56 protein-coding genes and 1 tRNA gene (2 of these 57 only partly in view) are annotated in these 54036 nt (G+C 72.3%); 21 read left to right on the forward strand and 36 right to left on the reverse strand.

The genetic code is table 11. From position 1 onward, the window contains the following. Window positions 1-604, forward strand: the 3' portion of a protein-coding gene (locus tag HBH26_RS08305; protein ID WP_168134122.1) for a sensor histidine kinase. 515 nt of this gene lie to the left of the window's left edge; 604 of the gene's 1119 nt are visible here — the last part of the coding sequence; its start codon lies beyond the left edge, outside the window; it ends in the stop codon at window positions 602-604. Window positions 605-665: 61 nt separating this feature from the next. After that, window positions 666-2657 (forward strand): alkyl/aryl-sulfatase, encoded by a 1992-nt coding sequence (locus HBH26_RS08310; protein ID WP_239024651.1) that lies wholly within the window; start codon window positions 666-668, stop codon window positions 2655-2657. On the opposite strand, the gene HBH26_RS08315 is transcribed toward HBH26_RS08310, so the two are convergent. The 15 genes from HBH26_RS08315 to HBH26_RS08385 all read right to left on the reverse strand — a co-directional run bounded on the left by HBH26_RS08315 (window position 2598) and on the right by HBH26_RS08385 (window position 16986). Next, the gene (locus HBH26_RS08315) at window positions 2598-3692 is read right to left on the reverse strand and encodes a PepSY-associated TM helix domain-containing protein (RefSeq protein ID WP_168134124.1); all 1095 of its coding nucleotides are present in this window, start codon (window positions 3690-3692) and stop codon (window positions 2598-2600) included. The two genes, HBH26_RS08310 and HBH26_RS08315, sit on opposite strands and share 60 nt — an antisense overlap. A gap of 11 nt (window positions 3693-3703) precedes the next feature. Then, on the reverse strand, window positions 3704-5899 hold the full coding sequence (locus tag HBH26_RS08320) for a TonB-dependent receptor (protein ID WP_168134125.1): 2196 nt from the start codon (window positions 5897-5899) through the stop codon (window positions 3704-3706). 83 nt (window positions 5900-5982) lie between these two features. Further along, the gene (locus tag HBH26_RS08325; RefSeq protein WP_168134126.1) at window positions 5983-6411 is read right to left on the reverse strand and encodes a hypothetical protein; all 429 of its coding nucleotides are present in this window, start codon (window positions 6409-6411) and stop codon (window positions 5983-5985) included. A 45-nt stretch (window positions 6412-6456) separates the two neighbouring features. Next, the gene (locus HBH26_RS08330; protein WP_168134265.1) at window positions 6457-7728 is read right to left on the reverse strand and encodes an MFS transporter; all 1272 of its coding nucleotides are present in this window, start codon (window positions 7726-7728) and stop codon (window positions 6457-6459) included. Window positions 7729-7890: 162 nt separating this feature from the next. After that, window positions 7891-9288 carry a chromate efflux transporter gene (gene chrA / locus HBH26_RS08335; RefSeq protein ID WP_168134127.1) on the reverse strand — a complete coding sequence of 466 codons (1398 nt, stop codon included), beginning with the start codon at window positions 9286-9288 and terminating at the stop codon, window positions 7891-7893. Then, window positions 9285-10103, reverse strand: a complete 819-nt coding sequence (locus HBH26_RS08340; RefSeq protein ID WP_168134128.1) for a chromate resistance protein ChrB domain-containing protein — start codon at window positions 10101-10103, stop codon at window positions 9285-9287. The genes chrA and HBH26_RS08340 overlap by 4 nt, the downstream gene beginning before the upstream one ends. Before the next feature lie 234 nt (window positions 10104-10337). Beyond that, window positions 10338-10940, reverse strand: coding sequence for an opacity protein (locus HBH26_RS08345; protein WP_168134129.1), 603 nt, complete (start codon window positions 10938-10940; stop codon window positions 10338-10340). An 8-nt stretch (window positions 10941-10948) separates the two neighbouring features. Continuing rightward, window positions 10949-11092, reverse strand: a complete 144-nt coding sequence (locus HBH26_RS08350; protein WP_168134130.1) for an entericidin A/B family lipoprotein — start codon at window positions 11090-11092, stop codon at window positions 10949-10951. Window positions 11093-11118: 26 nt separating this feature from the next. Further along, window positions 11119-12015, reverse strand: a complete 897-nt coding sequence (locus tag HBH26_RS08355; RefSeq protein WP_168134131.1) for a hypothetical protein — start codon at window positions 12013-12015, stop codon at window positions 11119-11121. 2 nt (window positions 12016-12017) lie between these two features. Next, complete coding sequence (locus HBH26_RS08360) at window positions 12018-12188, reverse strand: hypothetical protein (protein WP_168134132.1); 171 nt, start codon at window positions 12186-12188, stop codon at window positions 12018-12020. Beyond that, a complete protein-coding gene (locus tag HBH26_RS08365) occupies window positions 12185-13702 on the reverse strand; it encodes a PAS domain S-box protein (protein ID WP_168134266.1) in 1518 nt (505 codons plus the stop codon). Before HBH26_RS08365 ends, HBH26_RS08360 begins: the two co-directional genes overlap by 4 nt. A 7-nt stretch (window positions 13703-13709) precedes the next feature. Continuing rightward, window positions 13710-14081, reverse strand: coding sequence for a CsbD family protein (locus HBH26_RS08370; RefSeq protein WP_168134133.1), 372 nt, complete (start codon window positions 14079-14081; stop codon window positions 13710-13712). Between the two features lie 26 nt (window positions 14082-14107). Further along, window positions 14108-14419, reverse strand: coding sequence for a hypothetical protein (locus tag HBH26_RS08375; RefSeq protein WP_338057306.1), 312 nt, complete (start codon window positions 14417-14419; stop codon window positions 14108-14110). Between the two features lie 106 nt (window positions 14420-14525). Continuing rightward, a complete protein-coding gene (locus HBH26_RS08380; protein WP_168134135.1) occupies window positions 14526-14690 on the reverse strand; it encodes a hypothetical protein in 165 nt (54 codons plus the stop codon). A gap of 127 nt (window positions 14691-14817) precedes the next feature. Then, window positions 14818-16986, reverse strand: coding sequence for a primosomal protein N' (locus tag HBH26_RS08385; protein WP_168134136.1), 2169 nt, complete (start codon window positions 16984-16986; stop codon window positions 14818-14820). A gap of 210 nt (window positions 16987-17196) precedes the next feature. Here HBH26_RS08385 and HBH26_RS08390 point away from each other — a divergent pair, with 210 nt between their 5' ends. Continuing rightward, window positions 17197-17862, forward strand: coding sequence for a DUF4197 family protein (locus tag HBH26_RS08390; protein WP_168134137.1), 666 nt, complete (start codon window positions 17197-17199; stop codon window positions 17860-17862). 85 nt (window positions 17863-17947) lie between these two features. Beyond that, window positions 17948-18826, forward strand: coding sequence for a tyrosine-type recombinase/integrase (locus HBH26_RS08395; RefSeq protein WP_168134138.1), 879 nt, complete (start codon window positions 17948-17950; stop codon window positions 18824-18826). 61 nt (window positions 18827-18887) lie between these two features. On the opposite strand, the gene HBH26_RS08400 is transcribed toward HBH26_RS08395, so the two are convergent. The 3 genes from HBH26_RS08400 to HBH26_RS08410 all read right to left on the reverse strand — a co-directional run bounded on the left by HBH26_RS08400 (window position 18888) and on the right by HBH26_RS08410 (window position 20983). Next, on the reverse strand, window positions 18888-19490 hold the full coding sequence (locus tag HBH26_RS08400) for a DedA family protein (RefSeq protein WP_168134139.1): 603 nt from the start codon (window positions 19488-19490) through the stop codon (window positions 18888-18890). Window positions 19491-19509: 19 nt separating this feature from the next. Further along, window positions 19510-20469, reverse strand: coding sequence for a glutathione synthase (gshB, locus tag HBH26_RS08405; protein WP_168134140.1), 960 nt, complete (start codon window positions 20467-20469; stop codon window positions 19510-19512). Window positions 20470-20617: 148 nt separating this feature from the next. Next, window positions 20618-20983, reverse strand: a complete 366-nt coding sequence (locus tag HBH26_RS08410; protein ID WP_168134141.1) for a YraN family protein — start codon at window positions 20981-20983, stop codon at window positions 20618-20620. A 9-nt stretch (window positions 20984-20992) separates the two neighbouring features. Here HBH26_RS08410 and HBH26_RS08415 point away from each other — a divergent pair, with 9 nt between their 5' ends. Continuing rightward, window positions 20993-21799 carry a hypothetical protein gene (locus HBH26_RS08415; protein ID WP_168134142.1) on the forward strand — a complete coding sequence of 269 codons (807 nt, stop codon included), beginning with the start codon at window positions 20993-20995 and terminating at the stop codon, window positions 21797-21799. 25 nt (window positions 21800-21824) lie between these two features. Here HBH26_RS08415 and rsmI read toward each other — a convergent pair whose 3' ends face one another. After that, window positions 21825-22682, reverse strand: a complete 858-nt coding sequence (gene rsmI, locus HBH26_RS08420) for a 16S rRNA (cytidine(1402)-2'-O)-methyltransferase (protein ID WP_168134143.1) — start codon at window positions 22680-22682, stop codon at window positions 21825-21827. Here rsmI and HBH26_RS08425 point away from each other — a divergent pair. Continuing rightward, entirely contained in the window at window positions 22681-23889 is a 1209-nt protein-coding gene (locus HBH26_RS08425) for a penicillin-binding protein activator (RefSeq protein ID WP_168134144.1), read from the forward strand. The two genes, rsmI and HBH26_RS08425, sit on opposite strands and share 2 nt — an antisense overlap. 53 nt (window positions 23890-23942) lie before the next feature. Here the strand turns inward: HBH26_RS08425 and hemW are convergent, their stop codons facing one another. Then, on the reverse strand, window positions 23943-25091 hold the full coding sequence (gene hemW / locus HBH26_RS08430) for a radical SAM family heme chaperone HemW (protein ID WP_168134145.1): 1149 nt from the start codon (window positions 25089-25091) through the stop codon (window positions 23943-23945). Between the two features lie 22 nt (window positions 25092-25113). Here hemW and HBH26_RS08435 point away from each other — a divergent pair, with 22 nt between their 5' ends. After that, window positions 25114-25671 (forward strand): CAP domain-containing protein, encoded by a 558-nt coding sequence (locus tag HBH26_RS08435; RefSeq protein ID WP_239024652.1) that lies wholly within the window; start codon window positions 25114-25116, stop codon window positions 25669-25671. A gap of 77 nt (window positions 25672-25748) precedes the next feature. On the opposite strand, the gene rdgB is transcribed toward HBH26_RS08435, so the two are convergent. Both rdgB and rph read right to left on the reverse strand, forming a co-directional pair. Beyond that, window positions 25749-26375, reverse strand: coding sequence for an RdgB/HAM1 family non-canonical purine NTP pyrophosphatase (gene rdgB, locus HBH26_RS08440; protein WP_168134147.1), 627 nt, complete (start codon window positions 26373-26375; stop codon window positions 25749-25751). Beyond that, window positions 26372-27085 carry a ribonuclease PH gene (gene rph / locus HBH26_RS08445; RefSeq protein WP_168134148.1) on the reverse strand — a complete coding sequence of 238 codons (714 nt, stop codon included), beginning with the start codon at window positions 27083-27085 and terminating at the stop codon, window positions 26372-26374. Before rph ends, rdgB begins: the two co-directional genes overlap by 4 nt. 76 nt (window positions 27086-27161) lie before the next feature. On the opposite strand from rph, the gene HBH26_RS08450 reads away from it, so the two are divergent. From HBH26_RS08450 to grpE, 3 genes are read left to right on the forward strand one after another with little or no spacing between them, the layout of a single operon-like run. Next, window positions 27162-27671 (forward strand): DUF6438 domain-containing protein, encoded by a 510-nt coding sequence (locus HBH26_RS08450; RefSeq protein WP_168134149.1) that lies wholly within the window; start codon window positions 27162-27164, stop codon window positions 27669-27671. A gap of 32 nt (window positions 27672-27703) precedes the next feature. Further along, window positions 27704-28747 carry a heat-inducible transcriptional repressor HrcA gene (gene hrcA, locus HBH26_RS08455; RefSeq protein ID WP_168134150.1) on the forward strand — a complete coding sequence of 348 codons (1044 nt, stop codon included), beginning with the start codon at window positions 27704-27706 and terminating at the stop codon, window positions 28745-28747. Between the two features lie 25 nt (window positions 28748-28772). Beyond that, window positions 28773-29318, forward strand: coding sequence for a nucleotide exchange factor GrpE (grpE, locus tag HBH26_RS08460; RefSeq protein WP_168134151.1), 546 nt, complete (start codon window positions 28773-28775; stop codon window positions 29316-29318). Between the two features lie 100 nt (window positions 29319-29418). On the opposite strand, the gene ypfJ is transcribed toward grpE, so the two are convergent. Then, window positions 29419-30312 carry a KPN_02809 family neutral zinc metallopeptidase gene (ypfJ, locus tag HBH26_RS08465; protein ID WP_168134267.1) on the reverse strand — a complete coding sequence of 298 codons (894 nt, stop codon included), beginning with the start codon at window positions 30310-30312 and terminating at the stop codon, window positions 29419-29421. A gap of 134 nt (window positions 30313-30446) precedes the next feature. Here ypfJ and HBH26_RS08470 point away from each other — a divergent pair, with 134 nt between their 5' ends. Together HBH26_RS08470 and HBH26_RS08475 are read left to right on the forward strand one after the other, a co-directional pair. Beyond that, a complete protein-coding gene (locus HBH26_RS08470; RefSeq protein WP_168134152.1) occupies window positions 30447-31232 on the forward strand; it encodes a 3-hydroxybutyrate dehydrogenase in 786 nt (261 codons plus the stop codon). Window positions 31233-31237: 5 nt separating this feature from the next. After that, complete coding sequence (locus tag HBH26_RS08475; protein WP_239024680.1) at window positions 31238-31819, forward strand: DUF4893 domain-containing protein; 582 nt, start codon at window positions 31238-31240, stop codon at window positions 31817-31819. Window positions 31820-31824: 5 nt separating this feature from the next. Here HBH26_RS08475 and HBH26_RS08480 read toward each other — a convergent pair whose 3' ends face one another. Together HBH26_RS08480 and HBH26_RS08485 are read right to left on the reverse strand one after the other, a co-directional pair. Continuing rightward, window positions 31825-32478, reverse strand: a complete 654-nt coding sequence (locus HBH26_RS08480; protein WP_209308431.1) for a hypothetical protein — start codon at window positions 32476-32478, stop codon at window positions 31825-31827. A gap of 49 nt (window positions 32479-32527) precedes the next feature. Next, window positions 32528-32977 carry a DUF4126 domain-containing protein gene (locus tag HBH26_RS08485; protein WP_209308432.1) on the reverse strand — a complete coding sequence of 150 codons (450 nt, stop codon included), beginning with the start codon at window positions 32975-32977 and terminating at the stop codon, window positions 32528-32530. A gap of 116 nt (window positions 32978-33093) precedes the next feature. On the opposite strand from HBH26_RS08485, the gene HBH26_RS08490 reads away from it, so the two are divergent. Beyond that, window positions 33094-34371: a serine hydrolase domain-containing protein gene (locus HBH26_RS08490; protein WP_168134153.1), complete on the forward strand. Its 1278-nt coding sequence runs from the start codon at window positions 33094-33096 to the stop codon at window positions 34369-34371. Window positions 34372-34383: 12 nt separating this feature from the next. Here HBH26_RS08490 and HBH26_RS08495 read toward each other — a convergent pair whose 3' ends face one another. The 3 genes from HBH26_RS08495 to HBH26_RS08505 form a co-directional block, all read right to left on the reverse strand. Beyond that, the gene (locus HBH26_RS08495) at window positions 34384-36174 is read right to left on the reverse strand and encodes a thiamine pyrophosphate-requiring protein (protein WP_168134154.1); all 1791 of its coding nucleotides are present in this window, start codon (window positions 36172-36174) and stop codon (window positions 34384-34386) included. Between the two features lie 70 nt (window positions 36175-36244). Beyond that, entirely contained in the window at window positions 36245-37297 is a 1053-nt protein-coding gene (locus HBH26_RS08500) for a ferritin-like domain-containing protein (protein ID WP_168134155.1), read from the reverse strand. Window positions 37298-37308: 11 nt separating this feature from the next. After that, window positions 37309-38301 carry a ferritin-like domain-containing protein gene (locus HBH26_RS08505; RefSeq protein WP_168134156.1) on the reverse strand — a complete coding sequence of 331 codons (993 nt, stop codon included), beginning with the start codon at window positions 38299-38301 and terminating at the stop codon, window positions 37309-37311. Between the two features lie 175 nt (window positions 38302-38476). On the opposite strand from HBH26_RS08505, the gene HBH26_RS08510 reads away from it, so the two are divergent. From HBH26_RS08510 to HBH26_RS08520, 3 genes are read left to right on the forward strand one after another with little or no spacing between them, the layout of a single operon-like run. Continuing rightward, entirely contained in the window at window positions 38477-39385 is a 909-nt protein-coding gene (locus HBH26_RS08510) for an ATP-grasp domain-containing protein (RefSeq protein ID WP_168134157.1), read from the forward strand. Beyond that, a complete protein-coding gene (locus HBH26_RS08515; RefSeq protein ID WP_168134158.1) occupies window positions 39386-40411 on the forward strand; it encodes an LLM class flavin-dependent oxidoreductase in 1026 nt (341 codons plus the stop codon). Then, a complete protein-coding gene (locus HBH26_RS08520) occupies window positions 40408-41640 on the forward strand; it encodes a cation:dicarboxylate symporter family transporter (protein WP_168134159.1) in 1233 nt (410 codons plus the stop codon). Before HBH26_RS08515 ends, HBH26_RS08520 begins: the two co-directional genes overlap by 4 nt. Before the next feature lie 8 nt (window positions 41641-41648). On the opposite strand, the gene HBH26_RS08525 is transcribed toward HBH26_RS08520, so the two are convergent. The 5 genes from HBH26_RS08525 to HBH26_RS08545 form a co-directional block, all read right to left on the reverse strand. Next, window positions 41649-41725 (reverse strand) — tRNA-Arg (locus tag HBH26_RS08525). A 47-nt stretch (window positions 41726-41772) separates the two neighbouring features. Beyond that, complete coding sequence (locus HBH26_RS08530; protein ID WP_168134160.1) at window positions 41773-42147, reverse strand: hypothetical protein; 375 nt, start codon at window positions 42145-42147, stop codon at window positions 41773-41775. Then, window positions 42144-42803: an endonuclease III gene (gene nth / locus HBH26_RS08535; RefSeq protein ID WP_168134161.1), complete on the reverse strand. Its 660-nt coding sequence runs from the start codon at window positions 42801-42803 to the stop codon at window positions 42144-42146. The genes HBH26_RS08530 and nth overlap by 4 nt, the downstream gene beginning before the upstream one ends. 10 nt (window positions 42804-42813) lie before the next feature. Continuing rightward, window positions 42814-43542 carry a 4-hydroxy-tetrahydrodipicolinate reductase gene (dapB, locus tag HBH26_RS08540; RefSeq protein ID WP_168134162.1) on the reverse strand — a complete coding sequence of 243 codons (729 nt, stop codon included), beginning with the start codon at window positions 43540-43542 and terminating at the stop codon, window positions 42814-42816. A 338-nt stretch (window positions 43543-43880) separates the two neighbouring features. Next, window positions 43881-44837 (reverse strand): M48 family metallopeptidase, encoded by a 957-nt coding sequence (locus tag HBH26_RS08545; RefSeq protein ID WP_168134163.1) that lies wholly within the window; start codon window positions 44835-44837, stop codon window positions 43881-43883. Between the two features lie 182 nt (window positions 44838-45019). Here HBH26_RS08545 and HBH26_RS08550 point away from each other — a divergent pair, with 182 nt between their 5' ends. Beyond that, window positions 45020-46618: an MFS transporter gene (locus HBH26_RS08550; RefSeq protein ID WP_168134164.1), complete on the forward strand. Its 1599-nt coding sequence runs from the start codon at window positions 45020-45022 to the stop codon at window positions 46616-46618. Window positions 46619-46646: 28 nt separating this feature from the next. Further along, complete coding sequence (gene alr / locus HBH26_RS08555; RefSeq protein ID WP_168134165.1) at window positions 46647-47678, forward strand: alanine racemase; 1032 nt, start codon at window positions 46647-46649, stop codon at window positions 47676-47678. A 92-nt stretch (window positions 47679-47770) separates the two neighbouring features. Here alr and HBH26_RS08560 read toward each other — a convergent pair whose 3' ends face one another. From HBH26_RS08560 to HBH26_RS08570, 3 genes are read right to left on the reverse strand one after another with little or no spacing between them, the layout of a single operon-like run. Further along, window positions 47771-50014 carry a xanthine dehydrogenase family protein molybdopterin-binding subunit gene (locus HBH26_RS08560; RefSeq protein WP_168134166.1) on the reverse strand — a complete coding sequence of 748 codons (2244 nt, stop codon included), beginning with the start codon at window positions 50012-50014 and terminating at the stop codon, window positions 47771-47773. Next, window positions 50011-50991 carry an FAD binding domain-containing protein gene (locus HBH26_RS08565; protein WP_168134167.1) on the reverse strand — a complete coding sequence of 327 codons (981 nt, stop codon included), beginning with the start codon at window positions 50989-50991 and terminating at the stop codon, window positions 50011-50013. Before HBH26_RS08565 ends, HBH26_RS08560 begins: the two co-directional genes overlap by 4 nt. Next, window positions 50988-51494, reverse strand: coding sequence for a 2Fe-2S iron-sulfur cluster-binding protein (locus HBH26_RS08570; RefSeq protein ID WP_168134168.1), 507 nt, complete (start codon window positions 51492-51494; stop codon window positions 50988-50990). The genes HBH26_RS08565 and HBH26_RS08570 overlap by 4 nt, the downstream gene beginning before the upstream one ends. A gap of 112 nt (window positions 51495-51606) precedes the next feature. On the opposite strand from HBH26_RS08570, the gene HBH26_RS08575 reads away from it, so the two are divergent. The 3 genes in view from HBH26_RS08575 to HBH26_RS08585 are tightly spaced (at most 49 nt apart) and all read left to right on the forward strand, a layout consistent with a single transcriptional unit that may run on beyond the window. Beyond that, window positions 51607-52575, forward strand: coding sequence for a glycerophosphodiester phosphodiesterase (locus tag HBH26_RS08575; protein ID WP_168134271.1), 969 nt, complete (start codon window positions 51607-51609; stop codon window positions 52573-52575). Continuing rightward, the gene (locus HBH26_RS08580; protein ID WP_239024653.1) at window positions 52572-52862 is read left to right on the forward strand and encodes a hypothetical protein; all 291 of its coding nucleotides are present in this window, start codon (window positions 52572-52574) and stop codon (window positions 52860-52862) included. The genes HBH26_RS08575 and HBH26_RS08580 overlap by 4 nt, the downstream gene beginning before the upstream one ends. Window positions 52863-52911: 49 nt before the next feature. Beyond that, a protein-coding gene (locus HBH26_RS08585; protein WP_168134169.1) for a serine hydrolase domain-containing protein crosses the window boundary here: on the forward strand, window positions 52912-54036 show its 5' portion. Its footprint extends 96 nt past the window's final position; the window shows 1125 of its 1221 coding nt (coding positions 1-1125); it begins with the start codon at window positions 52912-52914; its stop codon lies beyond the right edge, outside the window.

A 54036-nucleotide genomic window follows, 5' to 3' on the forward strand; every position in this document is an offset into this window, starting at 1 on the left:
CCACGAACTGCTCAACGGCCTGTCCCCGATCGTCTCGCTGGCGGACAGCGCGATCACCGCCGCCGCGGCGGGGCACGAGGCGCTGCCCGACATCCTCGCCACCCTGTCGCGGCGGATCGAGGGGCTGGAGGGGTTCACCCGCGCCTATCGCACGCTGGCGCGGCTGCCCGATCCGGTGCGCGCGCCGGTCCGCGTGGCGGAACTGGCCGACGATTGGGCGCGGCTGTTCGCGGCGCGCTTCGGTCCGGCGACGCGGCTGACGGTGGAGGACGTTCCGCGCGGCGTGGTGACGGTCGATCGCGACCAGCTGACGCAGGCGGTGTGGGCGCTGCTGCAGAACGGGGCGGAGGCGACGGGGAAGGGCGGCGAGGTGACGCTGCGGATGACGGCACCGGCGGGCGCGCTCGTCATCCTGGTCGGCGACGGCGGGGCGGGCATCCCCGCCGCCGAGCGCGCGCGCATCTTCCGCCCGTTCCACACGACCAAGCCGGGCGGGTCGGGCATCGGGCTCAGCCTCGCGCGGCGCATCGCGCGTAGCCACGGCGGCGACGTGACGCTGGAGGACACGCGCGCGACATGGTTCCGGTTGAGCGTGGCCGCCTAGGCTGGCTACCGTAGCGGCCTGATCGCGCGCGCCCGATGCGCGACGAGGGGAGATGCCTGCCATGATCCGCGCCACCGCCGTTCTCTTCGCCGCCGCGCTCGCGCCGGTCGCGGCCCCCGCCCAATCCCCCGCCCAATCCCCCGCCCAAGCCGACGCCCGACCCGTTGAGATGGGCGGCGGCGACGCCGACGCGCGCTTCGCCGCGCGCGGCTTCGTCGCGACGCGCGCCGATCCGGTGATCCGCGATACCGACGGGAAGCCGGTGTGGAACCTGGCCGCCTACGACTTCATGAAGGATGACGCGGCGCCCGCCACCGTCCACCCCAGCCTGTGGCGCCACGCGCGGCTGCTGGCGCGGCACGGACTGTTCCGCGTCACCGACCGCATCTACCAGGTGCGCGGCTTCGATCTCGCCAATCTGACGGTCGTGCGCGGCGCGCGCGGCTGGATCGTCATCGACGTGCTGTCCACGGCGGAGACGGCACGCGCCGCGATGGCGCTGGTGCGCGAGCGTTTGGGCGACCGGCCGGTCAGCGCCGTCGTCATCACCCACTCGCACAGCGACCATTTCGGCGGCATCGACGGCGTCCTCTCCGCGGCGGAGCAGCGCGCAGGCACGGTGCCGGTGCTGGCGCCCGCAGGCTTCTTCGAGGAGGCGGTGAGCGAGAACCTGGTCGCCGGCCCGGCGATGCAGCGGCGCGCGAGCTATCAGTTCGGGACCGGGCTGGGCATCGGTTCGCGCGCGTCGATGGGATCGGGCATCGGCCCGGCGCTGCCCGGCGGCACCCGCGGCCTGCCGCGCCCGACACGCGAGATCGCGCGCGACGGCGAGGAGATGGCGATCGACGGCGTCCGCCTGCGCTTCCAGCTGACCCCCGGCACGGAAGCGCCGGCGGAGATGAACGTCGGTTTCCCGGACTGGAAGGTGATCGACATGGCGGAGAACGCCAATGTCACGCAGCACAACATCCTGACGCCGCGCGGCGCGCAGGTGCGCGACACGCGCGCCTGGGTGGCGGGGCTGACCGCCGCGATCGAGCGGAACGCGGACGCGGAGGTGATGATCGCCAGCCACGGCTGGCCGCGGTTCGGGCGGGCGGCGGTGCGCGACTATCTGATTAAACATCGCGACGCCTATGCGTTCCTGCACGACCAGACCGTGCGGTGGATGAACAAGGGGCTGACGGGCGACGAGATCGCCAGCCGGTTGACGCTGCCGCCCGCGCTGGCGCGGGAGTGGTACAACCGGCCGTACTACGGCTCGCTCCCCTTCAACGCGCGCGCGGTCTACCAATTCTACCTCGGCTGGTACGATGCGAACCCGGTCCACCTGGCCGCGATGGCGCCGGCGGACGCGGGGCGACGCTACGTCGCGGCATTGGGCGGCGCGGCGGCGGTGCTGCGGCTGGCGGAGGCGGCGGTGGCGCGCGGCGAGGACGCGTGGGCGGCGGAGCTGCTGAACCGCCTCGTCCTCTCCGATCCCTCGGCCGCCGCGGCGCGCGCGCTGCTGGCGCGATGCTACGAGCGGATGGCGTTCGCATCGGAGAATTCGCTGTGGCGCAACATGTATCTCAGCGCCGCGCGCGACCTGAGCGCGGGCGCGCCCGCGCCGATGCCTGCCGCGGGGGCGGGGCGGCTGGCCGCCAATCTGACGCTGGAGGACGCGCTGGGCCTCATCGCCATCCGGCTGGACCCGCAGAAGGCGGGCGACCAGCGGCTGCGGCTCGCGCTGGTGCCGAGCGACGCGGGCGAGCGCGCGGTCGTCTCCGTCGCGAATGCCGTCCTGACCCATGGGCGCGGCATCCCCGGCGAGCCGGTGGACGCCACGGTCGCCGGCGCGCGCGCCGATCTGGTCGCCGCGATGCTGGGCGGCGCGCCGCTGGCGGAGCTGCTGGCGAGCGGGCGGCTGACCGTCACCGGCGACCGCGCCGCGTTCCGGCGGCTGGCGGGGATGCTGGACACGGCCGCCGCGCCCTTCTCGCCGGTGCTGCCCTCAGCGCCGGATGGCGCGTCGGCGACGGCGGCGCCAGTGGAGCAGGCCCGTCGCGAGTAGCGCCGCGGGGACCAGCCCCGCCAGGACCGCCAGCACGCGCGTCGCCGGCCCGCCGAACGACCCGTCGTGCAGCGCGCGGACCCAGCTCGCCAGCGCGCTGCCCGTGCCGGCGTGGCGTACGTCGTGCACGGCGAGGACGCGGCCAGACCCGCCGTCGAGGAAGACGTAGCTGCCGGGGAAGCGGCGGTGCGGGTCGCCGGGCATCTGCAACCGCACGCGGATCGGCGTTCGCGCGTCGTTGGGCATGTCGACGAACACGGGACGACCGGCGGGCAGGGCGCGACGCGCCGCGGCGAGGGCGTGCGCGATCGTGACCCGGCCGGTGCCGGACGCGACGGGCGCGGGGATCGGCGCCGGCCGCAGCAGCGCCTGGGTGACGGCAGGCAGCGCCAGCAGCACGCCGGTCGCCACCAGCACCAGCAGCAGCGGTGCGCCGATCAGGCCGGTCAGCTTGTGCAGGTCGCGCCAACGCCGGACGGGCGCCGCCGCACGCTTGAAAGACAGCGCCTTGCGCCAGCGCCCGCGCGGCCACCACGCCGCCACGCCGCTGAGCAGCAGCAGGAGCATCGCGACGCCCGACCAGCCGACCACCTGCCCGCCGGCATTGCCCGCCAGCAACTGCATGTGCAGCCGGTAGAGCCAGCTCATCAGATACCCGCCCCACGGTTCCGCGCGGACGATCCGCGTGCCGTCGGCGGAGAACCACACCATCGTGCGATCGGCGTGGTGCCCCGGCGCCGGGTAATAGCGCGCGGGGATGGCGCCACCCTCGCCGGTCAGCTCGATCGTCCACTTGCCGTGCGCATCGTGCCGCCACGCGCGCCCCGTCGCCAGCGCGCGATCCAGCATCGGTGCCGGAGCGTCGACCGTCGCGCGGATCGACGGGTGGAGCGCCGCGTCGATCCCGGTGTAGAAGACGAGCGCCGACCCGGTCAGCCCGAGCGACGCGAACAGCAGCCCCACACCCAGCCCGAGCCACAGGTGGATGCGGCGGACCGCGATGCGCGCGCGCGAGGTGGCCGGGCGACGCTCCATGACGGACTCCGTCACCACCGCGCCGCCAGTGCCAGCTCCACCGATCGCGGCGCGCCGATGTAGACGTTCGTCGCCGGATAGCCGGAATATTCGCCGTAGAAGGCGTCGGTCAGGTTGCGCCCGCGCAGCGTCACCGTGGCCCCCCGGGCGACGGGCACGGAGACGCTGGCGTCCAGCAGCGTGTGGCCGGCGACGCGGATCGTGTTCGCCGTATCGGTGTAGAAGGCGCCGGCGTGGCGCAGGAACCCGCCCAGCGTCATCGCCCCGCCGACCGTCAGGAGCGCGGCGGCGTTGGCGGTGATGGCGGGCACGTTGATCGGCCGGTTGCCGCTGCGATCGACCCGCGCGCCGGCCACCAGCTCGGCCAGGTCGTCGTAGCGCGCGTCGGTGTAGGAGGCGCCGCCCGACAGGTGCAGCGCCTTCACCGGCGCGAACGCCGCAGACAGTTCGGCGCCTCGCGACGACTGGCGCCCGCCCTGCACCGCCAGCGCGGGACTGGCCGGGTCGCGCGTCAGGATGTCGCGTTGTGCGATGCGGTACACCGCTCCGGTCGCGCTCGCCCGCCCGCCCCATCCGCTCGCCTTGAACCCAGCCTCCTGCGCCTGACCGCTGGTCAGGCGGAAGCGGCTGTTCGCGATCGAGGCGAGCAGGATCGACGATACCGGCGACACCGCGGTGGTATATTGCGCGTAGAGCGTGACGCCGGGCGACGCTTCCCAGGTGGTGCCCGCCCGCCACGACACGGGGTCGAAGACGGGCCGGTTGCGATCCACCGCGCCGGTCGCGTTCTGCCGTGTCGCGCGGTCCAGCGACATGTGGTCCCACCGTACCCCGCCGACCAGCAGCCAGCGCGGCGTCAGGTTCAGCGCATCCTCGGCGAAGACGGACCATTGCTTCAGCTTCGACACGAAGGTGACGTCGCCGGCGGTGAAGATGCCGGCGGCACCGGGAACGGCGACGAGCGCGGGATCGCGCACGTCCACGGCGGGCAGCGCGCTGGCCGGGGCGGTCTGCCGCAGGCTGGTGAAGTCCGTGTCGTTATGCTCCACGCCCAGGCTGAAGCGGTTGCGCAGCCCGCCCACCCGACCGTCGTGGCCGATCGTCCCGCGCGCGTTCGCGAAGCGATGGTCGTGGCGGAAGTCCTGGTAGCTCTGCGTGAAGCTGCCATGCGGAAAGGCCGGGGTGGGTGCGACGAAGCTCTGCGAGTCGGCCAGCAGGAAGGCGCGGTCGGCGGTGTAGCCGGCGAGGTCGAGCGCCAGCGTCCACCCCCCGCCGACGATCCAGTCCAGCCGCGCGCGCAGCGTCGTCTCGTCCGCGCCGGAATAGGCGCCTCGCGGATTGTAGTTGCGCCGCCGCAGCGCGCGGTCGGCGACGAGGCCGGCGGGTCCGGTCACCGCCCGGGAGGGGCGCAGGGCGAAGCGCGCGGGGATCAGCGGCAGCCCCTGGTAGGTGGCGTCGTAGCGATCCTCGTAATGGTCGAGCGCGACCAGCAGCGACAGGCGGTCGTGCGGCCGCCAAAGCGCGCTGGCCGTGAGGCCGGCCGAGAAGGTGTCGTTGTTCTCGACGTCGTAGCGGCTGTCGGACCGCTGATAGCTGGCGTCCGCGCGCACGGCGAGCGTGGACGACACGGGCAGGTTGACCCCGCCGGCCGCGAAGGCGGAATCGAAGCTTCCGGATGAGAGCAGCAAGTCGGCGTGCCGCTCGCCGAGGACCGGCTTGCGCGTCACCTTGTTGATGACGCCGGCCAGCGCGCCCTCGCCGTAGAGGACGGAGGCGGGGCCTTTCAGCACCTCGATCCGGTCGTAGTGCCAGCTGTTCGTGTCGCGCTGGACGACGGTGGAGGCGGACACCCGCACGCCGTCCTGCAGGATCGACACCGTGTTCCCGGCGAAGCCGCGCAGCGTGACCACCGCGGGATTGCCCGGCACGTTGCCCGCGATCGCGCCCACCACCTGGTCGAATGCCTCGCGCGCGGTACGCAGGCCGCGCTGCTGGAGATCGTCCTGCGTCAGGATGTCCACGCTGGCGGGGGTCTCGCCGATCGACAGCGGCAGGCGGCTGCCCGCGGGCGCGGCGTCGTCGAGATGAAGCGGGTCGCGCTGCCCGGTGACGACGATCGCACCGGGGTCGCGCAGCTGCGCGCCGGCGGTGGCGGGCAGCGTCAGGCCGGGCGCGAGCGCGCACGGCAGGAGGAAATGTCGGATCATGGCCATACCTTCCACCGGCCCGCCGCGAGGCGGGCCGCAGGTCATCGATGCGCGGGGGAGGACCCTGCGCGGAGGACGAGAGGTCAGCGGACGGCTGGCGGCCCGCGCAGCGGGGGGCGCAAACGGGCGAAGGGAGCCGGAGCGGGCAGCGTGGCCGCAGCGAGGCCGAGCGCCAGCACGAAGGCGATCAGCGCCGCCAGCTGGATCGGATCGACCGGCCCGGTCGTCGCCGCGGAGAGGCCGGCGAAGGCGCAGGGCAGCTCCGGCTTGCCATGGTCCGATGGCTGCCCGTGACCCGACGGCGCCGCGTGGTGCGAGCGGTCGCCATGCCTGCCCGGCATGGCCATCGCCACCGGCCGCGGCGCTGCGCCGAGGCAGACGATCACGGAGAGGCGCCCGTTCGTGCTGTCGATCATGAAACCGGCGGGAATCAACAGCTTCAGCAGCAATGCCGCCGCGCAGATCAACGTGGCGAGGCGGCGTTGCGCGACGAGGTTCCGGACGAACCGCACCCCCGCCGCCTAGCCGCGGCCGATGCGCCTGTCACTGAAACAATGCTACCGGGGCAACGCGTCCTCGCGACCGCCGACGCGCATCGTCGCCGCGGCGCCGGCAATCATGAGACCGCCGGCGAGCAGCAGCACGTGGCGTGCATCCCCGCCCAGCAACGGGCCGTAGAACAGCGGGATCGTCAGGCTCTCGATCATCATCGGAATGACGATGAACATGTTGAAGATGCCCATGTAGACGCCGTTGCGCTCGGGCGGGATCATGTCGATCAGCATGACGTAGGGATTGCCCATCATGCTGGCCCAGCCGACGCCGATGCCCAGCATGGCGACGAACAGCCCCGCTTCGCTGCCGATCCCCGGGATCGCCAGCATCGCCGCGCCGGAGGCGAGCAGGCAGCCGGCGTGCGCGCGCCTGGCGCCGAAGCGACGCGCGACGGGCACCAGCGCGATGGCGGCGACGAAGGCGACGGCATTGTAGAAGGCGCCGAGCTGCCCGACCGTCAGCGCGGTGTCGCGGAACGCCTGGCTGCGCGCGTCCGTCGTTCCGGCAAGCGAGCGCGCCAGCGCGAAGGTGATGAACTGCCAATAGGCGAACATCGCGTACCATTGGCACAGCATCGCGAGCGCCAGCTGTCGCATCGGCCGCGGCATTTCCACCAGTGCCAGCCTGAGGTCGCCGAGCGCGCCCGCCAGCGTCAGCGGCGTCGCCGCGAGCCGCGCGCGCTCCTCGGCGGGCAGCGGCAGCTCGGGAACGCGGACGACCGACCACAGGATGGTGGTGAGCGACAGGACCGCGCCGATGGCGAAGGCGATGCGCGTGATGTCGGGAATGCCGTTGGCGTCCACCGCATCCTTGCTGAACCCCACCCACACCAGGATCGAGGGCGCGAGATAGGAAAGGGTCTGCGCCAGCCCCGTGAACGCCGATTGCGTCAGGAACCCGGTGGCGCGCTGCTCGGGTGCCAGGCGGTCGCCGACATAGGCGCGGTACGGCTCCATGGTGACGTTGTTGGCGGCATCGAGGATCCACAGCAGGCTGGCCGCGATCCAGAGCGTGGGGCTGTACGGCATGGCGAACAGGCACAGGCTGCACAGCACCGCGCCGACCAGGAAATAGGGCGTGCGCCGCCCCAGCCGGGAGGAGGTGCGGTCGCTCATCGCGCCGATCAGCGGCTGGATCAGCAGTCCGGTGACCGGGCCCGCCAGCCACAGCAGCGGCAGCGACGCCTCGTCCGCGCCGAGATAGCCGTAGATCGGCGCCATGTTGGCCTGTTGCAGCCCGAACGAGAATTGCAGGCCCAGGAATCCCAGGTTCATCTCGATCAACCGGCCCAGCGACAGGCGCGGCCGCGCGGTCGGTATGACGCTCACCCCTCATCCTCCCCACCGGCGGCGAGCAACGAGCCGCTCCTTGGTCAGTGCTGCATAACCCGTTTGCAATCGATTGCCATGAGAAACTGGTCCGCAGGTGACGAAGCGTCAGCCGACCAGGCCGAGGAGGTGGAGCGCCAGCCCCGCCGCCGCGCTGGCGAGCAGGGTGACGATGATGTTGGCGCCCAGCACGAACACCGCCGCCGCCGCGCCCGCCGCCAGCAGCGTGGCCCAGGGATCGATGCTGGCCGCTACCGGCGCGTCGAAGCGGATCGGGCCGAGCGCGACGGGGGCCGTGTCGCGAAACAGGGTGTGCAGCGCGAACCAGACGGCCAGGTTCAGCACCACGCCCACCACCGCGGCGGTGATCGCCGCCAGCGCGCCCGCGACCGCCGCGTTGCCGCGCAGCCGCTCGATGAACGGCGCGCCCAGGAAGATCCACAGGAAGCACGGCACGAACGTGACCCACGTCGCCAGCAGCCCGCCCAGCGTGCCGGCCAGCAGCGGCGACCACCCGCCGGGATCGCGATAGGCGGCGAGGAAGCCGACGAATTGCAGCACCATGATGAGCGGCCCGGGCGTCGTTTCCGCCATGCCGAGCCCGTCCAGCATCTCGCCCGGCGCCAGCCAGCCGTATCGCTCCACCGCCTGCTGCGCGACATAGGCGAGGACGGCATAGGCGCCGCCGAACGTGACCGTCGCCATGGCGGAGAAGAAGGTGGCGATGCGGCTGAACACGTCGTCGCTGCCGCGCGAGGCGAGCAGCGCGCCGACCGGGATCAGCCACAGCGCGAGCCACAGCGCGGCGGTTCGCGCCGTCTCGCGCACGGACGGCCGCGCGTGCGCGGGCAGCTCCTCGCCCAGCAGCGATTCCGCGTCCGCCACGCCCGGTCCCCCGGCACCGCGATGCCCGCCGCCGCGGAAGGCGAGATGGCCGCGCCGCGCCGACCACCAGCCGATCAGGCCCGCGCCCAGCACGACCAGCGGGAAGGGCGCTTGCAGGAAGAACAGCAGCAGGAACGCCGCCGCCCCCAGCAGCCGCGCCGGCGTGGTGGTCAGCGCGCGCCCGCCGATGCGCACCACCGCCTGGAGCACGACGGCCAGTACCGCCGCCTTCAAACCGAAGAACAGCGCCGCGACGATGCCGACGCGGCCATAGAGGACGTAGATCCAGCTGAGCGCCATGATCGCCACGGCACCGGGCACGACGAACAGCACGCCCGCGACGATCCCGCCGCGCGTGCGGTGCATCAGCCAGCCGATATAGGTCGCGAGCTGCTGCGCCTCCGGCCCCGGCAGCAGCATGCAATAGTTCAGCGCATGCAGGAACCGCTGCTCGCCGATCCAGCGCTTCTCGTCGACGAGGATGCGGTGCATGACGGCGATCTGCCCCGCCGGGCCGCCGAACGACAGCAGTGCGATGCGCCACCACACGGGAATGGCCTGGCGCAGCGTGATCGGCTGCGGGCGCGCGGGCTTGTCTGCCTCTGCCGCGACGCCGGTCATGCCGACACCCCGGCGGCGGGGGCGTGCGAGCGCGCGTCGTGCCGCTCGCCCTGCGCGTCGCGGCACCAGCGATAGAGTGCGTCGTACACCGCCATGCCGGCGTCGAGTTGCGCGTGATCGTCGCCGTGCATCCGCGACAGGCCCAGCGAGATCGCGAGCAGCCCCGCCGCCTCCGGCGCGTGATCGAGCCGGTCGGTATCCGCGCCGCGCACGATGTCCGCCAGCCGGGCGAGCGGGGTGTGACCGGCCAGGCCGAACGCCTCCACCATCGCGTCGAACGTGCAGCGCTCGCCACGGTGTCGCCACGGCACGCGGTCGTCGGCGACGTCGAACGGCTCCGCCCGCTCGCGCGCGGCGAGGTCCAGCACCTCGCCTGGCGCGACGAAGAGGAAGCGGGCGTCCGGATCGATGAAGCGCCGGATCAGCCAGGGGCAGGCGATTCGATCCACCTTCGGCCGCGCCCGCGTGACCCACCAGGTGCGTCCGTCTTCGCGACGCGGCGGCAGGGCCGCGAGCTTCAGGGTGGGGAAGCCCGCCGCGATCCACGCCGCGACGCCGCCGTCCAGCACCTCGGCCGCGATGCCCTCGCTGCGCAGGATCGCCGCGGCCGCCACCGATCCGCCAGCGTCGGCGTCGACCACCACCACGGCGCGCCCGTGCGACCGGCACCAGCGCGCGAGGTCGCCGGCCGCGGGAAAGCGCGAGCCGGGAATGGCGCTGGCCGGACGGTCGCGCAGGTCGACGAGGAGCGGCGAGGCAGGGAGGCCGACCAGCCTGGCGAGCTTGTCGATCGAGATGACGTTGGGAGCGGGCACGGTTGCGTCCTCTAGCGTGGTGATGCCGGACGCGACTCTTCGGCTGACGCCTCGTGGGGAGTTCGCGGTCCCCATGGCACGTATCAGCCACCTTCCGGCGACGCTGTCAATCGCCGGTCCCGGTGGTGCGGTGAACGCAAGCCGGGTGACGCCGCGCCCTTTCCCGCGGCGTCACCCGGTGGATCATGCCGCGGCCGGCAACGGCCGGCGCGCGGGGCATGACCCGTCTCGAGATCAGAAGTGGGCGACGATGCCCAACGTGGGACGGAAGCTGTTCACCCAGCCCAGGCTCTGGACCTCGCCGCGCAGGCGCAGACCCGAATTGCCGGTGATGCCGCCGAGACCGATGTCCCTGGGGCCGACTTCGAAACCCACGCCGTAGGTCATGTCGTGATAGTCGCGGCGCGTGTCGGCGCGCTTGGCGAAGTTGACCCACTGGTAGCCGACCTTGCCGTAGAACAGCCCGCTCTCGCCCGCGCGCAGGCCGAAGCGGCCGGCGGCGCCGTACTGCCAGTCGATGTCGCCCGACACGCCCTTCGCGACGTTGCCTTCCCCACCGACGAAGAAGGCGCCCAGCGGCACGTTCACGCCGACCAGACCCTCGACGATGGACCCGTTCAGCTTGTTCTGCCGCGTGCCGCCAGCGATGCCCGCATCGTTGGCCTCCGCGTCGAACTGCTCCCAGCCGCCGCGCACCGCGACATAGGGTTCGATGCCGAACGCGCGGGTGCCGTCCGGTGCGGTGGCACTGGCGTCGGTGGCGGCGGCGTCCTGGGCCGTCGCGGGAGAGGCGGCGGCAAAGGTGGCGGCGAGCGCCACGGTAGCGAGCGTCTTCATGCGATCCATCACTTCTGGCCGTCCTTGCCCGAGGCGTCGGAAACGGCGCCGCCGGCGGACTTCAGGTCCTTGCCCGCTCCGTTGACGGTGTTGCAGGCGGCAAGCGCCAGGGCGGCGGCGAGCGCGGCGGTGAGAGCGAAGGTCGTCTTCATCACAGGTCTCCTATCGATCGGTCGGGTCAGCGCAGGCGGCGGCGCGCGGCGGCGGTCGCGCCGAAGGCGGCCGCGCCCGCGCCGGCGAGCAGCGCCAAGACGAGGACGAACGAGGTGCTGGCGGCGGCACCGGCGGCGGCGTCGGTCGCCGACCTGGCGGTGTTCACCGCATCGTCCTTCGCCTTCACGACGTCGGCCTTGGCCCGGGCGACCTGCGCCTGCGCCTGGTCGCGCGGGATGCGGCGCTGCGCCGCGACGACATCGACGATGCGATTCTCCGCGCGGGCACCGCCTGCCCCGCCACCGGCCAGCGCGGGCAGCTGTCGCGCGATCTCCGCCTGCGCCTGCTCGGGCGTCATCCGCGCCGGATCGGCGGGCGCGTCGGACAGGTAGCGCGCGGCCTCCTGCCGCACGTCGCCCTCGTCCACGCCGGCGATGCTGGCGACCTTCGGCGCGGCCGCGCCCACGGTGGAGCCGGCGGCGGAAGCGACCGCCCCCACCGTGCGGAACGCGCCGCCGATGATACCGCCGACCGCCGAGGTCAGCAGGTACAGCGTCAGGATCAGCGTGACGCCCCACACGACCAGGCCGTGGACCAGCGCGTCGAACCGGTCGGTGATGCCCGACGCGCGGGCTGCGGCATAACCCCCGGCGCCCAGCGCGATCACCGTGGTGAGCAGCCAGTAGATGCCCGCGCCGATCCCGAACCCGGTGGCGCCCGGCGTCGTGCCCTCGACGGGATCGACCATCGACAGTCCGATGCCGGTTCCCAGGATGCCGAGCAGCAGCTGCACCGCGACGGCGATCACGACGCCGGCGAAGATCGCGCCCCACGACACGCGCCGGCCCGCGGCGACGATCCCCGCCGGGGCGACGCCGCCGTGCGGCACTGCCATCGTGCCGTCCGCTAGGTTGGTTGCCATGTTCACTCCTGTTCCTTGTTGGTCCTGCGGGCCGCCTTGCCGGCGGCCGCCTGTTCGTCGCGACCCTTGGCGATCTGCGCGTCATCGCCGATCAGCTTGCCGATCGCCGCCTGCGCCGCGCCCTTGGCGCCGCGCACCCGAGCTTCCCGCTTGGTCGTGTCGCCCTCCTTCATCGCCGGTCCTCCCGCGGGCGCACGGCCACCGCGCCGCTCTCGAACCCGCGGGCGCGGGCCCAGGCGGCGGCGGCGGTGCGCCGGTTCACGCCGATCTTCGCGTAGATGCGCGCCACGTGGTTGCGCACGGTGTTGCCCGCCACGCCCAGCGCGCGCGCGATGCTCTTGTCGTCCTTGCCCTGGCAGATCAGCGCCAGCACCTCGCGCTCGCGCGCGGTCAGGTCGTCCAGGCTCGCGCCGTCCTCGTCCGCCTGCGGCGCGCGCAGCCGGGCCAGCTTGTCCATGATCGAACGGCTGAACCAGCTGGTGTCCTTCATCACCGCCTCGATCGCCTCGACCAGTTCCAGCTCGGTCGCCTTGCGCTGGGTGATGTCCTGAAATGCCCACAGCACGCAGGCATCGCCGCCCAGCGTGATCGCCTCGGTGGAGACCAGGCAGTCGATGCGATGGCCGTCCCGCGCGCCGATCCGCGCCTCGTGTCCGCGCAGGTCGTGCCCGCCCTCGATCGCGCCCTCGATGTCGGCGCGCACCTCGTCGCTCGCCCACAGGCGCACGTCCGCCAGCGAGCGGCCGATGATCTCCGGCGCGCCATAGCCGGTCAGCGCGGTGAAGCTGTCGTTCACCTCGCACAGCAGGTGCCCATCGCGCGCGCCGATCGCCATTGGGACGGGCGCCATCTGAAAGGTGCGGGTGAAGCGTTCCTCGCTGTGGCGCAGCGCCGCCTCCGCCTTCCGGCGCGGTTCCAGATCGGCGAAGGTGAACAGCATGCAGGGCTCGCCGCCCATGTCGATCGGCTGCCCCGCGACGATCACCAGCTTGGCGCCGCCGCCCGGCAGTTCCAGCTCGGCTTCCATCTGCGGGATCGTCCGCCCCTCGGCCAGCCGCTCCTTCGCCAGCTCCCGCTTCTCCCCCTCGCGCAGCACGTCGATGTCGTAGACGGTCTTGCACAACACCTGCTCGCGCAGATGCCCTGTCATCTCTAGGAAGCCCTGGTTGACCTTGACGTAGCGCAGGTCGGCCAGGCGGCAGATCACCGCGGGGGCGGGATTGGCGTTGAACGACTGTTCGAACCGGTCCTCCGCCTCGAATCGCGCCGTCACGTCCTGCACCACCAGCACCACGCACGAGGGCGCGCCCTCGTCGCTGTCGTTCAGCACCAGGCTGCGGACCTGATGCACCCAGCGCGGATGCTCCTCGCCCGCGACGGTCACCTCGACCACCACTTCGGAGAAGGAATCGCCCGCGACCACCCGTTCGATCGGGTAATCGTCGGCCTCCAGCCGATGGTTGTTGCGGTAGCGCAGCTGGAAGCGGGCGCGATATTCGTCGACGGTGCGGCCCAACTCCTCCAGCCGCGCCACGCCGTGCATCGCCAGCGCGGCGTCGTTCGCCCACAGCAGCGTCTCGTCCGGATCGATCAGGATCACGCCCTCGTCCAGGCCGGCGACGATCTGGCGCAGGTGGCGCAGGTCGGCGGTCTCGCGCAGGGTCTTGAGCGGCGGGGACACGAGCAGGTCCGTCTCAGGCGGCCCGTCGGTGGATCAGCCAGCCGGCGAGATAGCCGCCCGCCGCCGCCGCGGCGGCCACCAGCAGGCGCCCGTCGCCGCCGCGCATCGATCGCGCCACCGCGTCGGACCCGCGCCGCGCCGCCGCCGCGGCGTGTTGCGACACGGCGTCCAACCGCTCGCGTGCCTCGTCGATCAACCCGGGCGCCGCGTCGGCGACGTCGCCGGCCACGGACTGGGCTCGGCCGAACATATTCTCCGCGGCGCCCGACACCTGGTCGGCGACTCCGGTGATCTGCCAGTCGCGGCTGTCGACCGCGTCGCCGATCGCCTTCTCCACCTTGCCACCGAGATACCGCGCGCCACCGCGCACTTCGTGCTTGTTCACGTTGCTACTCCAAAGAAGGTTGCGGATCAGGCCGAAGCGGTGCAGCCGGCCAGTGCCTTGCCGACCTCCAGCGCGACCGCCGGATCCTTGATCTCGCCGGCGACGCGCAGTAGGTCTCCGGCATCCAGCCGTCGCGGGTCGGGATCGTCGCGGCCGTAGGCCGCCGCGGCGCGGCCCAGCTGCTGCAGCTGGCCGAGCGACAATCGCCGCTCCAGCCGGTCGCCGACGCAGGCCGACCGCGCGGGATCGAAGCCGTACCGCTCCAGCCCGCTTGCGATGCGGGTCGAGGGCGACGCGCAGGATGCGAGCAGGGCCGCGAGGACAGTGACGGGGAACACGCGCTGCAATCGGCTTCTCCGAACCCGCCGATCGCGGCATGCGACCGGTTCGGCCGCATCAACCCATGTTACAAACCTGTGTTCCTGGTAGGTTTGCAGGGGTCGCCTAGTGTTCCTGCACCCCAAGTTCGTCGGCCCGCGCCTGATAGAGCGCGGCGAACCGTCGATGCAGCGCCTGGTGCTCGACGGTGTCGGCAGCCGCGGCCTGGTCGCGATGTTCGCTCGCGCGTCTCAGCAGATAGTCGCGCTCGGCACTCGTCTCGCGGCTCATCGGCACTCTCTTCCGCTCGGGCATGTCGGATTGCCCTCGTAGGAGCGTGCCGCCGTCGCTGGGAATAGCGCAGAAGGACCAGTGGGCAGGCCCGTTCTACTACGGCCCGTGCCGGCGACCGTCGCCGCTACAGGAAGCTGTACGGATCGACGTCCACTGCCACGCGCACCTTCGCCGGCCAGTCGAGCGCGCCCAGCCACGCGCGGATCACGTCCTGCACGTCCAGCGCGCGGCGGGCGTGGACCAGCAGGCGGTAGCGGTGACGCCCGCGCAGCATGGCGAGCGGGGCAGGGGCGGGGCCGTAGACGTGCATCCCTTCCACCTCCGGCGCGGCGCGCCCGACGAGCCGCGCGGTCTCCATCGCCGCGGCCTGATCCTCCGAGCTGACCACGATCGCGGCGTAGCGACCGAACGGCGGCGCGCCCGCCTCGGCCCGCGCCTCCGTCTCCGCGGCATAGAAGGCCTCGGCGTCGCCCGTCACCAGCGCCTGCATGACGCCGGCCTTGGGCGCGTGGGTCTGGATGAAGACGTGGCCGGGCTTCTCGCCTCGCCCGGCACGGCCCGATACCTGGCGGATCTGCTGGAAGGTCCGCTCCGCCGCGCGCAGGTCGCCGCCGTCGAGGCCCAGGTCCGCGTCGACCACGCCGACCAGCGTCAGGTTCGGGAAGTGATAGCCCTTGGTCACCAATTGCGTGCCGACGACGATGTCGATGTCGCCCGCCTCCATCCGCCCGACGAACTCCGCCGCCTTCGCCGGCGACCAGATCGTGTCCGACGTGACCACGGCGGTTTTCGCCTCTGGAAACAGCGCGGCCACCTCGTCGGCGATCCGCTCCACGCCGGGGCCGCAGGCCACCAAGGTGTCCTCCTCCTTGCACTCCGGGCACAGCCGCGGAACGGGCTCGACATGGCCGCAATGATGGCAGGCGAGGCGGCGGGTCAGCCGGTGCTCCACCATCCAGGCTGTGCAATTGGGGCATTGGAAGCGGTGGCCGCAGGTGCGGCACAACGTGAGCGGCGCGTAGCCGCGACGGTTGAGGAACAACAGCGACTGCTCGCCTTTCTCCAGCCGCTCCGCGATGCCACCGACCAGCCGACCGCTCAGCCACCGACCGCGCTCCGGCGGCTCGGCGATCAGGTCGATCGCCTCGATCGTCGGCATCTGCGCCGCGCCGAAGCGCGCGGGCAGCTTCACTTCGGCATAGGTGCCGAGCGCGACCTGATGCCGCGTCTCGATCGCGGGGGTGGCGCTGGCGAGGATCACCGGGCAGCCTTCGAACTTGGCGCGCATCACCGCCACGTCGCGGGCGTGATAGTGGACGCCGTCCTCCTGCTTGAAGCTGGTCTCGTGCGCCTCGTCGACGACGAGGAGGCCAAGCCGGGCGTAGGGCAGGAACAGGGCCGATCGCGCGCCCACCGTCACGCGTGCCTCGCCCGTCGAGATCGCGCGCCAGGCGCGGCGTCGCTGGGTCGATCGCAGGCCGGAATGCCACGCCACCGGCTCGCAGCCGAAGCGGTCGTGGAAGCGCTTCAGGAACGGCTCGGTCAGTGCGATCTCGGGCAGCAGGACCAGCACCTGCCGCCCCGCGCGGATCGCCTCGGCCACCGCCTCGAAATAGACCTCGGTCTTGCCCGATCCGGTGACGCCGTCGAGCAGGGTCGGCGCGAAGGCATCGGCGCGCACGCCCGCCACCAGCGTGTCCGCCGCGGCGCGCTGGTCGTCGGACAGCGCGGGCGGGGCGTGGTCCGCGTCGGGCACGGGAAAGGGACTGTCGATGTCAACCTCCACCCCCTCGATCGCACCGGCCTTCACCAGGCCGCGAATCACCGCGTCGCTCACGTCGGCGATGGTGGCGAGTTCGCGGATCAAGCCCTGGCGGTCGCCGATCCGCTCCAGCGCCTGCGCCCGCTGCGGTGTCAGCCGGTCGGGGACGTGGCCGGTGGCGCGATATTCGACGGCCGTGCGCGAACCCTCCAGCGCGGAGGTGGAGGACAGCGCCATCCGCACCACCGCGGCGGGCGGCGCGAGGTAATAGTCCGCGGTCCATTCCACCAGCCGCCGCAGCGGCGCGGCGAGCGGCGGCGCGTCGGCGACGGCGAGGAGATTGCGCAGGCGGTTGTCGCCCACCTCCGCATCGGACGGCATTCGCTCCGCTTCCCACGCGACGCCGGTCAGCTGGCGCGGCCCCAGCGGCGCGACGACGATCGAGCCGGGCTCGACGTGCATCCCGTGCGGCACGCGATAGTCGAGCGGACCGAGCGCGGAGTTGAGGACGAGGACGCGGGCGCGGGACATGCGGCTGCGCATATGGCGCCTGCGCGACTCGGGTGCCAGTGGGGCGTCGTTCCGTGATCCCGCGGAGGCGGGAGCCCAGGAGTGCCGATCGCAGGCTCCGGTACTCGCATCGCTGCGTTTCCGCCTCCACGGGAACGGTGGAATCGTTCAGCCCCGGTTGTCCCGCGTTTGCCAAGGCTGCACACGTCTTCGCATGAAGGAGTAGAGCTGATGGTCCCCACCCGCCGCCACCTGCTGATCGGCGCGCTCGGCGCGTCGGCCGCGCTGCTGCCCGGCTGTGCCACCACGGGCCTGCGCGGCGGCGCGCAAGAGGCGTTGCAGCGGCTGCTGGAGATTTCCACCGGTCGCGCGGTGGAACGGTTCGCGACGGACCCCGCCACCCGGCTCGCGATCCCGACGGAACTCGCCGGTAGCGGGCGCGAGGGAGCGGTGCTCTCGGCACTGCTGCGCTCGCGCCCGGTGCAGGAGCAGGTGTCGCTGCTGGTGAACCGCGCCGCGGGCGAGGCCGCGGACCGCGCCGCGCCCGCGATCTTCGACGCGATCCGCCGCCTCACCTTCGCCGACGCGATCGGCATCGCGCGGGGCGGTCCCACGTCGGCGACCGACTATCTCCAGCGTAGCATCGGTACCGGCATCGTCGACGCGATGCTGCCGGGGGTGGCGGACGTGCTGGGCAGCTTCGACGGCGACGGCGTGCTCGGCCCGGTGCTGGGCGCGGCGACGGGGGTGAACGTGGTGGCGATCCAGCGCACCGTGGCGGTACAGGCCTCGCGCGCGCTGTTCGGCGCGATCGGGCGCGAGGAGGCGGCGATCCGACGCGACCCCCGCTCGGCGCGCGACGGGCTGGTCGAGGCGCTGCTGACCGGGCAATTGTAGTCCCGCCGCCGTTCGCGGGTAAGCTCCTCGCGCCTGCGCCGCTTCTCGACTTCGCTCGAAGCGAGCGGTGGACTAGGATAGCGGCGTGACCCCGCTCGCCCACGATTTCGCGCAACACCTGCTCCGCGATCGACGCCGGTCGGAGCATACGGCGCGCGCTTATCGTGCCGGAGCGGAGCGGTGGATCGGCTTCCTCCAGCGGCACTGGGGCGGCGAGGTGGATCGCGCGGCGCTGGCGCGGGTCGCGGCGACGGACCTGCGCGCGTTTCTGGCGCAGCGGCGGGCCGAGGGGCTGTCGAACGCCTCCGCCGCGCGCGAGCTGTCGGCGGTGCGCGCCTTTCTCGCCTGGGCCGGGGCCGCGGCGCCGCGGACGAAGGCGCCGCGCGTGAAGAAGGGCGTGCCGCGGCCGATCGCCCCGCACGAGGCGGTCGCGCTGGGCCGGCACGTGGCGGAGGAGGCGGCGGAGCCGTGGATCGGCGCGCGCGACTGGGCGGTGCTGCTGCTGCTCTACGGCGCTGGCCTTCGCATCGGGGAGGCGCTGTCGCTGACCGGCGCGGTGCTGCCGCTGGGCGAGACGCTGGCGGTGACGGGCAAGCGCGCGAAGACGCGGATCGTGCCGCTGCTGCCCGCCGTGCGCGACGCGATCATGGCCTATGTCGCCGCGTCGCCCTGGCCGGTCCGGCGCGACGCCGCGCTGTTCCGCGGCGCGAAGGGCGGGCCGCTGTCGCCGGGCATCGTGCGCGTGAAGGTGCAGGCAGCGCGCGCCACGCTGGGGCTGGGCGAGCGCACCACGCCGCACGCGCTGCGCCACAGCTTCGCGACGCACCTGCTGGGTCGGGGTGCGGACTTGAGGCAGCTGCAGGAACTGCTCGGCCACGCCAGCCTCAGCTCGACTCAGGTCTATACCGCGGTCGATGCGGCGCATCTGATGGACGTGTACCGCGCCGCGCACCCGCGGGCGTAGATCGTTGCTCGGCCCGAGCCAAGTCGAACGGCCCGGCGCGAACGGAGTATGGAAGGCCCTCCTACCTCTCCCGAGGCTTCCATGTCGCGACACGGTACAACCAGATGCCGAGCGCCAGCACCGTCACGCCGATGCCCAGCGGCCCGAGATATTGCTCCAGCTGCGAGAAACGCGAGCCGAGCACGTATCCCGCCCCGGCGAGGAAGCCGTTCCAGATCAGGCTCCCCGCGAAGGTCCACAGCAGGAACTTCCACACCGGCATCGCCGCCATGCCCGCAGGCAGCGAGATCATCGTGCGGAAGGTGGGCAGGAAGCGGAAGACGAAGACCATCCAGCCGCCGTGCCGGTGAAAGAAGTGCTGGACGTGCTCCACGTCCTCCCACTCCATCGTCAGCCAGCGGCCGTGCTTCTCGACGAAGGGGCGGAAGCGCTCGTAGCCCAGCCGGCGCCCGACGACGTACCAGAAGACGTTGCCCGCCGTCGTGCCCGCGGTGCCCCACAGCACCAGCGGCACCATCGCCATCTGCCCGCGCGCCGCGGCGATGCCGCCGAAGCCCATGATGACCTCCGACGGGATCGGCGGGAAGACGTTCTCCAGCGCCATCAGCACGAAGATGCCGAGATAGCCGCCGCGCGCGATCCAATCGAGGATGAACTCCGTCATGTCGCGCCCAACCGGCGGATCAGGCGGTGCGTTCCTGATGCCGCCGCTCGATCGCATCCCAGATCAGCCCGGCAACGTCGGTGCCGTCGAACTTCTCGATCGCGACGATGCCGGTCGGCGACGTGACGTTGATCTCGGTCAGCCACTCGCCGCCGATCACGTCGATGCCCACGAAAACGAGGCCGCGGCGCTTCAGCTCCGGCGCCAGCGCGGCGCAGATCTCGCGCTCCTTGGGCGTCAGCTGCGTCTTCTGCGCCGAACCGCCGACGGCCAGGTTGGAGCGGATCTCGCCCTCCCCCGGCAGGCGGTTGATCGCGCCGGCGACCTCGCCGTCGACCAGCACGATGCGCTTGTCGCCCTTCGCCACGTCCGGCAGGAACGCCTGGATCATGTGCGGCTCGCGCCAGGTCATGTTGAAGACCTCGATCAGCGAGGAAAGGTTCGCGCCGTCCTCCCCCACGCGGAAGATCGCCTTGCCGCCGTTGCCGTGGAGCGGCTTCACGACGATGGCGCCGTGCCGCTTCAGGAAGGCGCGCGCCTCTTCCAGCGAGCGGGTGACGAGGGTCGGCGGCATGAAGCGCGCGAAGTCGAGCACCCACACCTTCTCCGGCGCGTCGCGCACGCTCTTCGGATCGTTGACCACCAGCGTGCGGTCGGCGATCCGCTCCAGCAGGTGGGTCGCGGTGATGTAGCCGAGGTCGAAGGGGGGATCCTGCCGCATCAGCACGACGTCCGCCTCCGCGCCGAGGTCGAGGCTGACCGGCTCGCCGAAGCGGTAATGTTGGCCCTCGACCCGCTGCACCGTCACCGGATGCGCGCGTGCCCAGAGGCGGCCGTCGGACCAGTTGAGGTCCTCCGCGCCATAGTGGAACAGCCGGTGTCCGCGCGCCTGCGCCGACAGCATCAGCGCGAAGGTGGAATCGCCCGCGATGTTGATCGAGGCGAGGGGATCCATCTGTACCGCGACGGTCAGTGTCATACCGCAACTCCGTTCGTGGTGAGGAGGGGCCGAGCTTGTCGAAGCCCCGTCTCGAACCACCGGCAGCATCCTTCGAGACGCCGCTTCGACGTTGCTCAGCGGCTACTCAGGACGAACGGAGGGGCGATAGGCGGACGGGACGCGATTGTCACCCGATCCACGCATTCTCGATATGGCGGATCGGCTCGCCCGGCGCGAACAGGATCACGTCGACGCGGATGTCCTCGCCCGCGGTGGCGTAGCGCTCCATCAGCACCTCCGCCGCGGCGGCGACGCGAGAGAGGCGGCGCTGGTCGATCGCCATGTCCAGCTCGGCACCGGTGCGGCGCGTCTTTACTTCAACGAACGCCACCAGGCCGGCACGATGCGCGATCAGGTCCACCTCCCCCGCCTTGGTCCGCACGCGGCGGTCGAGGATGCGCCAGCCCTTCAGCCGCAGCCACCACGCCGCCATCCGCTCGCCGCGACGGCCCGCGGCCTCGGCCAGTCGACGGTCGCGGGTGGGGCGGGGCATCGCAGAAGGGTGGCGCGCGGCGGCGAAGGGTGCAAGGGCGCGCGCGTGCTTCCCGCGTCGCTCGCTTCCCGCCTTGCCCGCTGGCGTGCCGCCACACCGCGCCGGCTCGTCGGCATCGGTGCGGCGCTTCTGGCAGAACTGCTGCTGGTGCTGCTGCTGCTGACGCTCGCGCCGGGCGTGCCTGAGCCGCGGCGCGAGCGGCGCACGACGTTCAGCATGACCGACGAGCCGGCCGTGCCCGAGCAGGAGAAGACGCCCGAGGCGGACGAGCCCGCGGTGGCGCAGACCGAGCGGCCGGTGGAGGCACCCGTGCCGCCGGCACCTCCGGTTCCCGCGCCGATCGCTCCGCCGGTGCCGGTGCCGATCGTCCCGCTCTCGCCCGCGCAGATGGCGCAGGCGGACATCACCCCGCCCGCGCCCCCTGCGCCCGCCCCTGCGGTGCCGCGGCGCGGCGTCGCGGGGCCGCCCAACGTCGGCGGCGGCAGCGCCTTCGCCGATACGCCGCGGGTGTCGGGCAGCGGCCCCAACGGCGAGCCGCTTTACGCCGCCGCCTGGTATCGCGAGCCGTACCCGGAGGAGCTGCGCGGCTATCTCTCCACTGCGCAGGGGCCGGGCTGGGCGCTGATCGCGTGCCGCACGGTGCGCGAGTGGCGGGTGGAGGATTGCGTGAAGCTGGACGAATCGCCCGCCGGATCGAACATCGCGCGGTCGGTGCTGGCGGCCGCGTGGCAGTTCAAGGTGCGTCCGCCGCGGCTCGGCGGCGAGCTGCGCTACGGCGAGTGGGTGCGGATCCGGATCGATTACGATCTGCGATGATGCCCGGCATGACGGATGGTGGCATTCAGCCTTCTCCCTTCAGCTCCATCGCGCGGGCGTAGAGCGCGCGGCGGTCGAGGCCGAGCGCCCTGGCCACCTCGCCCGCGGCCTTGGAGGCGGGGAGGCGGGTGAGCGCCTCGGCCAGCGCGGCGTCGGCATCCGCCTCGCTCGCCGCGGCGGGCGGCAGCGGCGGGGCGACGACGACGACGATCTCGCCCTTGGGCGGCGCCTCGGCGTAGCGCGCGGCAAGCGTCGACAGCGTGCCCGTCACCGCCTCCTCGAACCGCTTCGTGATCTCGCGCGTCACTGCGGCGTCGCGATCGCCCAGCCCCTCGGCCAGCGCGGCGAGGCAGGCGCCTAGGCGCGGACCGCTCTCGTAGAGCACCAGCGTCGCGCGCAGCGCCGCCACCTCGGCGATCGCCTCCGCCCGCGCCTTCTCCTTCGACGGCAGGAAGCCGAGAAAGAGGAAGCGGTCGGTCGGCAGCCCCGCCAGCGTCAGCGCCGCCACCGCGGCACACGGGCCGGGGATCGTCACGACCGCATGGCCAGCCGCCCGCGCGTCGCGCACCAGCTTGAACCCGGGATCGGAGATCAGCGGCGTGCCCGCGTCGGAGACGAGTGCCACCGCCTCGCCGGCCATGCGCGCCACCAGCGCGGGGCGCGCCCCTTCCGCATTGTGGTCGTGATAGGGGGTCATCGGCCGCTTCACGTTCAGGTGGCGGAGCAGGCCGGCGGTGACGCGCGTGTCCTCCGCCGCGATCACGTCCGCGCGGGACAGGATGTCCGCGGCGCGCGGCGACAGGTCGCCGAGATTGCCGATCGGTGTCGCGACGATGTAGAGGCCGGGGGACAAGGCGTTGGAAGCGTTCACGGGAGATCTCATGGCAGACGCGAGGGCGACCCGGCAACGGGGCAGCATCATCACGCGGGCGGCGGCACTGGCGATGGCGCTGGCGCTGGCGGCCTGTTCCGCGGTGGTGCCGCGCGCGCCCGCGCCGGCGCCCGCCGCCGGCCCGGTGCCGACCGCCCCGCGCGTCGACGACACCGCGGTGGCGCAGGGACTGCCGCAGGACGCGTCGCGCCACCGCGTCGCGCTGCTGGTGCCGCTGACGGGGCGAGACGCCAGCGTGGGGCTGGGGCGCAGCATCGCCGATGCGACGCAACTCGCGCTGCTCGACACGCGCAACCAGCAGGTGCGCGTTACCAACTACGATACCGCGGCGGGCGGCGCTGCCGCGGCTGCCCGGCGGGCGGTTGCCGACGGCGCGCAGCTGATCCTCGGCCCGCTGCTGGCGGACGACGCGCGCGCGGTGGCGCCGATCGCGAAGGCGGCGAAGGTGCCGGTCCTCGCCTTCTCCAACGACGTGGGCGTGGCGGGGAACGGCACCTACATCCTCGGCTACGCGCCGCAGCAGGCGATCGACCGCGTCGTCCGCTACGCGCAGGGGCGCGGCGTCACCACGTTCGGCGGGCTGGTGCCCAACGCGCTGTACGGCACACGTGCGTCCACCGCGTTCCTGCGCGCGGTGGAGCAGGCGGGCGGTCGCGTCGTCTCGTTGCAGACCTACGACCGCGCGCCGACCGCCATCGCCGCCGCGGTGACGCGCATGGCGAAGGACGCCCCCTATGGCGCGGTGCTGGTCGCCGACGGGGGGGCGCAGGCCGCGGTGGCGGCGCCGCTGCTGCGCCGGTCGAGCCCCTCGGTACAGATCCTGGGCACGGAGTTCTGGAATACGGAGAACGGGCTCGCCGCAAGGGCGGCGCTGTCGGGCGCGTGGTTCGCCAGCGTCTCCGACACGCTGTATCGCCAATATGCCGCCAAATATCGCGCGCGTTTCGGCAACGATCCCTACCGGCTGTCGAGTCTCGGCTACGATTCGGTGCTGCTGGTCGTCCGCATCGCGCGCGACTGGCGCGTCGGCACGCCCTTTCCGGAGGCGCGGCTGCGCGACGCGGACGGTTTCGCCGGCATCGACGGCGCCTTCCGCTTCGGCCGCGACGGCGTGGCGGAGCGGGCGCTGGAGGTGCAGGAGATCCGCAACGGCACGATCGTGACGGTGTCACCGGCGCCGAGCGGATTCGGCGGGTAGGATCACCATATCCGTTCGTGCTTCGATTTCGCTCAGCACGAACGGAGCGGGGTTCAGCCGCGCACCACGCGCGGCAGGATCGCGTCGAGCAGCAGCATCCCCGCCTCCGTCACCGCCAGACGGTCGCCGTCGCGCGCGATCAGGCCCGGTAGGGCGGCGATGGCCGCCTCGTCCACGATCGCCGCGACCGGCAGGCCGGACAGGGCGGCGATGCGCGACAGGTCCACACCCTCGTTGAGGCGCAGTCCCATCAGCAGCGCCTCGGCGGCGCGGTCCTGCGGTGCCAGCGGATCCTCGCGCTCGATGCCGTGGCGGTTGCGCGTGACGGCGGCCAGCCAGTTCTCCGGCTTGCGGCGGCGGAAGGTCGCCAGCCGGTCGCGCCGCCCATGCGCGCCGGGGCCGATGCCGGCATAGTCGCGGTAGCGCCAGTAGGCCAGGTTGTGGCGGCTCTCCGCGCCGGGACGCGCGTGGTTCGATATCTCGTAGGCGGGCAGCCCCGCCGCGGCGGTGATCGCGCGGGTCGCCTCGAACAGGTCCGCCGCGGCGTCGCCGTCGGGTATCGTCAGCCGCCCCGCCGCCGCCTCCGTGGCGAAGCGCGTGCCCGGCTCGATCGTCAGCTGGTAGAGCGACAGGTGCTCGGTGCCGAAGGACAGCGCGCGGGCGAGCTCCGCTTCCCAATCCCGCAGCGGCTGGCCAGGGCGGGCGTAGATCAGGTCGAAGCTGGCACGCGCGAAACAGGCCTGCGCGGTGTCGAGCGCCGCCAGCGCCTCCGCCACGCCGTGCGCGCGGCCGAGGAATCGCAGCGCCGCCTCGTCCAGCGCCTGTACCCCCAGCGACACGCGGTTGACGCCCGCCGCGGCGAGATCGGCGAAGCGCGCCGCCTCGACCGACGAAGGGTTCGCCTCCAGCGTGATCTCCACGTCGGCATCGGGCGCCCAGGCGGCGGTGGCGGCGTCGATCACTGCCGACACCGTCTGCGGCGGCATCAGCGAGGGCGTGCCGCCGCCGAAGAAGATCGAGCCGAGCCGCCGCCCCGGCAGCATCGCGGCCTCGTGGGCGAGATCGGCGAGCAGCGCGTCACGCCACGCCGCCTGGTCCACCTCCGCGCGGACGTGGCTGTTGAAGTCGCAATACGGGCATTTGCTGACGCAGAACGGCCAATGTACGTAAAGCGCCAGCGGAGGACTCTTGTCGGGCGCCATGGCGCACGGGCATATGGCAGCGATGCCGATCGGTTTCCATGCCGTCCTCACCCTGCTGCTCGCCGCCGCACCGGCGCAGGGATCGCCGCAGCGCGTGGTGGAGGCGGCGCCCGCCGGTCCCCGCCCGCCGCGCGGCACCGCGCCGCTGCGCGCGGCGATGGTGGCCGGTCACGATCGTGCCCGCGCCGACCTCGGGCTGCCGCCGCTTCGCTGGGATCCGGCCTTGGTCGCCGCCGCCGACGTCTATGCGCGCGAACTGGCGCGGACCGCGCGCTTCGCCCATTCGGTGCAGCCGCGCGACGCGACGCGGCAGGGCGAGAACCTGTTCGTCGGCAGCCGCGGCGATTATTCCTTCGTCGAGATGATGGACCTGTGGCTGGCGGAGAAGCACGACTTCGTGAACCGCCCCGCGCCGGGCTTCAGCCGCACCGGCCGGCCGGGCGACGTGACGCACTACGCGCAGATCGTGTGGCGTGCGACGACCGCCTACGGCTGCGCGCTGGCGAGCAACGCGCGCGACGACTATCTCGTCTGCCGCTATTCGCCATCGGGCAACGACGCGGGCGAGCGGGCCTATTAGGCTGCGGTCGTACCGGGCTGTCCCGGCATCCACGAAGGGCCCGCCACGAATGGAGGAGCCCTGTCGGTCAAACCGCCTCAGAAGACCGCCGCCACCATCTGCCGGAAGGCGTCGCCGCGGTGGCTGATGTCGTTCTTCTCCGCCTCGTCGATCTCGCCGAAGGTCTCCGTCCGGCCGATCGGCTGGAACACGGGGTCGTAGCCATGCCCCTTGTCCCCGCGCGGCGGCCACACGAGCGTGCCGTCGACCCGTCCTTCGAACCATTCGACGTGACCGTCGGGCCAGGCGAGCGCCAGCGCGCAGACGAAATGCGCGTCGCGCGGCGCGTCGTCGATCGCGGCCAGCTTCTCCTCGACCAGCGCCATGGCGCGGCCGAAGTCCCGGTCCTCGCCGCCCCAGCGGGCGGAGAAGATGCCGGGATCGCCGCCCAGCGCGTCGACGCACAGCCCGCTGTCGTCGGCCAGCGCGACCAGACCCGACAGGTCCGCCGCCGCGCGCGCCTTCAATTCGGCGTTCATGACGAAGGTGGTGCCGGTCTCCTCCGGCTCGGGCAGGTCGAGCTGCTTCGCCGAGACGACCTCCAGCCCGCGGCCCTCCAGCAGCGCCGCGATCTCGCGTACCTTGCCTTCGTTGTGGCTGGCGATGACGAGCCTGCCGGGCGCCAGCTTGCGGATCGCCTGCGGCTCCTTGCTCTCGCCGCTCATGCCACGGCCTTCGCCTGTGCGGCGAAGATCTCCGTGCAGCCGATGCGGGCGAGGCGCAGCAGGCGCAGCAGGGCTTCCTCGTCGTAGGTGGCGTGCTCGGCAGTCGCCTGCGCCTCGGCGATATGGCCGTTTTCGAGCAGCACGAAGTTCGCGTCCGCGTCTGCGGCCGAATCCTCGGGATAGTCGAGGTCGAGGACAGGGGTGCCCTGGTAGATGCCGCAGGAGACCGCGGCGACCTTCTGCCGGATCGGGTCGGCGGCCAGCTTCCCCTGCGCCATCAGCGTGTCGACCGCGAGGCGCAGCGCCACCCACGCGCCGGAGATGGCGGCGGTGCGCGTACCGCCGTCGGCTTGGATCACGTCGCAATCCAGCGTGATCTGCCGCTCGCCCAGCAGCGCCATGTCGGTGACGGCGCGTAAGGAACGGCCGATCAGCCGCTGGATCTCCTGCGTGCGGCCGGACTGCTTGCCCTTCGCCGCCTCGCGGCTGCCGCGGGTGTGCGTGGCGCGCGGCAGCATGCCGTACTCGGCCGTCACCCAGCCCTGGCCCTTGCCGCGAAGGAAGGGCGGCACCCGCTCCTCGACGGAGGCGGTGACCAGCACCTTGGTGTCGCCGAAGCCGATCAGCACCGATCCTTCCGCGTGGCGGGTGAAGCGGGGCTCGATGGTGATCGCACGCATCTGGTCGGGGGCGCGGCCGCTGGGGCGCATTCAACTCTCCTCAAGGTCGGATCGGCGAGGGCGATAGCCGCGTTGGCGGCGCAACGGAAGCAGCGGGAGCAGACGGATGACGGGATTCATGCGGGGATCGGTGATGGGGGCGGCACTGATCTTGGCAGGCTGTGCCGCGACGGACGCGGGAACGGGACGACCCCGGCCGATCGAGGGCGAATCGATCACCTACGAGACCGCGCCGTGCTTCGGCACCTGCCCCGTCTACCGCGTGACGGTGAACGCCGACGGCAGCGGCACGTTCGAGGGCAGGCGCTTCACCGCGGTCACCGGCGAGCGCGCCTTCACCGCCTCGCCCGACGTGTATCGCCGCTTCGCCGCGGCGCTCGAGCCGTACAGGCCGAAGGACGGCGACCTGCGCTACGAGAACGGATCGTCGCTGTGCGGGCCTGCGATGGTCAGCGACATGCCCGGCGCCGACGTGCGCTGGAGCGAGCCGAGCGGCGCGTCGCGGTCGATCCACTTCTACTACGGCTGCGACCGCGGCGACGACGGCAAGATGCGCCGCGCGATCGCGGATGCGCCGCAGCTGCTGCCGATCGCGGCCTTCATCGGAAAGCGTTGAGCGGGAAGGGGGCGCGCCATACATTCGCGACCATGGCCGCGTCCCCGCCCATCGCCGAACTGTCCGACCGCGCGCGCGACATCTTCCGCCGCGTGGTGGACGGCTACATCGCCAGCGGCCTGCCGGTGGGATCGAAGACGCTGGCGCAGGCCGGGCTGAACCTGTCGCCCGCGTCGATCCGCGGCGTGCTGGCGCAGCTGGAGGCCATGGGGCTGCTCGCCGCGCCGCACACCAGCGCGGGGCGGCTGCCGACCGAGCGCGGGCTGCGGCTGTTCGTCGACGGCATGATGCAGGCGCTGGAGCCGAGCGCGGAGGAACGCGCGCAGATCGAGGCGCGCGCGGGCGGCATCGGCCCGGTGGAGGAGGCGCTGGCCGCCACCACCGCGACGCTCAGCGGCCTGTCCGCCTGCGCCGGGCTGGTGATGGTGCCCAAGCGCGAGGCGGTGCTGCGCTCGCTCGCCTTCGTGCCGCTGGGCGGGGCTCAGGCGCTGGCGGTGCTGGTGGCGGAGGACGGCGCGGTGGAGAACCGCGTGGTCGACCTGCCCGCGGGAGTTCCGCCGGGGGCGCTGACCGAGGCGGGCAATTACATGACGGCCACGCTGGGCGGTCTGACGCTGGCGGAGGCGCGCGCGCGGGTGGCGCGCGAGCTGGCGGCGGGGCGCGCCACGCTGGACGCGGCCGCGCGCGCGCTGGTGGCGCGCGGGATCGCCGTCTGGTCGGAGGACGGGGCACGGCGCCCGGTGCTGATCGTGCGCGGGCAGGGCCGGCTGCTGGACGATGCCGAGGCGGCGGACCTGGACCGCGTGCGCGAGCTGCTGGACGACCTGGACGGCAAGCAGGAGATCGCCGCGCTGCTCGATTCGGCCAGCGCGGGCGATGCGACGCGGATCTTCATCGGCGCGGAGAACAAGCTGTTCGCGCTGTCCGGCTCCTCCGTCATCGCGCGCCCGTTCCGCGGGCAGGACGGGCGGGTGGTCGGCGTGGTCGGCGTGATCGGCCCGACGCGGTTGAACTACGCGCGCGTCGTGCCCATGGTGGATTTCACGGCCGCGACGCTCGCCCGCCGCATCGGGTGAGCGCGCCTACGACAATGGGAAACGAATGACCGAGAACGAGAACGCCGACCTTCGCGAGGAAACCGCCGAGGGCGCGCCCGAGGTAGCGGAGCACGACGAGAGCCAGGCGCGGATCGCGACGCTGGAGGACCAGCTCGCCGCCGCGCAGCAGGACGTGCTGTACGCCCGCGCGGAGACGCAGAACGTGCGCCGCCGCGCGGAGAAGGACGTCGCCGATGCGCGCGCCTATGCCTCCACCGGCTTCGCGCGCGACGTGCTGTCCGTCAGCGACAATCTGGAGCGCGCCCTGGCCGCGATCCCGGCGGAGCTGCGCGAGGACGAGAGGTTCAAGGGGCTGGTCACCGGGCTGGAGGCGACGGGGCGCGAGCTCGCCAACGTCTTCGGTCGCCACGGCCTGACGCGCATCGAGGCGATGGGCCAGCCGCTCGACCCCAACCGTCACCAGGCGATGATGGAACTGCCGAGCGACGCCGCGCCGGGCACGATCGTGCAGGAGATGCAGTCGGGCTGGATGATCAAGGACCGCCTGCTGCGCCCCGCGCTGGTGGGCGTGGCGCGCAAGCCGGATTGAGGCGACCACCGGTGCTCCCGCCACGGCGGGAGCCCCGGGGCGGCGAGAAGTGTCGCTGGTCGCCGCCCGCGCGGGAACACGCTTGCCGGCGAAGGCGGCTTCAGATCGCGCCGCTGAACGTGTCGCACTGCGCCGGGTCGCCCGTTTCCATGCCGCGGCGCAGCCACGCCATGCGCTGCGCCGAGGTGCCGTGGGTGAAGCTGTCGGGCACGACCCGGCCCTGCGCCTCGCGCTGGAGCGTGTCGTCGCCGATCGCCTGCGCCGCGCGCATTCCCTCTTCCACGTCGCCCGGTTCCAGCCGGTTGCGGTTCTGCGCCGCCCACACGCCGGCGTAGCAGTCGGCCTGCAATTCCAATCGGACGGAGGCGGCGTTGCCCTCCGCCTCGCTGCCGGTCGCCTGCGCGCGGCGGACCTGGTCGGCGGTGCCGAGCAGGTTCTGGATGTGGTGGCCGAACTCGTGCGCGACCACGTAATATTGCGCGAAGTCGCCCGGCGCCTTGAACCGCGTGCGCAGCTCATCGAAGAAGCTCGTGTCGAGGTAGATGTTGCTGTCGGTCGGGCAATAGAACGGCCCCATCGCTGCCTGAGCCGCCCCGCAGCCCGACTGGCCCGACCCGTCGAAGAAGCGCAGTCCCGGCGGCTGGAAGCGCGCGTTCGATCGCGCGAACAGGGCTTCCCACGTGTTCTCCGCGTTGCTGAACGCCTGGCAGGTGGAGCGTCGCGCCGGGCTGGCGTCGCAGACCTGCTGCACGCTCTCCCCGCGCTGCTGCGTCTGCGGGGCGCCGCCTCCGCCGCCGCCGCCCAGCATCGAACCGATATTGCCGAGCCCGCCGAAGACGGCGAAGAGGATCAGCACGACGACGATGCCGCCGCAGCCGAAGCGGCTGCCGATCAGCGGGAGGAGCCCGAAGAGCAGCCCGCCGCCACCACCGCCCAGTCCGCCGCCGCGCGCCTCGCCGACGTTGATGTCGTTGTCGTAATCGTCGAGCCGCATGGCCGTCCCCGTCAGGATCTCCGGCAGGATCGTTGCCGTTGCGGCATGAATGCGCAGCGCTGGCGCGGGTTGCAACGGGGCCGCGCCTCGCCGATGACGCCGCATCGACAAGGACGCGGGGTGAGGAGACAGTCATGTTCCTGAAGGGCAAGAGCGCGATCGTCACCGGCTCCACTTCCGGCATCGGCCTCGCCATCGCGCGCGCGCTGGCGGCGGAGGGGGCGGCGGTGATGCTGAACGGCTTTGGCGAGGCCGACGCCATCGAGCGCGCACGCGGCGAGATCGCGGAAGCGAGCGGTGCGGCGGCGCTTCACGACGGCGCGGACATGACGAAGCCGGACGAGATCGCGCGCATGGTGGCGCGCGCCGCGGACGAGATCGGCGGGCCGGACATCGTCGTGAACAACGCGGGCATCCAGTACGTCTCGCCGGTGGCCGATTTCCCGTTGGAGAAATGGGACGCGATCCTCGCGATCAACCTGACCAGCGCCTTTCACGTGATGAAGGCCGCGGTGCCGGCGATGCGCGCGAAGGGGTGGGGGCGCATCATCTCCACCGCATCGGCGCACAGCCTGGTCGCCAGCCCCAACAAATCCGCCTATGTCGCCGCCAAGCACGGGCTGGTCGGCCTGACCAAGGCCGTGGCGCTGGAGACGGCGACCGACGGCATCACCGTGAATTGCATCTCCCCCGGCTACGTGTGGACGCCGCTGGTCGAGGCGCAGATCCCCGACACGATGAAGGCGCGTGGGCTGACCCGCGAGCAGGTGATGAACGACGTCCTGCTGGCCGCGCAGCCGACCAAGCAGTTCGTCACGCCCGATCAGGTCGCCGCCTTCGCCCTGTTCCTGTGCCGCGACGAGGCCGCCGCGATCACCGGCGCGAACCTGTCCGCGGACGGCGGCTGGACCGCGCAGTGAGGGCGATGCGCGCCGCCGCGATCCTCCTGTTCCTGATGCCCACCGCGGCATCGGCGCAGCCGGACTGGCGGCGGGTGGCGACGGCGGCGGATCGCGATCGCCTGTCGCGCTGGCGCGAAGCGTGGGTCGCGGGCCTGGAGGGGGCCCGGCAGGGTGGCCATGCCGCGGACGTGGCTGGTCCCGTGTTCGCCTTCGACCGCGCGCTGCCGCGCCCGCTACCTCCCGCGGGTGACTATCGCTGCCGCACGACCAAGCTGGGGACGGCCTCGCCCGCCATGCTGCCCTATGTCGCCTATCCGTGGTTCGCCTGCCGGATCGAGGCGCAGGGAGATGCGCCGCGTCTGGTCAAGCTGACCGGGTCGCAGCGGCAGGTGGGCATGCTCTACCCGCGCGACGCGGAGCGGGCGGTGTTCCTCGGCACGCTGCAATACGGCTACGAGGAGCGCGCGCTGCGCTACGGCCGCGACGGCAAGCGCGACGTGGCCGGCTGGGTGGAGCGGATCGGCGAGCGGCAGTGGCGGCTGGCGATGCCGTGGCCCGCGTTCGAATCGACGATCGACGTGATGGAGCTGGTGCCGGCGCGCTGAGCGGGTCAGCCGACCGGCTCCTCCTCCTTCTTCTTCGCCGGAATCGTCCCCGGCGTCCCGCTCGGCACCGTGACCGGCGCGCCGCCGTCGATCGGCGGCAGCGCGGCGAGATAGTCGCGGCCGTTCTTCTCGATCACCGTCACCCGGCCCGGGTTCGCGGCCGCGACGGAGAGGAGGAAGCGGCCGGGCTTCTTCATCAGCTTGGGGAAGTCCGCCGCCAGGCCGGCGATCACCGCCGCCTCGCGCACGAAATGCACGCAGTTGCGCTTGCCCAGATTGTACGTGGCGTCACCCGTCTTCTCGTCCCAGCCCTGCACCAGCGCCACGACCCGCGCATATTGCGCGTCGCTCAGCGTGACGGCGAAGCGGACGTGGCTGCCCTCCATGTAGCCGCGCTTGGGCCGTTCCACCTTGCCGCCCACGTTGCCGAACAACAGCTTGGGCGTGATCGACTTCGCGGTGAAGCCGTAGCTGGCGTCCACCGGCGCGCCGCCCGCGTCGGGCGTGCCGCGCAGCGTGAGGAAGGCGTGGGGAAAGTAATTGCCGAAGTCGCGGCTCCAGAACGCCATCGTCACCGCCGCGCCGGCGGGGGTGGGCAGCAGGAACAGCAGCGCGGCGATCCAGCCGACACGGTGACGAAGGAGGCGCGGCACGGTCATCGCGCCGGTGTCTCGCCGCAAAAGCCCGCCTTGGCAATCGCCGCCGCGATCAAGCCGTGACGATCCGCTCCGCCGCGCCGAGCACCAGCGCATCCTCGACGAAGCCGGTGGCGGTCTGCCCCCAGCGGTCCATCGCCCATCTGCGCGCGGCGAGCCCCGCGAACGACGCCGCCACCGCGGCGCCGACCGCCAGCGCCGCCCCCGCCGCCTGCCGCCGCGGCGGGGCGAGCGCGGCGCCCGCGAAGCCGCTGGTGATCGTGCGGGCGAGGAGGCCGAGCACCACGGTGCGATCCGGCGCGGTCTTCATCTTGTCGCCCGCCATCTCCGCCGCCGCCAGCGCGACGCCGCCCGCCGCCACCAGCGGGGTCGCCATCAGGCGCGCGGGCGCATTGTCGTGCGGCAGCGTGCCGCGCCGCGCCGCGCCGGCCAGCGCCGCCAGCGGAGTCATGGCGCGCTGCCCGGCGACCAGCCCAATCAGGATCGAACGCAGCATCGTCATTCCCTTCCTCGTTCGACGCAGGCAACGGGCGGCCCGGCGAACCGATCCCTCGGCTTGACGCCGCCGCGGCGTCTTGCCCATCCTGCCGGTTCGACAAGAGAAGAAGGGGAAGGTCGATGAGGACGTGGCGTTACTGGCGGACCGGCGGGCTCGCGCTCGCGCTGCTGCTCGCCGGGCCCGCGCCGGCGCAGGTCGCGGAGCGCACCGCGGCCACGCAGGTCTCGCGCGAGCGGATCGCGCGGGTCGGCCGGCTGCTGGATGATTACGTCGCGCAGGGAAAGCTGGCTGGCGCCGTCATCCAGGTGCAGCAGGACGGGCGCACCGTCTACACGAAGACCGCCGGCTGGCGCGACCGCGAGGCGCGCGACCCGATGCGTGCCGACACCATCTTCCGCATCGCCTCGCAGACCAAGGCGCTGACCAGCGTGGCGGCGATGATGCTGGTGGAGGAAGGGCGGCTGGTCCTGTCCGATCCTGTCGGCAAGTACCTGCCCGAATGGTCGAAGACGACGGTGGCGGTCGCGCGCAAGGGCGGCGGCTACGACGTGGTCGCGGCGAAGCGGCCGATCACCGTGCGAGACCTGATGACGCACACCGCGGGCATCTCCTACGGCTCCGGTCCGGCGGAGAAGGCATGGCGCGATGCCGGGATCACCGGCTGGTACTTCGCCGACCGCGCGACGCCGGTCGCCGCCGTGGTGGCGCGCATGGCGACGCTGCCGATGGCGGCGCAGCCGGGCGAGGCGTTTGTCTACGGCTACAACACCGACGTCCTGGGCGTGGTGGTGGAAAAGGTGAGCGGCCGGACGCTGGACGCTTTCCTGACCGAGCGGCTGATCGCGCCGCTCGGCATGAAGGACACGTTCTTCTACGCACCGGCGGACAAGGCGAAGCGGGTGGCGACGGTCTACTCGGCCGGCGCGGGCGAGGTGACGCGCGCGGCCGACCCCGGCCGGCTGGAGAACGGCAGCCACGTCGGCCAGGGCCATTACGTCACCGGCCCGCGCACCGCCTTCTCCGGCGGCGCGGGGCTGCTGTCGACCGCGGCGGACTACGGCCGGTTCCTCGAGATGCTGCGCCGCGGCGGCGAGCTGGACGGGCGCCGCTACCTCAGCCGCAAGGGCGTGGAGCTGATGACCAGCAACCAGCTGGGCGACATCCCCTTCAACCCGGGCATGGGCTTCGGCCTGGGCTTCAGCATCCGCCAGGACCTGGGCCGCGCGGGCGAGGAGGGCAGCGTGGGCGAGTTCGGCTGGGGCGGCGCCTATCACAGCCAATATTGGGTCGACCCGCGCGAGCGTCTGACCGTCGTCTACCTGACGCAGGTGATCCCCGCCGGGGATCTCGACGACCATGCCAAGCTGCGGGCGCTGATCTACCAGGCGCTCGACTGACCGCGGGTCGGGTCAGAGCCGCTCGCGCAGTCCGGCCACCACCTGGCGCGCGGTGTCGGCGATGACCCGACCGGCACCGTGGTCGCCCTTTGCCATGAACGACACGAACGCCTTCGCCTGCTCCAGCGTGACGTGCGGGGGAAGGGGGGCGACATCGGGGTCGGTCTTCACTTCCAGCACGACGGGGCGGTCCGCGGCCAGCGCACGGTCCCATGCGGCGCCGAGATCGCCCGCCTGGTCGACGAAGATGCCGGTGAGGCCCAGCATCTCGGCGAAGCGCGCATAGGGGACGTCGGGCAGCGACTGCGTGGTGGGGAAGCGGGGATTGCCCTCCATGATCCGCTGCTCCCACGTCACCTCGTTCAGGTCCTCGTTGTTGAAGACGCAGACGATCAGCCGCGGATCGGCCCAGCGACGCCAGTATTTCTGCACGGTGATGAGCTCGGCCATGTTGTTCATCTGCATCGCGCCGTCGCCGACCAATGCGACCACGGGGCGCGTGGGCTGCGCGAACTTGGCCGCGATCGCGTAGGGTACCGCCGCACCCATCGAGGCGAGCCCGCCCGACAGCGAGCCGCGCTGGCCGCGCTTCACCTGCCAGTCGCGCGCGTACCAATTGGCGCACGAACCGGAATCCGACGTGACGATCGCGTCGGCGGGCAGGCGGGGCGACATCTCGTAGACGACGCGCTGCGGATTCACCGGCGCCGCCGCCGCCATGGCACGACCCTTCAGCGTCTCGCGCCACTCCTCCATCCCCGCGGCGATGCCCTGCTGCCATCCGCGATCGGCCTGGTGATCCAGCAGCGGCAGCAGCGCGCGCAGCGTTTCCGCGGCGTCGCCGTGCAGGTTCACCTCGACGGGGTAGCGCAAGCCCAGCATTTCCGGCGCGATGTCGATCTGCACCGCGCGGGCCTGGCCCTCGGCGGGCAGGAACTCGGCCCAGGGGAAGCCGGTGCCGATCATCATCAGCGTGTCGCACCCTTCCATCATGTCGGACGAGGGGCGGGTGCCGAGGAGGCCGACCGCGCCGGTGACGAAGGGCAGGTCGTCGGGCAGCACGTCCTTGCCGAGCAGCGCCTTGGCGACGCCCGCGCCCAGTCGCTCGGCGGTCGCCACCACCTCGTCGGCGGCGCCGCGTGCGCCCGCGCCGATCAGGATCGCGACCTTGCGGCCCGCGTTCAGCACCGCCGCGGCCCGGCGCAGGTCCGCCTCCTGCGGGACGACGCGCGGGGCGCTGTAGCCCGGGCCGGAGCGGGTGAAGCCATGCGCGCGCTCCGGCTCCTCCCAGGGTTCGTCCTGCAGGTCCTTGGGCAGCACCAGCACGGTCACGCCGTTGCGCGCCGTCGCCACGCGCACGCCGCGGTCGACGAGGTGGCGCAGCTGCGCCGGCGCCACCGCCTCCTGCACGAAGTCGGCGACGTCGGCGAACAGGCGGTCGAGGTTCAGCTCCTGCTGGTAGCTGGCGCCGCGGACCGTCCGCTCGGCCTGGCCGGCGATGGCCAGCACGGGCACGTGGTCGCTCTTCGCATCGTACAGCCCGGTGATGAGGTGGGTCGCGCCGGGGCCCCCCGTCGACAGGCACACGCCCAGCTCGCCGGTGAACTTGGCATGGGCGGTCGCCATGAACGCCGCCATTTCCTCGTGCCGAACCTGGATGAACTCGATGCCGTCGTCGGTCCCCTCGACCCGCTGGAGCGCGCCCAGCACGCCGTTGATGCCGTCGCCCGAGTAGCCGTAGATGCGCGTGACGCCCCACGCCTTCAGCCGTTCGACGAAGAAGTCGCTGGTCAACCGGGTCATGGGCGGGAATCCTGTTCGGCGGGGTCGGCGACGGGAACGTCCCGCGCGCCGATCCGGTCCCCGCCCTTGCCTAGGTGTTGCCGGCGCTCGTCACGATCGCGCCGTTCACCCCGGCGGGGAAGAAGCCGCCGCGCGTCACCGCGGCGCGGTTCTGGAACACGACGTTCAGCACCTGCGGCGCGGTGCGCCCGAGGACGAGGCCCCCGCCGTCGGTGGGGACGATGTTCGCCGTGGTGGCGTCGCCCACGTCCTGGTCGGTCTCCCCAGCGCCGTCCAGCGCGTCGCGTGCGTCCGAGACGCGGGCGACGCGGGCGTAGATGTCGGGTACCGTCAGCCCGCGCCGCCACAGTTCCGACCGGATCACCGCGTCGTGGTAGCATTCGGTGGCCAGGATGCCCGCGGTCGCGTCGAGGAAGGACTTGTTGGCGATCAGCCGCGCCGAGCCGCGATAGGCGGTGACGCCCACGTCGGTCAGCAGGTACGATCCCATCAGGAAGTTCTCGTCGCTGGCGAAGGGGTCGAAGACGTCGTTCGGCCCGACGATCCCCGCGGCGCGCGCGGCGGCGGTGAAGGCGCCGGGCACCGTGGCGCCGTTCACGGTCACGCTCGCGCTGCCCGACAGGTTGATCGTCGGCTGCGCGACGCGCGCGGAGCCCAGCGCGTCGCGCAGGTAGCGGATGTGGTATACCTCGTCCGCCGCGATCTCGCGCGCATATTCGCGCAGGATCGGGTCGGTGAAATCGACCGCGCGCGCCGCGCCGGCGCCGCTGCCGGTCACCACCTCCCCCTGCGTGCCCGATCCGCCGAGCAGCGGCGCGTCGATGCCGCGGCCGGACACCGCATAGGCGTAATAGGCCCCTTCGAGATATTCGAGCTGCAGCGCGAAGTTGAGCACGTCGACCTCGCTGACGCCCGTCGTCGGGTTCGGCGTCGGCGAGGGCACGGGATCCTCCTCGTCGCCGTCGTCGTCGCCGCAGGCGGAGAGGAGGGACAGCCCGCCGGTCATCGCCGCCGCGCCGCCGCACAGCCGGATGAAGCGCCGTCGCGCCACGCGCTGCCGCTCCGCCCCTTCGATAAGGGCCAGGAACTCGGTCTCGCCGGAACGGCTCGTCGGATCGGTCATCGCCGCGTCCTTCAGTTCGCGCCCGAGCGACGGAGCGCCGGGTTGGGATTGTTGGTGCCCGCCGGGAAGAAGCCGCCCGCCGTCACCTGCTCGCGCGTCAGATAGACGATGTTGTGCACCTGCTCGGTGTTGCGGCCGAAGACGATGCTGCGGCTGTCGGTCGGCACGATGTTCGCGGCCGTTCCATAGATGGAGGTGATCGGCGACACGCCCTGGTCGCTGTCGCCGTTGCGCTGCGGCGGCCCGTCCGACGCGTCGTCACCGTCCAGGTCGTCGCGCGCGTCGGAGATCTGGTTGGTCTTCTCGCGCAGCTCCGGCACGGTGGCGCCCCGGCGGTACAGCGCGGACCGGATCAGCCCCGCGTGGAACGCCTCGGCGGCGAGCAGCCCGGCGGCCGCGTCGATCACGTCGGCCCCGCTCAGCAGCGCCGCCGCGCCCTTGTACGCAGTCACGCCGACGTCCTCAAAGATATAGGCGGCCAGCAGGAAGTTCTCGTCGCTGGCGTAGGGATCGAAGACTCCGCCCGATGACGAGAGGTCGATGTCCGCCGCCTGGGCGACGGCGGTGAACACCGTCGGCGACAGGTCGATCGCGGGCTGCGCCACCGCCGCGCTGCCGAGCGCCCGGCGCAAGGTGGCGACGTGCGCCGCCTCGTCGCTGGCGATCTCGCGCACGTACTGGATCACCTCGCGATCCACCAGATTGGCCCTGCGCGCGCCGGTGACCGCGCCGGGCGTCTGCGTACCGGTCAGCTGGTCCGCGGCGAGACCCGTGCCGTTGGCGGCGAAGGCGTAGAATTGCGCTTCGAGATATTCCAGGTTGAGCGCGAAGTTCAGGATGTCGAGGTCCGTGGGCGCGCCCTGTGCTGCCGCGTCGCGCGCGAACGCCACCGCGCCGGCACCCACCGCGGCGGCGCCGACGACGTGGCGGAAGAAATCGCGGCGCGGTGTCCGATATGCGGCATCGCCCTTCGACGCGTCGACGCTTCCTTCATCAGCGGGCATTCGGCGCTCCCTTGCCAGCTGCGACCCGCGCCGACGTGGCTGCGGAACCGCATAAAGGGGGGCAACCGTGCGCGCGGCGAAAAGGTTTCGTGCGGCAGGTGCCCAAGCCCTTCTTTGGCGCGGCAAAGCTGGCGCTGCTTCTCATCGATCCGGTGCCGGGGCATGGCCCGTGGCCATGACCGCCGACCTCGCCATCCTGTACGAACACCCGCTCTGGTTCGCACCGCTGTTCGCCGCGCTCGAGCGCCGCGGCATCGCCTATCGCGCGCTCACGCCGGGGGAGCCGTTCGACCCGGCCGATCCCGCGCCCCCGGCGCCGCTGGTGCTCAGCCGGCTGGCCATGTCGGCCTTCCTTCGCGAGCCCGAGCATCCGATCTTCTTCGCGCAGGCGCTGCTGGCGCAATGGGAACGGTCGGGCGCGCGGGTGTTGAACGGGACGGCCGCACTGGCGATCGACACGTCGAAGGCGCGCCAGCTCGCGCTGATCGCCTCGCTGGGGCTCGCGATCCCCGCCACCCGCGTCGTCCACCGCGCCGCCGACGTGCCCGCGGCGGCGGCGGCGATCGGCTTCCCGCTGGTGGTGAAGGCCAATATCGGCGGTGCGGGCGCGGGCATCGCACGCTTCGACAGCCTGGACGCGGTGCGCGCCGCGGCGGCGGATGGCACGCTGCCGACCAGCATCGACGGCGTGCTGCTGGTGCAGGACTATGTGCCCGCGCGCGGGGGCACGATCACGCGGATCGAGACGCTCGACCGCGACTATCTCTACGCGATCGAGGTGGCGGGCGGCGGCGCCTTCGATCTGTGCCCGGCCGACGCCTGCCAGGTGTCGGGGAGCGCGATCACCATGGCCGCGGTGCAGCCGGCGGCGGACCTGTGCGCCGCCGCACAGGCCATCGCGCGCGCCGCCTCGCTGGACGTCGGCGGGGTGGAGGTGATGATCGACGACCGCGACGGCGTGCCGCGCTTCTACGACATCAACGCGCTGTCGAACTTCGTCGCCCGCCCGCTGGACGTGCTGGGCTGGGACCCGCACGAACGGCTGGTCGACCGCATCCAGGGCTGGATCGAGGAGGTGCGATAGATGCGGTACGGGTTCTGGATGCCGGTGTTCGGCGGCTGGCTGCGCAACGTGGCGGACGAGGGGATGGAGGCGAGCTGGGACTATGCCCGCCGCCTGGCGCAGGATGCGGAGCGCTGGGGTTACGACCTGACGCTGATCGCCGAGCTGAACCTCAACGACATCAAGGGCGTGGAGCAGCCCGCGCTGGACGCGTGGTCCACCGCCGCGGCGCTGGCCGCGGTGACCGAGCGGCTGGAGCTGATGGTCGCCGTGCGACCCAACTTCCACCATCCGGCGCTGTTCGCGAAGGCGGCGGCCAACATCGACCGGATTTCCGGCGGGCGCCTGTCGCTCAACGTGGTGTCGAGCTGGTGGGCGGACGAGGCGCGGCAGTACGGGTTGCAGTTCGACCGGCACGACGATCGCTACGCGCGCACGTCGGAATGGCTTCGCGTAGTCGACGGTCTGTGGACGCAGGAACGGTTCAGCTTCGCGGGCCAATTCTATACCACGCAGGAGGCGATCTGCGCGCCCAAGCCGGCGAAGCGCCCGACCATCTACGCCGGGGGCGAGAGCGAGGCGGCGAAGACGATGATCGCGACGCAGGGCGACGCCTATGTCATGCACGGCGACCCGGTGGCGGCGATCGCGCCCAAGATCGCCGACATGGCCGCGCGGCGGGCGGCGACAGGGCAGGGCGCGATGCGGTACGGCATGGCCGCCTACGCCATCGTGCGCGACAGCGAGGCCGAGGCGAAGCGCGAGCTGGAGCGGATCACCACCGTGACCGAGCTGCCCGCGGGCTACGCCAATTTCGACCAGTGGCTGTCGGGCACGCAGCTGGAGCGCGAGCTGAAGCTGCAGGAATATTCCGTGTCCAACCGCGGCTTGCGCCCCAATCTGGTCGGCACGCCCGAGCAGCTGAAGGAGCGGATCGCCGAGTATGAGGCGGCGGGCCTCGACCTGCTGCTGCTGCAGATGAGTCCCCAGGCGGAGGAGATGGAGCGCTTCGCGGTGCAGGTGATGGGCACGCGGGCGCCGGCGTGAGGATCCCCATCGCCGCGCGCACCCTGATCGGCCTCCTCGCCGGCCTCGCCGGCGGCTTTCTCGCCGGGCCGGACAGCGCAGGCCTGCCGGTGCTGAGGGCGGTCGGCGGGCTGTGGCTCGACGCGTTGCGGATGCCCATCGTCCCGCTCGTCTTCGCGCTGATCGTCACCGGGATCGGCCGCGGCGCCGACCTGGGCGGGTCGACCCGCGTGGCGCGGCGCGCGATCGGGCTGTTCGCGCTGTTCCTGTCGCTGTCGGCGGCGTTCGGCGTGCTGCTGGGTTCGGCGATGTTCCGCGGCTGGCAAGTGCGCGGCCTGGACCAGGTGCGCGTCGCCCGCGGCGCGCTGCCGGACCTGCCGCCGCTGTCCGAGACGCTTCGCGCGCTGGTGCCGGTCAACCCGGTCGGGTCGGCCGCGCAGGGGGCGATCGTTCCCGTGGTGATCTTCGCGCTGCTGTTCGCGGCGGCGCTGCGCCGGATCGACCGGTCGCACGCTGCCGCGGTCGGCGCCGTCTTCCAGGGGGTGGCCGACGCGCTGCTCGTCCTGATCGGCTGGGTGCTGCTCGTCGCGCCGGTGGGCGTGTTCGCGCTGGCGTTCGACGTCGCCGCCCGCAGCGGCCTGGCGGTCGGCGCGCTGCTGGCCTGGTACGTCGCGGCGCGGGTGATCGGCGGCGTCGTGCTGACGGTCGCATTCGTGCTGCTGGTGGCCGTCGCCGCACGCACGCCGGTCACCGCCTTCCTGCGCGCGGTGGTGCCGGCGCAATCGGTGGCGTTCAGCACGCAATCCTCGCTGGCGTCGCTGCCGGCCATGCTGCTGGGCGCGCGCGCGCTCGGCCTGCCGGAGCGGCACGCCGGTGCGGTCCTGCCGCTAGCGGTCGCGCTGTTCCGCATCAGCGCGCCCACCGCGATCGCGCTGGCGGTGCTGGCGCTGGCGCATCTCAACGCCGTCGCGCTCACGCCCGCGCAGCTGGGGCTGGTGGCGGTGCTGGCGGTGGTCAACAACCTGGTCATCGCCGGGCTGCCCAACCAGATCAGCTTCTTCGCCGCCTACGCCCCCGTCGCGCTGGCGGTCGGCGTCCCGATCGAGCTGCTGCCACTGTTCCTGGCGGTGGATACCGTTCCCGACATGGTCGCGACCACCGCCAACGTCACCGCCGACCTCGCCGTCACCACGCTGCTGACCGAGGGAGAGCCCGCCGAGGTTGGGGAAGCCGGGGCGGAGTTGGTGTAGGAGAAGATTGGCGCACCCGACAGGATTCGAACCTGTGGCCTCTGCCTTCGGAGGGCAGCGCTCTATCCAGCTGAGCTACGGGTGCCTGGGCCATCGCCTACAACCGCGAGGGCGCGATGCCAACCGGTTTCGTCAGCGCTTCGGGAGACGAACCGGCTGGAACGGGGCGAGGCCGCAGCTGGCGCCGGGCATCACCGGCGACTGGTAGAGGACGGTGATGATGTCCTGCGCGCACAATTGGCTGAGCGAGGTGGCGTAGCTGAAGCGCCGCTCGAAGCCGAGGCCGGGGCACGCCCGGGGCAGGGTGACGCGATAGAAGAGGCCGCGGGAGCCGCGGAAGTCGATGACGCGGTCGGATCGCACCAGGCTCTCGCGCAGCGAGCGGATCGGCACGCAGGTGAGCGGCTTGCCCACCGGCGTGGCGGCGGGAACGGCGTTGCGATCGCGCGCGGCGCCGGGCGTCGACACGGACGCGAGCAGGAGGGCGGCGAGGATACGGGCGGTCATCGGGTCGGTCCCTTCGGCGCGGGCGCGGGGGTCTTCGGCCTGAACGCGCAGAGGTCGGCAACGATGCAGCGCCAGCATTCCGGCCGGCGCGCCTTGCACACGTAGCGGCCGTGCAGGATGAGCCAGTGGTGCGCGTGGACGCGGAAGGGGGCCGGCGTCGCCTTGTCGAGCGCCTTCTCCACGGCGAGCGGGGTCTTGCCGCGAGCGAGGCCCGTCCGGTTGCCGACGCGGAAGATGTGCGTGTCGACGGCGAAGGTCTCCGCCCCGAAGGCGACGTTCATCACCACGTTGGCGGTCTTGCGCCCGACGCCCGGAAGCGCCTCCAGCGCGTCGCGATCCGCCGGCACGGCGCCGTCGTGATCGGCGATCAGCGCCTCGCTCAGCGCGATGACGTTCTTCGCCTTCGTATTGAACAGGCCGATGGTGCGGATGTGTCGCTTCAGCTCTTCCTCCCCCAGCGCCACCATCTTCTGCGGCGTGTCCACCTCGGCGAACAGCGCCCGGGTGGCCTTGTTCACGCCGGCGTCGGTCGCCTGGGCGGAAAGGACGACGGCGACCAGCAGCGTGTAGACGTTGACCGATTCCAGCTCCGTCTCCGGATGCGGGTTCGCCTCGGCCAGGCGGCGGTAGAACTCGAAGGCGTCGGCGCGTTTCATCGGGCGGGCGTCAAAGGCCGAGCACCTCCGCCATCGAATAGCGCCCCGGCGCGCGGCCGGCGAGCCACTGCGCCGCCGTCACCGCGCCGCGCGCGAAGATCGAGCGGTCCTCGCCGCGGTGGCCCAGCTCGATCCGCTCGCCCTCGCCGGCGAAGACGACCATGTGGTCGCCGATCACCGATCCGCCGCGCAGCGAGGCGAAGCCGATCGTCCCTTCCGCGCGCGCGCCGACCAGCCCGGCGCGGCTGTCGACGCGCACCTCGGCCAGCCGCGTGGCCCGCCCCTCCGCCGCCGCCTCGCCCAGCAGCAGCGCGGTGCCCGACGGCGCGTCCACCTTGTGCCGGTGGTGCATCTCCGCGATCTCGATGTCCCAGTCTGCGCCCAGCCGCGCCGCCGCCTCGCGCACCAGGATGCGCAGCAGCGTGACGCCGAGCGAGGTGTTGCCGGTCTGCAGCACCGCGATCTCGTCCGCCGCCTGCTCGATCAGGGCGTGGTGCGCCGCCGACAATCCGGTGGTGCCGATGACGATCGGCGTGCGCGCCGCGACCGCGGCGGCGAGGTGTGGTTCCAGCGCGGCGGGGGTGGAGAAATCGACCAGCACGCCCGCCGCCTGCGCCAGCGGCAGCGGATCGCCGCCCGCGTCGCACCCGCCGGCCACCGTCACGCCCTCGGCCTCCGCGATCGTGGCAATGGCGCGGCCCATGCGGCCGTTCGATCCGTAGATGCCGATGCTCGTCATGCCTCGCCTGCTAGCGGGAAGGGCGGGCGGGCGCCAGCGCGCGCCGCTCCGGGCCACACAACGTCACGCCTCCCGTGCGGCGATGTCCCGCGTCGGATTTCTACGCTCGGGCGCCTCCAGGGGGAGAAGTGCGGCAAGCGGAAGATCGCCGCTCGCGCCACAGGTCCGGCGGGGGCGACCCGGCGTCGACACGGCCCCCGGCATCGCGTCGATGTGCGCCTGCGTGTGCCGGCGGCGGTGCGGCTCCGCCAGCTGCGCCTGCCGGCGATCGGTGGTCGCGCGGGGGGGGGGGGGGCGGTCGGGTCGGGCCCCCGTCGCGCGTCATGGCGGTGCTCCGTTCATTCCAGCGGCGCGTCGCGCCGCGCCAGGATCGGCGGCAGGTACGGCACCGGCGCGCCGGCCGGGATCGTCGCCAGCGCCGCGGCGATGGCGGCGGCGCGGTCCTTGGCGGACGGATGCGTGCGGCTGTGGAACATGCCGCCGTCGATCTTCGACCCCTCCTCCTTCCAGAAGCGGACCGCGTTCCGCGGGTCCCAGCCGGCGTTGCGCAGCAGCACCGCGCCAAGCACGTCCGCCTCGCTCTCCGTCGTGCGGAACAGGCGCGCGTTGCGGCCGAATTGCGCCAGCAGGCCCCATTTCACTCCCGCCGCCTCCAGCCGCGCGCGATGGGCAAGGACGGAGTGCGCGAGCTCGTGCGCGACGACGACGGCGATCTGGTCGTCGTCGAAGCGCGCGAACAGCGGCGCGCCGACCTGCACCACGCGGCCATCGGAGGAGGCGCCCAGCTTGCGCGTCGCCAGCACCTCGAACTCGACGCGGCAGCCGGGAACCGGCTGGACCACCACGGGCGCGGCGCCGGCACGGGCGAGCGTGACGGCGGCGGTCGGTGCGCCCGCCGCGAGCCGCGCCTGCGCCGCGTCGCGCGTAGCGGCGGTGATGCGGTCGGTCGCGGCGGGCGGGGGCAGCGCGGCGCCGTCGATCGCGGTCACGCCGTCGTTCGCGCGCAGCCCCGCGCGCGCCGCGGGACCGTCCGGCACGACCAGCTCGACCGCGACCGGCGCGGCGAAGCCGAACACCTGCCCCACCGCCGCGCGATCTCGCGCGGGATATTGGTCGATGGCGTGGAGCTGGAGCCCGAACACCGGCTGCCGCTCGCGGCACAAGGCTTCATTGGCGGTGGTGAGGCGATAGGCAATATCGGCGAGCCGCTGGTCCACCTGTCGCAGCGCCTCGTAGGGCGCGGTGTCCTGCGCCGGCGCGGCGAGGAGGAGGGCGGCGGCGAGGAGACGCGACATGGGCGGGGCGTCGCGCAAGGGGCGGAGGATTGCAAGGGCGGCGGCGGGATCGCTCCTCCGTCGCCGCTGAGCAGGCAGGGGCCCGGCGCCGGCTGCGCGGGAGCGGCGAGGGCGGGACGACGGACGTTGCGTCTGGCCGCGCCTGCTCTATCCATCGGGGCGGCGCGAGACGGGGGAGCAGGATGGCCGACGACAGCATCACCGCGGGAGAGGAGCCGAGCGGGGCGGACATCCGGCTGGTCATCTCCGCCTCCGCGCTCGGCACCGTGTTCGAATGGTACGACTTCTTCATCTACGGCACGCTCGCCGCCTCGGGTATCATCGGGCGCGCCTTCTTTCCCGCGGGGAACGAGACGGTGCAGACGCTGCTCGCCTGGGCCGGGTTCGCCGTCGGCTTCGGTTTCCGCCCGCTCGGCGCCGCGCTGTTCGGCTATCTCGGCGACCGGCTGGGGCGCAAATACACCTTCCTCGTCACCATCACGCTGATGGGCGTCGCCACCGCGGGCGTGGGGCTGACACCCAGCGCCGCCGCGATCGGCTTTGCCGCGCCCGTCGTCGTCCTGCTGCTGCGCGTGGCGCAGGGGCTGGCGCTGGGCGGGGAATATGGCGGCGCGGCGATCTACGTCGCCGAACATTCGCCCGCAGGGCGCTCGGGCTTCTACACCAGCTTCATCCAGGCCGGCGTCGTCGGCGGCTTCATCCTCAGCCTCGCCGTCATCCTGTTCTTCAAGGCGGTGATGCCCGCCGCGGCGTGGGAGGCGTGGGGCTGGCGGCTGCCCTTCCTGTTCTCGATCGTGCTGCTCGCCATCTCTTTGTGGATGCGGCTGAAGCTGAGCGAAAGCCCAGTGTTTCAGAAGATGCGCGCCGCGGGCGAGCGGGTGGCGAATCCGCTGAAGGCGAGCTTCACCTATCCCGGCAACGTGAAGCGGATGATCGTCGCGCTGTTCGGCATCGCCGCCGGGCTGACGGTGATCTGGTACACCGCCATGTTCTCCGTCCTCTCCTTCCTGCAGGCGACCATGCGGGTGGAGGAGACGACGGCGCAGCTCATCACCGGCGCGGGCGTGCTGATGGGCACGGGCTGGTTCCTGCTGTTCGGCCACGTCAGCGACAGGGTGGGGCGGAAGCGGCCGATCGTGACGGGCTACGTGCTGACGCTGCTGCTGCTGTTCCCCATCTTCTTCACCATCGGCGCGGCGGCCAATCCGAAGCTGTCGCAGGCCGCGGAGGTGAGCCCGGTGGTGGTCCACGGCGCCGACTGCTCGTACAGCCCGTTCGACAAGGTGCAGGCGACGGCGTGCGGCCAGGTGCTCGACGCGCTGTCGAAGCGCGGCGTTCCCTATCGCGTGGCGACGGGCGAGACGACGCACGTGACGGTCGGCGCGCGGGACATCGGCGTGCCCGACGCCGCCGCGCTCGATGCGGCGCTGGAGCGCGCGGGCTACGACCTGTCGCGCGTCGTGCCGTCCGCCGGGAACATCGCGCTGATCCTGCTTGCGATCCTTGCCATGTCGCTGCTTTCCGGCATCACCTACGGCCCTGTCGCCGCGCTGCTGAGCGAGATGTTTCCGCCGGCGATCCGCTATTCCTCGCTGTCGATCCCCTATCATCTGGGCACCGGCTATTTCGGCGGATTCCTGCCCTTCATCAGCCAGTATATCGTGGCGAAGACCGGCGATCCCTATGCCGGGCTGTGGTACACCTGGGGCGTGACGCTGCTGGCGCTGCTCGTCGCGATGTGGGGACTGGCGGACGACCGGCGCGGCCGCACGGTAGCCTAACGGGGCGCGAGCCGCTAACCGCCGCGGCATGACCGCGCCTTCCCGCCTGCTGCTGTCCACCGACGCGCTCGTCGCCAACTGGCGCACGCTGGCGCGGATGAGCGGCGATGGGAACGGGGGGGCGGCGTGCGGTGCGGCGGTGAAGGCGGACGGCTACGGCCTGGGCGCGCGCGAGGTGGTGGCGCGGCTGCGCGCGACGGGGTGCCGCGACTTCTTCGTCGCGACCTGGGCGGAGGCGCGCGCGCTCGCCGCGCCGGGCGTGAGCGTGTCGGTGCTGCACGGCGTGCGCGAGGGCGACATGGCGCACGTCGGGCTGGCCGGGGTGCGGCCGGTGCTGAACACCCCGGCGCAGGTGGCGCGCTGGCGCGAGGCGGGCGGGGGCGCGTGCGACGTGATGGTCGACACCGGCATGAACCGGCTGGGCATCGCACCCGCGGACATCGCCGCGGGGCTGCTTGACGGTCTGGTCATCGAGACGCTGATGAGCCACCTCGCCTGCGCGGACGAGGAGAGCGCGATGAACCCGCGCCAGCGCGACGCCTTCGCCGCGCTGCGCGGGGCGACGGCGGCGCGGCGGATGAGTCTCGCCAATTCCGCCGGCATCGCGCTGGGCACGGACTATGCCTTCGACCTGACGCGGCCCGGGCTGGCGCTCTACGGCGGCGTTCCCGCGCCCGGCCTGCCGATGCGCCCCGTCGCGACGATCGAGGCGGAGGTGCTCCAGCGCCGCCGCGTGCCTGCCGGGGCGACGGTGGGGTACAACGCCACCTGGACCGCGCCGGCGGACACGTGGGTGGGGATCGTGAACCTGGGCTATGCCGACGGTTATTGGCGCGGCTTCTCCGACCGCGGGCGCGCCTTCGCGGGCGACGCGGCGCTGCCGGTCATCGGGCGCGTGTCGATGGACCTCGTCGCGCTCGATCTCGGCAACGCCGACGTAGGCGAGGGCGACCGCGTGCGCTTCGACGCCGACCTGCCCCGCGCGGCGGCGGCATCGGGCATGAGCCAGTACGAGCTGCTCACCGGGCTGGGCGCACGGTTCGAGCGGGTTTGGGCCTAGCCGTCACCCCCGTTCGTGCCGAGCGAAGTCGAAGCGCAGGGGCCCGGCCTTCGATTGGGCGCAGCACGAACGGAGGATGAAGGCTGGTCCGATCAGTCCGGCAACCCGGCCAGCAGCTTGTCGCAGGTGATCGGATAGTCGCGCACGCGCACGCCGGTGGCGTTGTAGATCGCGTTCGCCACTGCCGCGCCCGCGCCGGAAATGCCGAGCTCGCCGATGCCCTTGGCGTGGATCGGGTTCGCGTTGATGTCGCGCTCCGGCAGGAAATGCACTTCCAGCTGCGGCACGTCGGCATTCACCGGCAGGTGATATTCGGCCATGTCGCGGTTCACGATCTTGCCGTTGCGCGGGTCGTGGACCAGTTCCTCGGTCAGCGCGGCGCCGATGCCGAAGGTCATGCCGCCCAGGCATTGCGAGCGCGCCGTCTGCTCGTTCAGCACGCGGCCCGCGGCGAACACGCCCAGCATCCGCTCCACCCGCACCTCGCCCGTCACCGCGTTCACCTTCACCGCGCAGAAATGCGCGCCGTAGCTCGCCTGCGTGTGCAGCTTCTCCTGCTTTCCCGGCGCGATCTGTCCGGTCACGACGATATTCTCGTCGACGAGGTCGGTGAGGTCCACCGCGCGGTTCTCGGCGATGGCGCGGCCGTCCTTCAGCGTCATCGCCGCCGGATCGACGCCCATCTTCTTCGCCAGTCGCTCGCGCACCAGCTCGCAGGCGAGATAGACCGAGGAGCCGGACGAGGCCGCGCCCCACGATCCGCCCGAGCCGGCGGCGGGCGGCGCCTTGCCGTCGCCCAGGTGGACGATCACGCGGTCGAGCGGCAGGCCCAGCGTCTCGCCCGCGATCTGCGCCAGGATCGTGTATGTGCCGGTGCCGATGTCGGTCATGTCGGTCTCGACGATGGCGCGGCCGTCCGTCGTCAGCGTCACTTGCGCCGCCGATTTCTGCAGCATGTTCGATCGCACCGCGGCGGCCATGCCGATGCCGTGCAGCCACTCGCCGCGCCGGTCGCTGCCGGGCGCCTTGCGATCCGCCCAGCCGAACAGCGCCGCGCCCTTCTCCATGCAGGGCACCAGCGCCCGGCTGCTGAAGGGGATCTGCTTTTCCGGATCCTGCGGCGGCTCGTTGCGGCGCCGCAGCTCGATGGGGTCGACGCCGGTCGCCTCGGCCAGCTCGTCCAGCGCGGCCTCCAGCGCCATCTGCCCCACCGCCTCGCCGGGCGCGCGCATCGAGCCCGACAGCGTCCGGTTCAATCGCACCACGTCGTGGTTGATGCGGCGGTTCTCGCCGGCATAGGCGAAGTGCGTGCCGATGCCGACCGGTTCGAAGAAATCCTCGTCGGGCAGGTTCGACACGAGCGAATCGTGGATCAGCGCCACGATCCTGCCATCGGCGTCGGCGCCGAGCTTCAGGTGCTGCTCGGTGTTCGAGCGCCGCACGGTGGCGTCGAACACCTGCTGGCGCGCCATCACGATCTTGACCGGTCGGCCGAGCTGCTTGGCAGCGATCGCCGCCGCGACGCTTTCCGGCGCGATGCCCAGCTTCGATCCGAACCCGCCGCCGACGTAGCGCGAGATGATCCGCACCTGGTCGGCCTTCAGCCCCAGCGCGTCGGCCAGCTGCTGCTGGTCGCTCGCCACCATCTGATAGGCGCCGTGGAGGAGGAGCGTTCCGTCCTCCTTCCACTCCGCGATCGAGGCGTGCGGCTCCATCGCGGCGCTGTTCTGCGAGGGGGTGGTATAGACCGCGCTCACCTTCACCGCCGCGGCGGCGAAGGCGCCATCGGGATCGCCCTGCTGGCTGTGCGCCTCGACCTGGCTGTCGGGCGGGCGTTCGGCCTCGTTGCGGTATCGCTCGAAATCGTAGCGCCCCTCGCCGGGTTCGTAGTCGACACGCAGCCGGGCCGCGGCGTCGCGCGCGATCTCGAAGGTCTCGGCGACTACGACGGCGATGATCTCGCCGTGATACTGGATTTCCTCGACGCCTTGCACCGGCGCGTCGGTGTCGCCGCCCTGCGCGGCGTTGCGCAGGAAGGTGTCATAGTCAGTGACGACCGCGATGACGCCGGGCAGCGCCTGCACCTCGTCGGCGTGGATCGCGGCGATCCGCCCCGCGCTTACCGTGGAGCGGACCAGCACGCCGTAGGCGAGGTTCTCCGCGGGATATTCCGCGGCATAGGTCGCCTTTCCCGCCACCTTCAGCGGTCCTTCGACGCGCGGCAGCGGCTTGCCGATCACGCCCTGCGCGCCGCTGTCGAGCAGGCTGGAGGGGTGGGGTTCGTCCATCGTCAGCGACCTGGTGTCGCCGGAGGAGAAGATGTCCAGCAGGCTCATGCGCTCGCCTCCCCCGTCAGGTCGCGGAGCGACGCGATCAACGTGCGGCGCACCAGCGGGATCTTGAAGTTGTTGTGGCCGAAGCCGCGCGCACCCTCGACCAGCGCGTCGGCGGCGGCCTCGAACGCGGCGGTGCCGGGCTGCTGGCCGACCAGCGCCTGCTCGACCGCGGGATTGCGCCAGGGCAGATGGGCGAGACCGCCGAAGGCGAGCGCGGCATGGGCGATGCGGCCGTCCTCCACGGCGACGACGCCGGCGACGGAAACGAGCGCGAAGGCGTAGGAGGCCCGGTCGCGCACCTTGCGGTACAGGTGCCTCGCGTTGGCGACGGGGGCGGGCAGCTCGACATGCGTGATGAGCTCGCCCGGCTCCAGCACGTTCTCGATCTGCGGGGTGTCGCCGGGCAGCCGGTAGAAGTCGCCGATCGGCACGCGCCGCTTGTCGCCGTCGGCCTTCTGCGTGACGATGGTCGCGTCCAGCGCCCGCATCGCCACCGGCATGTCGCCGGGGTGAGTCGCGATGCACTGCTCGCTGGTGCCCAGGATGGCGTGAATACGGTTGAACCCGCCGATCGCGTCGCAGCCCGATCCCGGCTCGCGCTTGTTGCAGGCGGCGGCGGTGTCGTAGAAGTAATAGCAGCGCGTGCGTTGGAGGAGGTTGCCGCCGGTCGTCGCCTTGTTGCGAAGCTGTCCGCTGGCGCCCGCCAGCAGCGCGCGGCTCAGCACCTCGTACCGCTCGATCACGCGCGGGTCGGCGGCGAGATCGCTGTTGGGCACCAGGGCGCCGATCGTCAGGCCGCCGTCGTCGCGCTCCTCGATCCGGTTCAGGTCCAGCCGGCTGATGTCGACCAGCTTCTCCGGCGTCTCCACCTGGAGCTTCATCAGGTCGAGCAGGTTGGTGCCGCCGGCGATGAACCGGCCGCCGCCCGCGACCGCCGCCTCCACCGTATCGGCACGCGCATAGTCGAAGGGCTTCATGCCGAAACCTCTTCCTTCGCGGCGACTTCCCGGATCGCGTCGACGATGTTCGGATAGGCGGCGCAGCGGCAGATGTTGCCGCTCATCCGCTCGCTGATCTCCGCATCGTCGAGGGACACGTCGGTCAGGTCGCCGGTGACGTGGCTGGGCCAGCCCTTCGCCACCTCGTCCAGCATGCCCACCGCGGAGCAGATCTGCCCCGGCGTGCAATAGCCGCACTGGTATCCATCGTGGCGGACGAAGGCGTCCTGCATCGGGTGCAGGTTCTCGACCGAGCCCAACCCCTCGATCGTCACGATCTCGTCATCCTGATGCATCACGGCAAGCGTGAGGCAGGCGTTGATCCGGCGTCCGTTCACCAGCATCGTGCAAGCGCCGCACTGGCCGTGGTCGCAGCCCTTCTTGCTGCCGGTGAGGCCGAGGTGCTCGCGCGCGAGGTCAAGCAGCGACGTCCGGATATCGACGTCTGCCTCGTACCGTTGGCCATTGATGGTGAAATGCATGGGGCGCCTTCCTGATAACCTGGGGCAAACGCCTGTCCTGCGGAGGGTTTCCGTGCGAACGTTTCTCATCTGCGCGCTGGTCTTGGCGGCGGCGGCGGGGCAGGGTGCGGCGATGGCCGAGCCGCTCTCCCGTCCCATCGTCATCGCGCACCGCGGCGCCAGCGGGGAACGGCCCGAGCACACGGTCGCCGCCTATCGCCTTGCCATCGAGGAGGGAGCCGACGTGATCGAGCCCGACCTGGTGCCGACCAAGGACGGCGTGCTGGTGGCGCGACACGAGAACGAGATATCGGGCACCACCGACGTCGCCGACCACGCCGAGTTCGCCGGCCGCAGGACGACCAAGCGGATCGACGGGCAGGACGAGACCGGCTGGTTCACCGAGGATTTCACGCTGGCCGAACTGAAGACGCTGCGCGCGAGGGAGCGGCTGCCGCAGCTGCGCCCCGGCAACACCGCCTATGACGGGCAGGAGACGATCCCCACGCTCGCGGAGGTGATCGCGTTGGCCAAGGAGGCCGGGGTCGCGATCTATCCGGAAACGAAGCACCCGACCTACTTCGCCTCGATCGGTCTAGGCACCGACGCTCCGCTGGTCGCCGAGCTGCATCGCGCCGGCTGGAAGGACGCCGGGGCGCCGGTCTTCATCCAGTCGTTTGAGGTGGCGAACCTGAAGCGGCTCGCCGGCATGACGAAGCTGCGGCTGATCCAGCTGGTCGCCGCGCAAGGCGCGCCGGCCGACGGCGCGGCGGCGAGCTATGCGGCGATGACGACGCCGGCCGGCCTGCGCGCGGTGGCGCGCTACGCCTGGGGCATCGGGCCGGACAAGGCGATGCTGTGGAACGGCGATGCCGCGACGCCGCTGGTGGCGGATGCGCACGCCGCGGGGCTGCGCGTCCACCCATGGACCTACCGCGCGGAGAACGTCTTCCTGCGCGCGGCCTTCCGCCGCGGAACGGACAAGGCGGCGCATGGCGACGCGACCGGCGAGATCCGCGCCGCACTGGCGCAGGGGATCGACGGCTTCTTCACGGATTTTCCAGCCGCGGGGGTGGCGGCGCGCGGCGAGGGGAGCCAATGATGCGCAAGGTGGTGATCGTGTCGGTGCTCGCCTGGGCGACCGCGGGCTGCGTGGCGAAGACCGCGTGGAACGTGGCGACCCTGCCGGTGAAGGCCGGCGCTGCCGTCGTCGACGGCGTGACCACCAGCGAGAGGGAACGCGACGAGAAGTGGGTGCGTCAGCAACGCAAGGCGGAGGAGCGTGAAGCGAAGGAGCGCCGCGCGTGGGAGAAGACGTGCCGCAAGGATCGCGAGCGCTGCGCGCCCTACGACGGCTATCGCGCGCCGGGCTGGCGCGATGCAAGGTGAGCCGCCGTTATCCTCCCCGGCACGGCGCGGCAGGTCGAACATGCCCCGCATGTCCGAGGATCGTCCGGGGGACGATCCGACCTGCCGCGCCGTACTGGGGAGGATAGTCCTTCTCGCCACCCTCCTCACCGCCTGCGCCCCGCGCACGGCGGAGGTGCGCGTCGCCTTCGACCGCAACGCCGTCACGAAGGTGGAGGCGCGCGGGCTCGCCGACCGCCGCAGCGGGCGGCGGGTGACGGCGGACGATCCGGTGCGGATCGCCAGCATCTCCAAGCTGGTCGTCGCGATGGGCGTGATGCGGCTGGTGGAGGCGGGGCGGCTCGACCTCGACGCCGACGTCGCGACGGCGCTCGGCTGGCGCCTGCGGCACCCCGGCTTTCCCGACGTGCCGGTGACGCTGCGGCTGCTGCTGTCGCATCGCTCGGGCCTGACCGACGCCGCCGACTATGCGATCCCGCTCGGCGACACGCTGCGCGCGCGGCTGGCCGACCCGCGGGCGTGGGACGCGAGCCACGCGTCGGGCACCTTCTTCCGCTACACCAACCTCAACTTCCCCGTCGTCGCGTCGGTGATCGAGCGAGCGACGGGCGAGCGGTTCGATCGCGCGATGGCGCGATGGGTCATCGATCCGCTGAAGCTGGACGCCTGCTTCAACTGGGCCGCCTGTGCGCCGGATCGCGCCGCGCGCGCGGTGGTGCTGTACCGCGACGACGGCGCGGTCGCGACCGACGACCTGCGCGGCCGCCCGCCCGCCTGTCCGGTCAACGCGCCGCCGGGAAGCGCGTGTGACCTGTCGCGCTACCGCCCGGGAGAGAACGGCGCGCTCTTCTCGCCGCAGGGCGGGCTGCGCATCTCCATGCGAGATCTGGCGACGCTCGGACGCGTGCTGCTGAACGACGGCGACGGCTTCCTCTCGCCCGCTTCGGTGGCGGTGCTGACGACCCCGGTGTGGACGTACGACGGCACGAACGGGGTGACGGGGGAGGGCGGGGACGGCGGCTTCTTCTGCCGCTACGCGCTGGCGGTGCAGACGCTGGCGACCGCGCGGGCGGGGTGCCGCGACGATCCGGTCGGCGACGGCCGTGCGCGGGTGGGCCACGCGGGCGACGCCTACGGCCTGCGGTCCGGTCTGTGGATCGATCGCGCCGCGGGAACCGGCGTCGCCTTCTTCGCC

Source organism: Sphingomonas corticis (assembly GCF_012035195.1).
GTDB classification, from domain to species: Bacteria; Pseudomonadota; Alphaproteobacteria; order Sphingomonadales; family Sphingomonadaceae; genus Sphingomonas; species Sphingomonas corticis.

What these genes read in the sequence shown, in the direction of transcription:
- HBH26_RS08505 (WP_168134156.1), bottom strand. Translation starts at nt 38,301, where the DNA reads ATGCCCGCTGATGAAGGAAGCGTCGACGCGTCGAAGGGCGATGCCGCA.
- HBH26_RS08565 (WP_168134167.1), bottom strand. Translation starts at nt 50,991, where the DNA reads ATGAAGCCCTTCGACTATGCGCGTGCCGATACGGTGGAGGCGGCGGTC.
- rdgB (WP_168134147.1), bottom strand. Translation starts at nt 26,375, where the DNA reads ATGAGCGGCGAGAGCAAGGAGCCGCAGGCGATCCGCAAGCTGGCGCCC.
- HBH26_RS08450 (WP_168134149.1), top strand. Translation starts at nt 27,162, where the DNA reads ATGACGGGATTCATGCGGGGATCGGTGATGGGGGCGGCACTGATCTTG.
- HBH26_RS08500 (WP_168134155.1), bottom strand. Translation starts at nt 37,297, where the DNA reads ATGACCGATCCGACGAGCCGTTCCGGCGAGACCGAGTTCCTGGCCCTT.
- HBH26_RS08470 (WP_168134152.1), top strand. Translation starts at nt 30,447, where the DNA reads ATGTTCCTGAAGGGCAAGAGCGCGATCGTCACCGGCTCCACTTCCGGC.
- dapB (WP_168134162.1), bottom strand. Translation starts at nt 43,542, where the DNA reads ATGACGAGCATCGGCATCTACGGATCGAACGGCCGCATGGGCCGCGCC.
- grpE (WP_168134151.1), top strand. Translation starts at nt 28,773, where the DNA reads ATGACCGAGAACGAGAACGCCGACCTTCGCGAGGAAACCGCCGAGGGC.
- HBH26_RS08390 (WP_168134137.1), top strand. Translation starts at nt 17,197, where the DNA reads ATGGTCCCCACCCGCCGCCACCTGCTGATCGGCGCGCTCGGCGCGTCG.
- HBH26_RS08330 (WP_168134265.1), bottom strand. Translation starts at nt 7,728, where the DNA reads ATGAACCTGGGATTCCTGGGCCTGCAATTCTCGTTCGGGCTGCAACAG.
- HBH26_RS08480 (WP_209308431.1), bottom strand. Translation starts at nt 32,478, where the DNA reads ATGACCGTGCCGCGCCTCCTTCGTCACCGTGTCGGCTGGATCGCCGCG.
- hrcA (WP_168134150.1), top strand. Translation starts at nt 27,704, where the DNA reads ATGGCCGCGTCCCCGCCCATCGCCGAACTGTCCGACCGCGCGCGCGAC.
- HBH26_RS08345 (WP_168134129.1), bottom strand. Translation starts at nt 10,940, where the DNA reads ATGAAGACGCTCGCTACCGTGGCGCTCGCCGCCACCTTTGCCGCCGCC.
- HBH26_RS08570 (WP_168134168.1), bottom strand. Translation starts at nt 51,494, where the DNA reads ATGCATTTCACCATCAATGGCCAACGGTACGAGGCAGACGTCGATATC.
- hemW (WP_168134145.1), bottom strand. Translation starts at nt 25,091, where the DNA reads ATGGCGCCCGACAAGAGTCCTCCGCTGGCGCTTTACGTACATTGGCCG.
- HBH26_RS08385 (WP_168134136.1), bottom strand. Translation starts at nt 16,986, where the DNA reads ATGTCCCGCGCCCGCGTCCTCGTCCTCAACTCCGCGCTCGGTCCGCTC.
- gshB (WP_168134140.1), bottom strand. Translation starts at nt 20,469, where the DNA reads ATGACACTGACCGTCGCGGTACAGATGGATCCCCTCGCCTCGATCAAC.
- HBH26_RS08400 (WP_168134139.1), bottom strand. Translation starts at nt 19,490, where the DNA reads ATGACGGAGTTCATCCTCGATTGGATCGCGCGCGGCGGCTATCTCGGC.
- HBH26_RS08515 (WP_168134158.1), top strand. Translation starts at nt 39,386, where the DNA reads ATGCGGTACGGGTTCTGGATGCCGGTGTTCGGCGGCTGGCTGCGCAAC.
- HBH26_RS08425 (WP_168134144.1), top strand. Translation starts at nt 22,681, where the DNA reads ATGGCAGACGCGAGGGCGACCCGGCAACGGGGCAGCATCATCACGCGG.
- ypfJ (WP_168134267.1), bottom strand. Translation starts at nt 30,312, where the DNA reads ATGCGGCTCGACGATTACGACAACGACATCAACGTCGGCGAGGCGCGC.
- HBH26_RS08310 (WP_239024651.1), top strand. Translation starts at nt 666, where the DNA reads ATGATCCGCGCCACCGCCGTTCTCTTCGCCGCCGCGCTCGCGCCGGTC.
- HBH26_RS08545 (WP_168134163.1), bottom strand. Translation starts at nt 44,837, where the DNA reads ATGTCGCGTCTCCTCGCCGCCGCCCTCCTCCTCGCCGCGCCGGCGCAG.
- HBH26_RS08475 (WP_239024680.1), top strand. Translation starts at nt 31,238, where the DNA reads ATGCGCGCCGCCGCGATCCTCCTGTTCCTGATGCCCACCGCGGCATCG.
- HBH26_RS08485 (WP_209308432.1), bottom strand. Translation starts at nt 32,977, where the DNA reads ATGACGATGCTGCGTTCGATCCTGATTGGGCTGGTCGCCGGGCAGCGC.
- HBH26_RS08490 (WP_168134153.1), top strand. Translation starts at nt 33,094, where the DNA reads ATGAGGACGTGGCGTTACTGGCGGACCGGCGGGCTCGCGCTCGCGCTG.
- rsmI (WP_168134143.1), bottom strand. Translation starts at nt 22,682, where the DNA reads ATGAGATCTCCCGTGAACGCTTCCAACGCCTTGTCCCCCGGCCTCTAC.
- HBH26_RS08530 (WP_168134160.1), bottom strand. Translation starts at nt 42,147, where the DNA reads ATGACCGCCCGTATCCTCGCCGCCCTCCTGCTCGCGTCCGTGTCGACG.
- HBH26_RS08550 (WP_168134164.1), top strand. Translation starts at nt 45,020, where the DNA reads ATGGCCGACGACAGCATCACCGCGGGAGAGGAGCCGAGCGGGGCGGAC.
- HBH26_RS08510 (WP_168134157.1), top strand. Translation starts at nt 38,477, where the DNA reads ATGACCGCCGACCTCGCCATCCTGTACGAACACCCGCTCTGGTTCGCA.
- HBH26_RS08350 (WP_168134130.1), bottom strand. Translation starts at nt 11,092, where the DNA reads ATGAAGACGACCTTCGCTCTCACCGCCGCGCTCGCCGCCGCCCTGGCG.
- rph (WP_168134148.1), bottom strand. Translation starts at nt 27,085, where the DNA reads ATGCGCCCCAGCGGCCGCGCCCCCGACCAGATGCGTGCGATCACCATC.
- HBH26_RS08560 (WP_168134166.1), bottom strand. Translation starts at nt 50,014, where the DNA reads ATGAGCCTGCTGGACATCTTCTCCTCCGGCGACACCAGGTCGCTGACG.
- nth (WP_168134161.1), bottom strand. Translation starts at nt 42,803, where the DNA reads ATGAAACGCGCCGACGCCTTCGAGTTCTACCGCCGCCTGGCCGAGGCG.
- alr (WP_168134165.1), top strand. Translation starts at nt 46,647, where the DNA reads ATGACCGCGCCTTCCCGCCTGCTGCTGTCCACCGACGCGCTCGTCGCC.
- HBH26_RS08315 (WP_168134124.1), bottom strand. Translation starts at nt 3,692, where the DNA reads ATGGAGCGTCGCCCGGCCACCTCGCGCGCGCGCATCGCGGTCCGCCGC.
- HBH26_RS08355 (WP_168134131.1), bottom strand. Translation starts at nt 12,015, where the DNA reads ATGGCAACCAACCTAGCGGACGGCACGATGGCAGTGCCGCACGGCGGC.
- HBH26_RS08320 (WP_168134125.1), bottom strand. Translation starts at nt 5,899, where the DNA reads ATGATCCGACATTTCCTCCTGCCGTGCGCGCTCGCGCCCGGCCTGACG.
- HBH26_RS08580 (WP_239024653.1), top strand. Translation starts at nt 52,572, where the DNA reads ATGATGCGCAAGGTGGTGATCGTGTCGGTGCTCGCCTGGGCGACCGCG.
- HBH26_RS08360 (WP_168134132.1), bottom strand. Translation starts at nt 12,188, where the DNA reads ATGAAGGAGGGCGACACGACCAAGCGGGAAGCTCGGGTGCGCGGCGCC.
- HBH26_RS08495 (WP_168134154.1), bottom strand. Translation starts at nt 36,174, where the DNA reads ATGACCCGGTTGACCAGCGACTTCTTCGTCGAACGGCTGAAGGCGTGG.
- HBH26_RS08410 (WP_168134141.1), bottom strand. Translation starts at nt 20,983, where the DNA reads ATGCCCCGCCCCACCCGCGACCGTCGACTGGCCGAGGCCGCGGGCCGT.
- HBH26_RS08435 (WP_239024652.1), top strand. Translation starts at nt 25,114, where the DNA reads ATGCCGATCGGTTTCCATGCCGTCCTCACCCTGCTGCTCGCCGCCGCA.
- HBH26_RS08380 (WP_168134135.1), bottom strand. Translation starts at nt 14,690, where the DNA reads ATGAGCCGCGAGACGAGTGCCGAGCGCGACTATCTGCTGAGACGCGCG.
- HBH26_RS08575 (WP_168134271.1), top strand. Translation starts at nt 51,607, where the DNA reads ATGGCCGAGCCGCTCTCCCGTCCCATCGTCATCGCGCACCGCGGCGCC.
- chrA (WP_168134127.1), bottom strand. Translation starts at nt 9,288, where the DNA reads ATGACCGGCGTCGCGGCAGAGGCAGACAAGCCCGCGCGCCCGCAGCCG.